Source organism: Alkalicoccus saliphilus (assembly GCF_003044065.1).
GTDB classification, from domain to species: domain Bacteria; phylum Bacillota; class Bacilli; order Bacillales; family Salisediminibacteriaceae; genus Alkalicoccus; species Alkalicoccus saliphilus.
In genome coordinates this window covers 115,344-173,014 of the sequence record NZ_PZJJ01000005.1, presented here as the reverse complement: position 1 = coordinate 173,014, position 57,671 = coordinate 115,344, and the positions used below count along the sequence as shown (strand labels likewise).

The window sequence follows — 57,671 nt, the reverse complement described above, 5'->3', positions numbered from 1 at the left end:
CAGTAGAAGGCCGTGAAGTATTTGAAAATAACTGTATTCAATGTCACGCAGTAGGGGATGAAGGCGGACCGGTAGGACCTAACTTCACAAACTTCGGTGAAAGAACAGTTATTGCTGGATTCCTCGATTATAATGAGGAAAATCTCGTAGACTGGATCCGGGATCCGGACTCCTTGAAACCGGATAATGAAATGCCGGCCTTTGACGAGAATACTATTTCTGATGACGAAATGGATGCTCTCGTAGAATACGTGAACGAACTAAAAGTATTAGAATAAAATTTGCAATAAGGGAGGTATTCCTTCGTGTCTAACAGCACAGCTGCGTCTAAGAAAAGTGTTCTCTATGACTGGCTGACTACGGTAGACCATAAGAAGATTGGTATTATGTACTTCTTCGGCGGTCTTTTCTTCTTTACCATTGCTGGTATTGAAGCAATGCTCATGCGTATTCAGCTTATGTTCCCGGAGATGGGTTTTGTAGGCGAACAAACATTTAATGAATTACTTACTATGCACGGTACAACAATGCTGTTTCTGGCAGCGATGCCTTTGTTTTTTGCGTTTATGAACTTTGTTGTGCCTCTTCAGATCGGGGCACGGGACGTAGCCTTCCCGTTCATTAACTCGCTCGGACTCTGGCTGTTTATTTTCGGGGGTATTATCCTCAATATCAGCTGGATGACAGGCGGCGGACCTGATGCAGGGTGGACAGCTTATACACCGCTTTCGACTACCTCGGGAGGTCACGGCGTAGATTATTACGTAATGGGTCTTCAGGTAGCCGGTGCTGGTACTTTGATGTCGGCCATTAACTTCCTGGTCACCATTGTCAACATGCGTGCTCCTGGTATGAGCATGATGCGGATGCCGCTTTTCACTTGGACAACATTCGTAACATCGATGCTTATTCTATTTGCATTCCCGGCGCTGACAATTGGTCTTCTGCTTATTATGCTGGATCGTATTTTCGGAGGAGCTTTCTTCGATGTTGCGCTCGGCGGTAATGTAGTTATTTATCAGCATCTGTTCTGGATCTTCGGACATCCGGAAGTTTATATTCTTATTCTGCCGGCGTTCGGTATTTTCTCAGAAGTTATTCCTACATTTGCGAAAAAGCGTCTTTTCGGTTACACAGCAATGGTATTTGCTACAATGATTATCGGTTTCCTCGGCTTTATGGTTTGGGCCCACCACATGTTTACAGTGGGTATGGGACCGGTAGCGAACGCAATATTTGCTGTTGCAACGATGGCTATTGCAGTACCTACAGGTATTAAGATTTTCAACTGGCTCCTTACACTCTGGGGCGGAAGAATTAAGTTTACTACGGCAAATCTTTTTGCTCTTGCGTTTATTCCTTCCTTCGTACTGGGTGGAGTAACCGGAGTTCAGCTTGCGATGAGTGCAGCTGACTACCAGTTCCATGATACGTATTTCGTAGTAGCGCACTTCCATTATGTTATTATCGGTGGTTCTGTATTAGGGATTTTCTCCGCTACTTTCTACTGGTGGCCGAAAATGTTCGGATACAGACTCAGTGAAACACTTGGAAAATGGTTCTTCTGGCTGTTCCTGATCGGCTTCCACCTTACATTCTTCGTCCAGCATTTCCTTGGACTGATGGGGATGCCGCGTCGTGTAGGATCCTACCTTGACGGACAGGGACTGAATGAAATGAACTTTATCAGCTCTATGGGAGCTTTCCTGATGGGATTTGCATTCATTCTTCTCGTTATCAATGTCCTTGTTTCCCGCAAGAACACGGATAACGTCCAGGATCCATGGGACGGACGTACACTGGAATGGGCTACAACCTCTCCGGTTCAGGAGTATAACTTTGCTCAGACTCCGCTTGTGCGGGACCTTGATGCGTTCTGGTATGAGAAGATGGAAGGTGACGGACGGATGAAAGCAGCAGAGCCGCTCGATGATATTCATATGCCAAACGGTTCTATTCTGCCGATTTTCATTTCGTTAGGATTTTCCATTCTCGCATTCGGTGTTATTTATTCCCAGTGGTGGCTTATGATTGTTGGTGGAGTGTTTATGTTCAGCATGATGTTTATCCGCTCCATTAAAGAAGATCACGGATACCATATTCCGGTATCTGAAATCAAAAAAGAGAAAGGGGAGGGATAATTATGGCAAACGAAGCAATTCAACCTAACGTCCTTCCACAGAATCCGGAGAAAGCGACGCTTGAAGGCCGCAATAAGTATCTTGGCTTCTGGTTCTTCCTTGGGGGGGAGACCGTTCTCTTTGCCTCTTTATTTGGAACCTATCTGGGGCTTCGTAACAGCTACGATGGAGGGCCTGGGCCTCAGGATCTCTTCCACCTGGATCTTGTATTTATTATGACTATGCTGCTTTTAACAAGCAGTTTGACGAGTGTTTTTGCAGTTATTAACATGAAAAAAGGTAACTTCAAAAAAATGCTCACTTGGATGTGGGGAACTGTTATTCTTGGTCTCGGCTTCTTAGGATTTGAAATATATGAATTTGTTGTCTACTATGATCAGGGACTTGGTTATACAGTAAGTGCTTTTGCTTCTTCTTTCTATACCCTTGTTGGAACGCACGGAGCACACGTAACATTCGGTATTGCCTGGATTATTACACTGCTTATCCGCTACCGAAAAACAGGGCTCACACTGGCCAACGCACCTAAGTTCAACACAGCCGTACTCTACTGGCACTTTATCGACGTAGTATGGGTGTTTATCTTTACAGTTGTTTATCTACTCGGAGTAGGAGGTTGATTGAATGTCACATGTGGATCCAAGTGCTCCTTTGGAGGGGAAGCCCACCAAAGAATCTGAGCGTAACTTAAAAAGAGAATCACGTACGCAGCTCGTATCATTTATCTTTATGATATTTATCACCAGTACAGCATTCTTAACTGTAGCAAGTGACATTGTGCCAACCGGGTTTGCTATCCCGTTTATTCTTCTTCTTGCTTCCATACAGGTAATTATGCAGCTGTACGTTTTTATGCACATGAATCACGGTTCACGCTGGATTAACGTGATGATGTGGGCTGGACTTTTTGTAGCGGCGATGACCGTTGCAGCCCTGATGATTCTTATCGGAGTAACAAAATATTAAAATAAAATTAAAAAGCTGATCCGATGTCAACGAATGACTTCGGATCAGCTCTTTTTTATAGTATACTGCCTGACTGCTTTCTTAAAACGCTTCATGCTCCTCAGGTAGTGAAACCTGTCGCGGGCATAATGTTTAAGAAAGCTCAGCGTTCATAATTTACGGCATTCGGAAGTAAATATCATCAGCAGAGAGAATTAAACTTTAAAGTTAATTTTTATAATACCTGCTTCCCTGGCACTCGTAAATAAGATAACAAGAAGGGGACCGAGAATAAAGCCTACGGCGCCTAGAAGCATCAACCCAATATAAAGGGAAATAAGGGTCGCAAGCGGTGAAAGGCCGATATGGTGCCCCATCACTTTCGGCTCAACCGTTCTCCGGATTGTAAGCAGAAGACCGGCAAGTATAAACAGCTGCACAGCCATCGGAGTGTCCCCTGTAAACAAATAATATCCGGCCCACGGAGCAAGTATGGCAATGGAACCAATAATAGGAATAAAATCAATAAGCCATATAACAATCGACATAATAAGAGCAACTTCCGGTGCAATAATCAGCAGACCTATAAAAGTAACTATAAAAATAATGATGCTGACTAAAAATTGGGCCTTAAAAAAACCAAAGATAACATAGGAAAGTCTCGAAGACATAAACTGAACTTTTTCAGCAGTCTCCGGTTTTAAATATTGAAAAACTTTCGTTTTTAACCGCGGAATATCTAGTAGAAATAAATACAGTGCTATGAGGTACACAAGCAGGGAAACTATGTAAGACGGAATACTTAATATGAAAGCCGTTACCCATCCGATAACATTCATTTCCTGAAGTCCCTGACGCATATCGATAAGCATACGGGTCACTTCTGCATCGATCGTATCGACGATGTCGCTGGACATATGATCAAATTGACCGCGCAGACTCTCAAGAACTGACATCCATGCAAGATTAACTTCGTTAATGATAACGGGCAGGTTGTCAAGGAATGTGTTTAACTGTGTAAGGGCCCTTGTTAAAACAAAATATACAAGCAGTGCAAGCAGCCCGGTAAAAATGACAAACACAATAAAAACAGCAGTGTTTCTGGAGATACGGGTCCTTCCGGCAAGCATTTTTACTGCAGGGGTTAAAAAAAGCGCAGTTATAAATGCCAGAATGAGTGGAACAGATACTGGTAATATAAAATACATGATCAGGAGAACAGCAATAATTCCTAACCCTATATACAAATAACGTTTTAGTAATGGTGACAATGCCCAGACCCCTTTCGTGTGAATTCAGCCTCAGCAGACATTTCCAGAAGACATTCTGTCAGCCAGCTTCTTTTTATGTATTATTCGAAAAAAAACTTCCGATCTTATTCAGAGGTTTCTCCGGAAAAGATCGAAAGCCATTTGATCAGCTTCAGCTTACAACATCTGCTTTGATTTTCTCAACGATCTGCTCAAGCTTCTGATTGCATTTGTTAACAATCCACTCAGGGAATACTTCGTCGTATTCAATACCATGCGGATAATAATGCCTGCCGAGGTATGGTGCCAGCATGTAAACTTTCGCACTGTTTTTAGGGATTTCTCCTTCATGGATATGAGCAGGTACACGGAAGTAGTATGCGTAAGCGTCCGTGTCAGCCTCATCTACGAATTTAAAATCGTATGTGATGCGCTCATAATCCCATTGAGAATCAAACCCTGCAGCCTGCATAATTTCATCGAGGTCTGCGAAGTTAATTACTTTTCCTTCAAATTCTGTTACTTTAAATTTCATATTCAAAATCCTCCTAACAGCAGTTTGGCCATCCTTCTCTATGATATTATGAAAACTGCTCCGTTGCAATGAAGAGGTGTATTTTTTTACTCATAGACTATCTGCAGCCCCCTGTTTCTCGGACGGTGTGTTTCATGCTATAATTAACAAAGGGAGGTGAGGTCACTATGATGACAATGACCGATATATCCCTTGTACATGAAGCTCAGGATTTAAGTGATCAGATTATTCAATCAGAAGTTTTTCTAACATATATAGAAGCTAAAAAAGAAATTCAGAATAACAGCAGAATTCAAAAGGAGCTTCAGTATTTTCAGACGCTGAAAGAAAAGTATGAAGAAGTTCAGCGGTTTGGCAAATACCATCCCGATTTTCGGACGATCACTTCCGAGGTGCGGGAGTACAAGAGGTATCTGGATACAGATCCACTGGTAGCAGAATTTAAAGCAGCAGAAAAAAATCTTCATGAATTATTAAGTGAAATCAGTCTTCTATTAGCAGGACAGGTTTCTCCAAATATTAAAGTACCTACCGGAAATCCCTTTTTTGATGCCCAGCAGTCTTCCTGCAGCGGCGGATGCGGTTCCGGCGGCAGCTGTGGATGCGGGTGATACGGAGGTGATGCATATGATAACAGAAAGAGTGGGGCTCGCTGTATACATTCAGTCTTTAAAGCAGGTTAAGCAGCTTAAACGCTTTGGGCATGTACATTATGCCTCCAGGAAGATGAAGTATGCCATCCTTTACTGCGATCTGGAAAACGTGGAGGAAACAGTAACCAGGCTTGAAAAACTGCCCTTTGTAAAAGAAGTATCGATGTCTATGCGCCCGTGGGTAAAAACGGAGTATCAGGAAATCGTTCCTGAGCGTGAAAAGAAAGACGATTACAAAATGGGTTTATAGGTTGACGGCGTCTCATGCGGGGTAACCTGTGGGGCGCCTTTTAAAATGATCGGAAACAGGTGATCTGTGTGAGAATAATCAGCGGTGAAAAAAAGGGGTTTTCTGTTAAAGCAGTGCCGGGAATGAATACACGTCCTACAACAGATAAAATAAGAGAATCAATGTTTCAGATCATCGGCCCCCGTTTTGAAGGGGGAACTATGCTTGATCTCTACGGGGGAAGCGGAGTCGTCGGTCTCGAAGCACTTTCAAGAGGTATGGATAAAGTCATTTTTGTTGATAAAAGCCCGAGTGCAGTACAGACTATAAAAAACAATCTGAGAGCGGCGGGCTGGGCAGCGCGTGCTGAAGTGTACCGTAATGAATCATACCTGGCATTGAAAGCAGTAAGCAGGAAAGGTTATCAATTTGAAATGATATTTCTGGATCCTCCGTATGAGAAGCATAACCTGCAGAAAGATCTGGAATTCATTTCTGAAAAACAGTTGCTGAAGACTGGCGGAATAGTTATTGTTGAACACGCTCGTAAAGTTATACTTCCTGAAACATATGAAAACTTGTATATGGAACGAAGGGAGAATTACGGGATAACTACGATAAGCATATATAGAGAGGGGGAAGCAGAATGACTACAGCACTTATTCCGGGGAGTTTTGACCCCGTAACGAATGGTCATGTGAATATTATCGAACGAGGAACGAAAATGTTCGATAAGGTCATAGTCGGTGTTCTGCACAACAGTAAAAAAAATCCTCTATTTAGTCTGGATGAAAAACAGGAACTGCTGAAATCGGCTACTGCTCATTTGGAAAATGTAGAAATAACAACTTTTGACGGACTTTTAATTGATTTCGCAGCTGAAAAAGGCGTTTCAGTTCTCTTAAAAGGACTGCGTTCCGTAACTGATTTTGAATACGAAGGTCCGATGGCAGTAATGAACCGCCGGATGAACAGCAGTATTGAAACTGTGTTTTTGCACACTGACCCGGACTACGCCTCTATTAGTTCTACTCTTATAAAGGAAGTAGCAAAATACGACGCCCTTCCGGAAGGGTTCGTACATGCACAAGTTAAAGCTGCTTTAAAAAGAAAATTCGGGTATGAATCCTGAGCAAAGTTAAAGATAGAAGATAGAGGTGTTTTATGATGACAGCAGACACTGAACAAAATTCGAAAAGAGGGCTTTCCTGGATCAAGTGGGTAGTATTAATAGGAGTGCTTTTAGCTTTGAATTTCGTAGAGCTTCCCTATTATTTTTCTGTACCCGGTGAGCCCCAGGTGCTGAGGGAAGTTATAGAAGTAGAAGACGGCTACGAATATGAAGGGGACTTTGCGTTAACGACTATTCGCATGGGAAAAGCCAATACTGTAAATTATGTCTGGTCGTTAATAAGCGATAGAAGAGAGCTTATTCATGAAGATGAAGTCCGTCCCCCTGGTGAAACAGACGAAATGTACCATCACCGTCAAATGATGATGATGGCTTCCTCTCAGGAACAGGCTATACTGGTAGCCTACAATGCGGCTGGAAAGGAAGCGGAATTCGAAGAATATGGTGTGCTTGTTACTTCTATTATTCCCGGCATGGGAGCAGAAGGCCGTCTGGAAGAAGGAGATCTTATTATTTCCATTAATGGAGAAGAGGTTAGAGAAGTTAATGAAATGTTTGAAATCCTGGATGATGCAGATATTGGGGATGAAGTAACTGTTACTTATGAAAGAGAAGAAGAAATCGAAGAAACGGTCATTGAAATTGAGGAATTCCCGGAAGAGTTAGAAGCAGAGGAAGGGAGCGGGGGGCTGGGTATCTCCAACCCTGTAACCGACCGTGAACTAATAAGAGATCCTGAAGTGACGATAGATACAAACAGTATCGGAGGTCCTTCTGCAGGACTTATGTTTTCGCTGGAAATATATAATCAGCTTGTAGAAGAAGATATTACAAAAGGAAGGTCCATTGCCGGTACAGGGTCTATTGACGAAGATGGAAATGTGGGAAGAATTGGAGGAGTCGGACAAAAAGTATATGCTTCCCATGAAGAAGGTACGGACATCTTTTTCGTTCCGGTGGAAGAGGGCACAGAAGACAGTAACTATGAAGAAGCTGTCAGCGCCGGGGAAGCGGCAGATACATCAATGGAAATTGTTCCTGTAGGTTCTTTCAGCGAAGCGCTGGAATATTTGAATTCCCTATAAAAAACTATGTAAGTTTGGTGATGGCCGGAAGAAATTTCTTGAACTTTTCAGATGCCTAACTGCTTCTTCCACGGGCCTCACAGGTTTCTGCTTCGGTTTTATTAATAATTGTAAAGATAGGGGCTTTTTATCAGCAAAAAGAATTTCTATTTGTATAATAAGTGCCTCCCCGTAGAAGCGAACATGCTTCTTGATTTCCAGAACACCCTAAAATTAATCAGAATTAATCACAAAAGCTGTTAAAAGTCGGATACTCCGACTTTTAACAGCTTTTGTTACTAACAGGGTTTTACATGCAAAAGCGTACTCCAAGTTATAGAATGATGATTCGGCGCTTATGTTCAAATTGTCTGTTGCGACTGTCCACAGCAAGAGAATGAATATCTCCTGAACGTACGGTTAATTGATCTGCCATTGTCTCAGCTTCTCCTGCTCTGGATAAAAGAGGAAGAGATAAAGTTTTCTTTTTTCGGTTTAAGTACTGCTGCCCTTTTTTATTCATCCCAAGAAGTCGGAGCGAGGAGGGCTTTCCTGATGCCTGCTTTACTTCATCCTTTGTAACACCGTGCAATATATGTGTACTGAGACGCTGAAGGCGTGTACGAGTGTATCTTTTCGTCTTTAGATTATCCAAAAATTCAGCGAAGCTTTCGGCAGTACGGTATTTCATTAATCGGTGCTCAAGCCCTTCCTCACACTCGTAAATTCCTTTTAATTCCTCAGGAGAAGTTCTGAAAAGAGCATATTGAAGCATTGGATAATAATTTTCCCAGCTGTGCAGTATTCCGTACTGCTTTTTATAAGCTGACAGAAGATCAAGTGTGGAAGCTGGTACGTATGCGGCAAGACTTTGAAGCTTTTTTCCTTTTGCAATCATCGTTCGTAAAGCTGTAGCACTGGCAATCGAAGAGGCGTCGGAAGGTTTTTCGTCATGATAGCCTGCTCCTTTTCTCTGGATAGTATGCATTGAAATACTTGTATCCGAAGCTGCTTTAACGTAATGATAGCCGAGAATATTATTCGGAAGGGTTAAATCGAGCGATTTTTCTTCAGGAAACATCGAGTGAAAAGCTTCAGAAAAGCTGCGGGGATAACTTTTTCCGGTGCGCAGGTATTTTTGTGTTTCCTTATTAATAATTTTCTCGTTTTCCTTTAAAAGATGAAGGGTACGGTAAAAGATAGAAATGTCTCCTGATTCGCTTCCGAAACAAATATCAGTGACTCCCATTTCTTTGAGGATAGCTACAGAGCCCTCAGCAAAGTAATCTGCCTTTTGTACGGCCGAGGAATAGGGAAGTTCCATAACAATATCCACACCCTGGCTGAGAGCCATTTCAGCTCTCGTCCATTTGTCGGTTAATGCCGGTTCTCCTCTTTGAAGAAAAGAACCGCTCATTACAGCGATCGTTACGTCGGGCTTCAAAAGGTTTTTAGCTGTCTGCAGATGGTAGGCATGACCGTGATGAAATGGATTATACTCAACAATAACTCCAAGAACTTTCATTTATATGCACCATCTTTCTGTACAGTTTAAATCCTGTTCATTATACAACAATTACTACTTAAGGGAGGTTGTTAAAGGGAAATTATTTAAGAATAAACCGAAAAAAGAATGTAAAGAGATTACCTTGACAATTGATTTTTACAGCGATATAATTACATTTGTTGTCTTGAGGTGAATATAAATGAAATGGTCGATACAGCAGCTGTTTTCCTACCGGGACAAAGAGCTGCATCTGGATGAATCGGTCGATGCAGAAGAATTAAAACAAAGAGACCGTGAGATTCGTGACATAAGTGAAGTTCAGGTTCAGGGCCACGGATCAGTATCAAAAGATCTTGCTACTTTTATACTGAATATCAGTGGAAAAATGATTCTTCCCTGTGCACGTACACTGAATGATGTGGAATATCCATTTTCCATTGACGCAGTGGAATCCTTCCAATTGTCGGAGCGGGCCACCTTCGATGAGGATGACGATGTTCACGAATTGACTAATAACACGGTCGACTTAAAGCCGTATGTTATGGAGAGAATCCTTCTGGAAAAACCTCTCCGTGTTTTCAGCGGTGAACCCACAGGCCCTGCACCCAATACAGGTGAGGGTTGGGAACTGCAGGCGGAAGAAGAATCACCTTCTGCCGGGCAGAAAGTAGATCCAAGGCTTGCTAAGCTGGAAGACTATTTTAAAAACAATGAATGATCTTCAAGGAGGTGGGACTCATGGCAGTACCTTTTCGTAAAACAAGTAAAACCCGTAAAAATAAGCGTCGGACTCACTTGAAACTACGCGTACCAGGAATGGTGGAATGTCCTGATTGCGGAGAGATGAAACTCTCCCACCGTGTATGTAAATCATGCGGATCTTATAAAGGCCGTGACGTAGTAAGCAAATAAGATTGAAGCAGGAAGGCGGTGAACCTTCCTGCTTTTTTGTATTGGTAATCAGGCGGGTTTTGAAAAATTTTCAGCTTTTTAAAATTCAGAAACGATATATTTTCAGTAATAAACTTAGCCGCTGTTTAATCATCGATAAATTCGTGCTGCTGTACTGCTGAAGAAATTTGAAATAGTTTGCGGGCCGGACTGCCTCCAGTCCTGGCAGCACACTTCTGTCTTTTAAAATGTCAGCGCATACAAAGGAGCTTAATATGAAATTACTGAAAGAGGAAACAAACAATGGACTGATGATCTGGAAAATAAATCGCCCGGAGGCGAAAAATGCTGTTGATTTTGAAGTGATTCACCTTTTTGAAAAATATTTGGATGAAATTGAAAATAGAAAAGATATACGAGCGCTTATTATTACTGGAAGCGGTGGGTCTTTCTGCAGCGGTGGGGATCTGGAGGCTTTTCATGGACTTCGTACGGCAGCAGAGGCAAGAACGATGCTGCTGCCGATGAATAAAGTTCTTCGCAGGATATCTTCGCTTTCAACCCTGGTTATTACATATGTAGATGGAGCCGCTGTAGGCGGAGGGGCGGAGCTTGCTTCTGCGGGAGATTTGATTTACGTTTCCCCGCGAACTTCGCTTGGATTTATACAGGGAAAACTTTCGCTGACTACCGGATGGGGAGGGGCAGCCCTCGCAAAAGAAAAAGTTGGATATGGGCGTGCTTTGAAAATGCTGGTTTCTGCTGAAAGAATTAACTCAGAGAAGCTGCTGCAGACCGGTTTTGCAGATGGAACTGCCTATACAATAGATGAATTGATAGAAAAAATTGACTGGCCGGTATCAGCTGGTATTATTAAAAAATACAAACATCATTTAAAAAATTATAAAGTTATGGATAATATGGAAGAAGAAGCATATCTCTGCTCTGAGATGTGGGAATCTGAGGAACATCATCATGCGGTGGAGTCTTTTCTTCGTAAAAAGAATGAAGGTAAAGGCTGGAAAAAGTCTTGATAATTAGAACCTGAGTGTTTAATTACAGACGATATGCCGAAAGATACTGGCAGCAGCCTTTCGTTGGGCTGATGGGGGGCATTAGGCATAAGCCTCAAAAAAAGCTGTCCCGGATTGAACACCAGAGACAGCTTCATTATAAGTTATTTCTGTTCTCCTACCCCTGACGGAAACCAGACGTAAGGATTTTCCCCTTTATCCCGTGCTTCATCGTAAGTAATAGGTTCGAAACCTTGTTTCTTCCAAAACTCATCAGAGCGCTGACGGGCATTCGTCTTAACAGGAAGACCTTCCGATTTAGCGAAGTCTACTAGAGCTTTGCCAATCCCTTTATTCTGAAACCCTGGAAGAACTTCCATTTTCCATAGTTCCAAGTAATCCTGCGGGGGATCAAAATAACGGTCAAACTTAGCTTCTATTCTGTAAAGACTCATTCTTGCTACGAGCTTGTCTCCAAAATAAATTCCATAAAAAGGAGATTCGCTGTCATTTTCCACAATGTTATCCTGAAGGTCTTCTTTCATTGATAATTCCTGAACGCCATACTCGCGGAAGTTTTCAAATTCTTCCAAAGTTTTGAAGTTAATGCGAAGACGTACTACTTCGTGTTTCTCCATAGAGCGGTCCCTCCACTTTCTTTAACAAAATCGCTGAGACATGGTATGACTATGTAAGCGTTATCTGTTATTATATATGAAATATTTCACAGATGAAAGTGATGACATCGTACATTAATAAAATATTTAATTGCAGGAGGCATTTATATGGATATTATGATAATTGGAGGAGGAGCTGTCGGGCTTCTGTCTGCTGTTTTTTTAAAGCAGGCGGGCTGCAATGTCATGATTCGCACGCGGACTGAAAAGCAGGCAGAAGCAATAAATGAAGACGGTTTAAAGATGGATGGTGAGATATGGGAAGTTAAGGCATCAACGGACTCTTCCAGCTGGAAACCGGAGGCTGTAATAATAGCTGTGAAACAATATCACCTTGAAGAAATTTTAAACAGTAATATTCCTGCTGAAGTCCCGTGGCTGTTTATTCAAAACGGTATGGGACATACAGAGCTTGCTGAAAAGTTTCATTCTGCCCCTTTATTCAGTATAGTAACACATGGAGCTGTCCGTAAAGGACCCGCGGAGGTGATACATACAGGCAGCGGGAAATTTATTATCGGAGGAAGTGTGAAGTCCGGATTCATTGAAATGCTGGAAAAAACAGGAGCACCAATGAACGCAGAGTGGACAGATAATATTCAGTTGCAGCTGAAAAAGAAACTGTTAGTAAATGCTGTGGTGAATCCTTTAACCGTTCTTTATGAAACGAGAAACGGTTATCTGCTGGAAAATACAAAAGCAAAGGAAGAAGCATATAAATTATTTGAAGAAGCTGCAGAAGTTTTGAATATGCCGAAAAGCAGCTGGGCTTTTGTGGAGGAAATTATCGAGAGTACGAAACTTAATTACTCTTCGATGCTTATGGATTATAAAAAAGGGCGGGCTCTTGAACTCGAAAGTATCAACGGCTGGATTATAAAAGAAGGAACAAATCAAAATATAGCTGTTTCTGAAAACCTCCGCATTGTAGAAGCTGTTAAGAACAAAGTGAGTTCCCGGGTTATCCGCAGAGATTAAAAAACTTATGCCCGGGGAATTCGTGCATTTTGAGCCGATATTTTGGAGGGGGGGAAAGTCTCTGCTATAATTGACGGGACTTTAGGAGAAAGGTTGACTTTAAATGGAGCTGAAAAAGACGAGGTTATTTGAACCGGATACATATGCGGGGCGGTATTTAAACGCTGACAGCGAGATTATATCTTTTTATGACTATCAGCTGAACGAAACGCAGGAACGAGCCGATGAACTGGACAAACTCACTTTTAATAGAGACAAAGTTGTATCGGCGCTGCAATCTTTTCAAAGACGGTCTTTTCCGTGCGAACAGGCACTTTTCCAGACGGAGCGTCTGCTTCAGGAGGATTCAGTAGCTGTCGTAGGAGGGCAGCAGGCGGGACTTCTTACTGGTCCTTTATACACGATACATAAAATCGTTTCCATTATTTCTGAATCCAGGCGGTTGGAACGTGAACTTGAACGGCCTGTAATTCCTGTATTCTGGATAGCTGGAGAAGATCATGATATAGACGAAATAAATCATACGTTTTTTCACGACAAAAATAATATTAGTAAAATAAAAATAAAAGAACGAAACGATATTAAAACACCTGCGAGTGAAAGAATTATTAATAAGGAAGCGGCCCTGGAGGCTGTCTACGAGGCATTGAAAAGCATGCCGGAGACTTCAGAAACACAAGAAATAAAAAAAGGGCTGCTGGACGACATAAAAAAAGATCTTACTTATACAGAATGGTGTGCAGAAGTGCTTTACAGGCTGTTTAAAGGAAGCGGGCTTGTAGTGATGGACGCTCATGATCCGGAGATCCGGGAAATAGAAAAGGAATATTTCTCCGAAATGGTAAGAAACAATACGACGATGCGGCGTGCCTTTAGCTCTCAGGCAGAAAAGATGTATGAAAAAGGTTTCGGGGAGCCAATTGCTATAGATCCAAACAACGCTCACTTGTTTATAGAAGAAAATAATCAGCGTTATCTTCTTCAATCTGATGGGAGCAGATGGTGGAAAAAAGGTGAGGATCATTTATGGAACGAAGAAGAGATATCAGCTGCTCTTATTAAGAAAGGCGGACTAAGCAATAATGTGGTAAGCCGTCCGGTTATGCAGGATTTAATCCTGCCTGTTCATACTTTTATAGCTGGAGCAGGGGAACTGCATTACTGGGGGACTTTGAAAGAAGTCTTTCATTCCTTTGGACACCGTATGCCTTTAGTAAAACCCCGTCATTCAATTACATTCGTTTCAAGAAAATCTGAAAAAACGCTCAATCAATACGGGATAAATCTAAAGGATGTAATCAACAGAGGTACAAAGGAAATCAGGCAGAAGAGACTTGAAGATGCGGATGGGGCACATTCGGAAAAACTCATTGAAAATGTGGAATCAAAAGTATCTGAGGAACTTCAGTTGTTACTGGAAATGGGCGGGAGTCAGCGTACAAGGGAACAGCTGCATGAACGGTATATGAAGAAATGGAAAAAGTTAATGGAAGATTACCGAAAAGATTATAATAAAGCCCTGGAAGAAGAAGAAGCTGTTCATTTAAAACGCCTTGAAGCCTTGGAAGCAGAAATTTTCCCGGAGAAAAATAAGCAGGAGCGATTTTTGAACATTCATCCATTTTTGAATAATTATGGTAATGATCTGGTGGAGCGGCTGACTCAAAATGTTGTAAAACAGGATAATGGCGAACCTTCCCATTTTACAGCATATTTATAACACGAAAGTCTGATGTGCAGAAATCTGCCTTCAGGCTTTTTTTGATTTGTCTGCCATCTGGAAGTGTTTAATAAGTGGAGTCGTCTTCCCTGATATTTTCTTGTATTATTAAAATGGTGTAAAACAATATAAAAAGAAAAAGCACCACGTGTAAAAACTTCTGCAGGGATGTTAATTTTCAAAGTACAACAGTTTTGAAGGAGTCTCCCTGATATTATTATGAATTTCTTAAAATAATCCTTGTCTGCCGGCGAAGCAGAGACCTTTTCAGCCATCATAATACCCGTGTCTTATATTCTCGTGACACGGCCGGTACATAAATAGTCGGATCAGGCAGGGATAAAAAAACGCGTGATTCTGAAAATTTTATGAATGTTTCAATTTAAGTGGTAGAAAGTGGAGAGTTGTGGTAAATTAGTGTTAAGCGGTGGAAAGGAGAGGGCCTGAATGTTCATCGGTGAATTTGAACATCAACTGGACAGCAAAGGCAGGATTATTATTCCGTCTAAATTCCGGAATAATTTAGGAGCCTCTTTCGTAGTAACCCGCGGAATGGATAAATGCTTGTTTGTGTACCCTCTAAATGAATGGGAAAAATTAGAAAATAAACTGCAGGAACTACCTTTCACTAAAAAGGATGCCAGGGCATTTACCCGATTCTTTTTTTCAGGTGCATCAGAATGTGAACTGGATAAACAGAATCGTATCAATATTCCTCCTGTTCTTAGAAAACATGCAGGTATTGAAAAAGAGTGTGTGATTATTGGAGTTTCCTCAAGAGTTGAAATTTGGGATAAAAATGAATGGGAAAATTATGTGGAAAATTCCACAGAGTCATTTGCAGAAATTGCTGAAGGACTTTTTGATATGGAATAAGAAGTGAGGAGGGCAGGAGCTTTTGTTTGAGCATGAAACCGTACTAAAAGAAGAAACAGTAGAAGGTTTGAATATTAAGCCTGACGGGACTTATGTAGATTGTACACTCGGTGGAGGAGGACACAGCGAACGTCTTCTTGGAGAACTTTCAGAGTCAGGAATGCTTTATGCCTTTGATCAGGACGAAGCGGCACTTAATGCCGCAAGAAAAAGGTTGAATTCACCGAACATCCGCTTTATTCTATCCAATTTCAGCGGTATGACTGAAGCTTTGAACAGAGAAGGTATCACTCAGGTTGATGGAATAATGTTCGATCTCGGCGTCTCCTCCCCTCAATTTGATGTTCCTGAACGCGGTTTCAGCTACCGTTATGACGCTCCTCTGGATATGAGAATGGATCAGCGTCAGGAACTGACTGCCGGGAAAATAATTAATACCTGGAGCTTTCAGGATCTCCATAGGATTATACATACTTACGGAGAAGAAAAGTTTGCAAAACAGATTGCGCGAAAAATCGAAAAAGCGAGAGAAATAAAGCCAATTGAAACGACGTTTGAGCTGGTGGAAATTATTAAAGATGCAATCCCTGCTCCTGCGCGGCGGACAGGCGGGCATCCGGCTAAACGGACGTTCCAGGCTTTTCGGATAGCTGTGAACGATGAACTCGGAGTATTGGAGAACGCTTTGAAACAGGCAGTTGATCTGCTTGCCCCCGGCGGCAGAATAGCTGTTATAACGTTTCATTCACTTGAAGACCGGATATGTAAAAAATTCTTTAAGCAGCTCAGCAGCCTGCCGGAACTTCCCAAAGGTCTGCCTGTTATACCGGATGGAATGGAGCCCGTATTAAAATTGATCACAAGAAAACCTGTTACTGCATCTCCTGAAGAGCTCGAAAAAAACAACCGTGCTCATTCAGCAAAGCTTCGTATAGCTGAAAAACAATAACATAAAGGAGGGTACATAAAATGAGTGTATTATTAGAGCATCGTCAAGAATCATCTGAACCAAAACGGCAGACCAGCCAGACTCCGGGGAGGCAAAAGTCAAGCAGGCGTATAACGCGGGGAGAGAAGCTCATTTACAGTTTGGCAGCTCCAGTTATTCTGGCTTTCAGCTTTATCATCGTAAGCAATTATGCGACCCTCTATTCCCTCAACCACGAGATGCAAACCACAGAAACCGCTATTACAGAACAGGAAAGCATGAATGACGCACTTGCGCTGCAGGTGACCGAGTTGTCCGACCCTGACCGCATTCTTACAATTGCACAGTCGGAATTGGGCATGACAATGAATGATGGGCAGGTTCATGTAGTTCACCAGCTCGATTAAAAAGGTTTAGGACCAGTAAAACTTTTTCGGAGCTTTGTATAAGATGCCGGGAAAGTTTTTTCTGTTGTGCGGTGGTTTCAAGCGTTAAAGGGAGGATTACAGGTGGATATAACTAAAAACTATAAAATTACTAAAAGGGCAGTGATTGTTGCCTCTGTTTTTGCGCTGGCAATTCTCATCATGTTTTCCAGGTTCGTTTACATACAAGCGTCAAAGGAAGTGCAGGATGTTGATCTGGAAGCACTTCTGCAGGAACGATGGACTCAAACAATTTCCATCGAAGGAGAGAGAGGGAATATCGTCGACCGCAACGGGGAAGTACTTGCGGAAGAAATTCCCTCCTACACTATCGTTGCTGTTCTGGACGAAAGGCTGGACTCTTACATCGATGATCCTCGAGCCGCTGCAGAAACATTATCTCCTGTACTTGGAGCAGATGTCGATTATCTGGAAGCTCAGCTTTCCAGAGATTCAGTACAGGTAGAACTGGGTGCTGCTGCAAAAAATCTCAGCTACGAGACGAAAGAAGAAGTTGAAAACCTTGAAATTCCAGGAATTACTTTCCGTGAAGATCCGCGCAGGTACTACCCTAAACAGACTTTCGCCTCGCATATTCTCGGCTATACTGAAAGAGACATGTCTGAAGCCAGAATGGGACTCGAGCAGAGTCTTGACAGCTATCTGGCAGGAGAGGCCGGTTCTATTCAATTCCAGCGGGATGGCAGAGGCCGCCAGCTTCCTCAGGATGAAGAAATAATTCAGGAACCCGAGCACGGGGAAGATGTTATGCTTACTATTGATTCACGGATCCAGACAGCTATGGAGCAGACGATGAATCAGGCAGACGAATTATATGAGCCGGAACGAATGATGGCAGTTGTAGCTAATGCTAAAACAGGAGAAATTTTAGGGATGTCCAACCGTCCTAGTTTCAATCCAAACGAATACGAAGAGATCGAAAATTATACAAACTATAATATTTCCTCCAGATTTGAACCGGGATCGACGATGAAAATTTTCACGCTGGCTGCTGCAGTCGAAGAAGGTGTATATAATGGGGAAGCGGAGTTTGAATCCGGTACGTATCAAGTAACGGACCGGACGATACGCGATCATAATGATGGAGAAGGTTGGGGAGAAATTTCATTTAATGAAGGGGTTCAACGATCATCCAACGTAGCCTTTTCCAAAATAGCTATAGAAATACTTGGTCCTGACAGACTTTATGAGTATATTGATAAATTCGGTTTTAGGGAACCAACCGGTATAGATCTTCCTAATGAAGTTAATGGGGGAGAGATTGCAGAAACATATACGATTGACGCTGCCACTACAGCCTTTGGTCAGGCTACGTCTATTTCTCCTATGCAGCAGGTTAAAGCAGCTACAGCTATTGCAAATAATGGAAAAATGATGAAACCTTATGTCGTATCGGAAATAATAGACTCTGACACCGGTGAAACTATTGAAAAAAAAGAGCCTCAGATAGATGGAGAACCTATATCTGAAGCGACAGCAATGGAGGTAAGGGAAATATTAGAAACCGTCGTTTCCCAGGAGGAAGGAACGGGCCAGATGTATGCTGTAGAAGGTTTTGATATAGCCGGTAAAACAGGAACCGCCCAAATTCCGGAGGAAGATGGGAGCGGGTATCAGTCGGGGCACGGTAAAAACATTTATTCATTTATCGGCATGGCCCCTGCCGATGACCCGGAAGTTATCGTTTATGTAGCTGTTGACCGACCGGAACTTGAATTAAACGAATACGGTAATCAACCGGTATCACTTATTTTCCGACAAGTTATGGAACAGAGCCTGCAGTACTTGAACATACCAGCGGAGACACCTGCAGATAGCACAGACGATACTTCAGGGGTATATGAAATACCTGATCTTACTAATGAAACTGCCGCTCAGGCAGTTTCAGAGCTTGAAGAATCAGGGATGAATACTACCGTGCTCGGAAGTGGTACTGAAGTCCAGGCACAATCTCATGCCCCTGGAACCTCGCTCGCCCCTGGTGAACGTGTTATTTTGAAAACAAGTGGAGAAATTCATATGCCGGATATTGAAGGCTGGAGTTTAAGAAGTATTCAGCAGCTCGCAGCAGTGCTGGATGTCAGTCTTGATCACGAAGGCGTCGGCTTTGTGTCCTCCCAGTTTCCACAGGAAGGAACACTGATGGAGGAAATAGAGGGGATTGAAGCAGAACTCGGCGGCTCGGAAGAATCAGAGGAGACAGAAGAGACAGAAGAGACAGAAGAAGAGGAAGAAACTGAGGAGGAGTAAACTGCTTCACAATTATAAAATTATTGTCAGCTGCCTCAAACATTGAGGCAGCTCCTTTTTGGCGGGACGTGAATTTTAAAGCTGTATAACATTTTGTGAATGACGCAGATGCGGGCGGAAACCCTCCAGATGGAAGCTGAGGTTTTTTCAGTAGTGATAATGCTGAATAGATAAATAATAGACGGCCTTTTTAACTTTCAGCGTTTAAATACTGAATTTCCTTTGAAAAAAGTATGACAAATAACACCTATCAAAGTAAAATAGGATACGAAAGTTTTGAGACAAAATAAAAAGGATGAGATTACTTATGATTTCTTTACATACAATAGCTTCACTGTTTCCTATAAGGAAGGAGTATGGCAGTATAAAACATGTGGAGATAAGCAGTTTATCCATGGACTCAAGGGAAGTGGAGGCTGGATCTCTGTTTTTCTGTGTACCCGGCTATACCGTCGACGGTCACGATTATGCTGAATCTGCTGTCCGTAATGGTGCAGCAGCCCTCATTAGTGACCGCTCTCTTGAAGTCAGCGTCCCATATATTCAAGTTCCGGATGTGAGGCGGGCTATGGCTCTGGCAGCCGCCCGCTTTTATGAATTTCCAAGTATGGACATGCAGCTGATAGGCGTAACAGGCACAAATGGAAAAACTTCAGTTACACATTTTATTGAACAGATGCTTCAGGAATTAGGCAGTAAAACAGGCATGATAGGTACAATGTATACCCGATATGATGGAAAGCAGGAAGAATCGGTGAATACTACTCCTGAATCACTTACTCTGCAGAAATTGTTTAATGATATGAGGGAGACCGGTGTGAAAAAGGCTGTAATGGAAGTGTCGTCCCATGCTCTCGTCTCTGGAAGAACTCATGGTACCCAGTTTGATGTAGCAGTTTACACTAATTTGTCACAGGATCATCTCGATTTTCATCATTCCATGGAGGATTATGCGAGAGCGAAAAGCCTGCTTTTTGCGCAGCTCGGCAGTTCATATGAAAGAAATAAGCAGACGGCGGCGGTTATTAATGCAGATGATGAGTACAGTTTTATTATGGAGGAAGCTTCCGCCGCTCCAGTTTTACTTTACGGCCTGTCCGAAAAAGCCTCCATAAGAGCAGAAAACTTGAACCTGCAGCCCGGCGGGTCGTCGTTTGACTTTTGTGCTCCGGGTGTTAAACAGAAAATTCATACAGCGCTCCCTGGTAAGTTTTCAGTGTATAATGTTCTCGCTGCAGCAGCAGCTCTTTATGGAGCTGGCTATAAATGGGAAAGTATTCTCCCTCTTCTTTCTGGACTGCGGGGAGTGACCGGGAGGTTTGAACCGGTGTTGTCTGATGTTCCTGTTCATGTCATCGTTGATTATGCTCATACACCGGACAGTCTTAAAAACGTTCTGGAAACAATCAGTGGAATAGCAGAAAAGAATATATATACAGTTGTAGGCTGCGGGGGAAATCGTGATAAAGCTAAACGTCCCCTTATGGCAGAAGAGGCGGAACGTTACAGCAGCCATGTTTATCTTACTTCAGACAACCCGCGTCTGGAAAAACCGGGAGATATTATAAATGATATGGAAAAAGGAATGTCCGGAGCTTCCTATACAGTTGTAGAAGATCGAAAAAAAGCAATTTTTGAAGCGGTGAAGCGTGCATCTGCAGGAGATGTAGTGCTTATTGCTGGAAAAGGACATGAAACTTATCAGGAGATAGGCCGGGAGAGATTTGATTTTAATGACCGTCTAGTTGCCGAAGAAGCCTTAAAGGAGTGGGAATAATGACAGCATTCGTAACCTCATCCAAATTGCAGCAGCTGGCAGATAAATCAGTCGGTAATAAAAAGGAGCTGGTTTTTCCTAAAGTAGTCAGCAGCATTTATGATGTGGAAGAAGGTACACTTTTTGTTGCAAAGAAAGATTCACGGTATGATGGTCATCAATTCATTGAAGCAGCAGTAGAAGGTGGGGCAGCGGGAGCTTTATGGCACATAGATGAGCCGGTACCAGCTACGCTTCCTGATGATTTTCCTTTGTTTATGAGCCCGGATCCAGAAGGTCTCTGCCGTGAACTTGCTGGACAATATCTTAATGACCATAGAGCAGATGTCGTTTTTGTAGAGGGAGATTATACTGCTTCTATTCTTCTCAGGGTGTTGAAAGCCTGGACAGGGGGACGGCGTACAGCTTTTATAAAAGAACAGGAAAGCCGGGGAACAGAGACAGCTGAAATAGTACTTTCACTCGACATAGACACAGAGATTGTGTTTATAGAAGCAGTAGAAAGCAGTGTGCGTATGTACGACAGAGCTTCACTTTTGCAGCCGGACATAGCTCTCATAAGCTATTACCGGGGAAAATCACTGGAGGAGGCGGACATTCTCGAAGGAATGAAGGAAACGATACGTATTTCTGTTAACCCACCTGTACCCGTTTCTCAGGATTTAAACATCCCACCGTGGATTGAAAGCTACCGTCCTCTGCTTGAAGCTGCAAGTCAAGTGTATCGAATGACTACTGAAAAAACGGATGCGCCTGTAGATCTGCTGACGCCGGAAACGTTCGGTTATCAGACGCTGAATACCAAAGCAGAAGGACTCGTTCTTTTTGAGGCGGAAGCCATGGAGAGGGCAGATCTCGATTATGCCCTCGGCTGGCTTTCCCACATTCAGCCGTATGAACGAAGAATTCTTGTTATTGATGAAGGGTTTCAGGCAGACAGGACACATAAATCCGTCCATGAATTGTTTGCTGATCATATTACCACTGCTGTTACAGACGTATTTTCTGTCGGCGAAAAGGCTTTCTGGGTTCATGATGCTCTGGAAAGATCTGGAAGAGAAGATTTAATCAGTAAATATTACAAAACTCATATAGAAGCGATGGAGGATCTGCGGGAAGCCATGAATGGTCCCAATGTTATGCTCTACAAAGGTGCCAACCGGGCTTTAATATATGAAATTTTAAATGAATTGAACAGAGAGTAGAGAGGGGAAAGTTTTATGCTTGAAAATGGGCTGTTTTTTGCCTTGTTGTTATCGTTTTTGCTTACAGTATTTTTATCACCGGTGTTTATACCTTTTCTTAGACGGCTGAAATTTGGTCAGAGTATTAGAGATGAAGGGCCGGAGTCCCATCGGAAAAAAACGGGAACCCCAACGATGGGAGGATTAATGATAATATTTTCTCTTGCTATAGGCTCTGTTATTATTGCCGGGCAGTTTCACACTATCAATGTGGAATTATGGCTTCTTCTGCTCGTAACACTCGGATTTGGATTACTTGGTTTCCTGGACGATTATATAAAAGTGGCTAAAAAAAGAAATCTTGGTCTCACATCGAAACAGAAATTTTTAGGACAGGTGGCTATCAGTGCAGTAGTTTATTTCGTCCTTGTGCAGACAGGCCTTTCTACAGAGATTGCAGTACCGGGTACTGCCTGGAGCGTGGATATAGGCTGGTTGTATTTACCACTTATTATCGTAATGCTTGTTGGTGCAAGTAATGCTGTGAATTTAACTGACGGACTGGACGGTCTTGTAGCTGGAACAGCAGCTGTGGCATTTACAGCTTTTACGATCGTCGCTGCTGTATTCGAACTGTGGACGGTTTCTGTTTTTTCAATAGCTGTAGTAGGAGCAGTGCTCGGTTTTCTCGTATTTAATGCGCATCCTGCCAAAGTGTTTATGGGGGATACAGGTTCTCTCGCCCTGGGAGGAGCTCTGGCAATGATTGCTATTCTTACAAAAACAGAGCTTCTGCTCGTCGTGGTAGGAGGGGTTTTTGTTATTGAAACACTTTCTGTTATGCTCCAGGTAGGCTCGTACAAACTCCGTAAAAAACGTATTTTTAAAATGAGTCCACTGCATCATCATTTCGAACTTTCCGGATGGAGTGAATGGCGTGTTGTACTTACTTTCTGGGCGGTCGGGGGAATACTCGCTGCTGCAGGAATCTGGCTGGAGGTAGGATTATAAAAATGAAAACTAAAACAAGATGGAAAAATACAGAAGTGCTGGTACTAGGTCTTGCACGCAGCGGGACGGAGGCAGCGAAGCTGCTGTACAGGCTCGGGGCTGATGTGACTGTCAACGATCAGGCTCCTTACGAAGGAAATATTCAGGCGCAGGAGCTTGAAAAACTGGGCATTAAAGTAGTATGTGGAGGCCACCCTCCCAACCTTGTTCACAGCGGACTTAAGGCTCTCGTAAAAAATCCCGGTATCCGTTATGATCACCCTATTGTTGAGAAGGCCGTTCAGCTGGGAGTACCGGTTCTGACAGAAATTCAGACTGCCTTCGATGCGGCTGACTGTCCTATAATTTCGGTTACCGGATCAAATGGTAAAACAACGACGACCTCCTATATAGGAGAAATGTTTAAAGAAGATGGTCCAAAGGCGGTAGTAGCCGGTAACATAGGCAGACCCGCTTCAGAAGCTGTACAAAGTACGGATTCTTCCGACGTTCTTGTAATGGAGCTTTCCAGCTTTCAACTTCTTGGAATTGATACGTTCAGACCGAAAGTAGCAGTACTGCTGAACTTAGTTGATGCTCATCTGGATTATCATGGATCGAGGGACGAATATATTCGGGCAAAAAAACAAATTTTTCGATACCAGACATCCGACGATTATCTCGTTTACAATGAGGACGATCCTGCTGTCGTAGAAATGGTTAAAACATCAGCGGCCCATAAAGTCCCTTTTTCTCTAAAACGTGATCTTCCAGAAGGAGCATGTGTAAAAAAACAGGCCATTTGGCTTTTCGGAAAAGAACTGCTCAGTTTAAAAGAATTTTCGCTTCCTGGAGAACATAATACGGCCAATGCACTTGCAGCTGCCGCTGCCGCTAGTATTGGGGGGGCGAGTAAAGCTCAAATCCGCAAAGTTCTCCGGACGTTCAGCGGGGTGGAGCACCGTCTTCAATTTATCAAAGAGTGGAAGGGCCGGCGGTTTTATAACAATTCGAAAGCAACAAATGTACCCGCGACTATCACCGCTCTTAAAGCATTTGAAGAACCTGTTATCCTTATAGGCGGGGGACTGGACCGGGGGCTTGCATTTGATGAGCTTGAAAAGTATATGGGGAAAGTAAAAGCGGTATTTACTTATGGTGAAACTGCGGAAAAAATCGCAGAAACTGCCAGAAAAGTCTCTGTGAAAAACGTAAAAACATTTGAAATTCTGAACGATGCTGTAGATGAAGCGGTTGGGTGTTCTGAAGATGGAGATGTGATTTTGCTCTCTCCTTCCTGCGCATCGTGGGACCAGTACCGTACATTTGAAGAACGTGGAGACACATTTATTCGAACAGTCGAGCGTTTGACAGCTGAAACCAGCACTGGAGGGCAAAAATAAAATGAAGGTATTAATATCCGGCGGCGGAACGGGAGGGCATATTTATCCGGCACTCGCTTTAATTCGTCATCTGGAGAAAGAACATGAAGCTGAATTTTTGTACGTGGGCACCGAAAAGGGTCTGGAAGCATCGATTGTTCCAAAAGCAGGCATTAAATTTAAAAGTGTTCATATTACTGGTTTCCGCAGAAAATTAAGTGCGGAAAATGTCAAAACTGTACTGCGTTTTTTGAAAGCTGTAAAAACTGCCCGCAAATACATTGAGGAGTTCAAGCCCGATATCGTAATAGGTACGGGAGGCTACGTATGCGGGCCTGTTGTCTACGCTGCTTCCAAAGCAGGGGTGCCGACTATTATCCATGAACAGAACAGCGTGCCCGGGCTGACCAACAAATTTCTTGCCAGGTATGTTGATAAAATTGCTGTATCTTTTAACGAAGCGGAAAATTACTTCCCTAAAGAAAAAGTAGTATTCACGGGGAATCCCAGGGCGAGTGAAGCAGCAGAAACTAAGGGGAGCGGCGGGGCACTTAAAGCTGTCGGGCTATCAAATGAACTTCCTACAGTTCTTATCGTAGGTGGAAGCAGAGGAGCAAGGCCGATAAATGAAGCGGTAATGTCCGCTTTTCCATCCTGGGACGGGCAGGATTTCCAGGTGGTTTATGTTACCGGAGAAGTTCACTACGAGGAGATAGCTGCAGATCTCAAGGAAAAAGAAACCGAAAAATTAAAGGCTGTACCGTACATTGATGATATGCCTTCCCTGCTTAAAGAAGTAAATTTGGTGGTTGCCCGTGCCGGGGCGACTACACTTGCAGAACTGACAGCTCTAGGTCTTCCGTCCATCCTTGTTCCCAGTCCGTACGTGACCAATAATCATCAATTTAAAAATGCCAAAGCGCTAGTGGATAAGGGGGCTGCGGTTCTAATCGAAGAAAACAGCCTGAATGCAGAATCGCTCACGCAGGCAATTCAACAAGGGCTGACAGCAGAGAATGAGCAGCTGATGAAAAAGAAAGCTCTGGAGGCAGGGGTTCCCGAATCGGCTGCCCTGCTTACGAAGGAAATTAAAAAACTGTTAAACTAAATGACTTTAAATAAGCGCAGGGTGCGCTTTGGGGCCTGGAGAAAAACCTTCACTTTCAACCGGCCTGCCGTGGAGGAGATTTTCGTGCAGGCTGTGTCCTCCGGGAACGGGGTTTAAAATAAAATGCTTCATGTCGCTCAATCTGCGCACCCGGGGCGCAATAAATGAGTCGGTTCATTTCCGAAATTCGAAAAGGGTAACTGAAAATACATTGACACCCGCTTGCAAGTAAATTAATAGTTATATTCCATATGGTTTTGGCAGGTAAAGAAATACAGTTTAAAAGAAAGACAGGGGAGAAAACGGAATTGGTGAATAAAACAGTAATCGATATGGAGGATAAACTGCCCCAGCTGAAAGAGCAGCGTAAAAAAAGGGCCCGTAAAAGGCTGATTATATACATTTCTGTTTTCCTGCTTGCCATAGTTGGGATGCTGTATATGCAGAGCGGACTCAGTAATGTTAAAAACGTAGAAGTTTCAGGAAATGAATCTATAGAAGTAGAGGAAATAATACAACTTTCTGACTTGAGTGAAGAAGTGAATATTTGGAATTTAAATAAAGAAGAAAGGATAGCTGGCATAGAAAGCCATGACGTTATTTCAAGAGCCGATATGAACAGAAGGTGGTTTAATACTGTTTATATCCAGGTAGAGGAATATGAAACAGCTGCCTATATTATTAATGATGATAATAGTCCTGTTCCACTTCTGGAAAATGGAGTTCTTCATGAATCAGCCTCCTACACACCCGGCGGGGCACCGCTTCTTCGTGATTTTGAGCAGCAGTCCCACGCGGCGTCTGTAGCTGAAGAACTTGAAAAAATGAATCCATCTGTTAAAGAACGAATTTCTGATATTATTTACAGTCCGGTGGAAGAAAGAGAAGATCAGCTGATTGTATTAATGAACGATGGTTGGACCGTAAGCTCAACTATAACTAATTTTGCAGAAAGAATGGAACCATATCCCGCTGTCGTTCAGGAATTAGACCCTGATCAGGAAGGGATTCTCCATATGAGAATCAACCCGTACTTTGAATCATTTAATGATAATGGCTCAGAAGATGACACTCTTTAGAAAGTCATAAAAAAAGCACTATAAAAAGTTTTTCGACAAATCTTTTATCTGAGCCTATAATCGCTTTTCTAGTCCTTCAACTTAGTGTAGACTTGTACATAGTGGCTGGAAAGGCAGCTGGAAACTAAAAAGATAATTTCACAGCAGGCAATTTAAAAATTTGAAATGATAAATAAGGAATTACCATTGTAATAGTAAAAACTACTATTATAATTAGTATAGGATAAAGTTAATAAAGAGAGAGCTGCCACATGTCAGCTGAAGGAGGTGCCACCCGGTGAATTATGATCATACATATGTAACACTAGATATTGGGACGTCCAACGTCCGTATCGTAATTGGTGAAGTATCAAATGGAGCATTAAATATAATTGGTGTGGGAGAGGTTAAATCAGCAGGACTCCGCAGAGGAGCAATTGTTGATATTGACGACACGGTGAATTCCATCCGCCAGGCGGTGGAAAAAGCGGAGCGCATGATCGATATGTCGATCTCCAAAGTTATAGTAGGAGTATCAGGTAATCAGATTCAACTGCAGTCCTGTCATGGTGTGGTAGCAGTGTCGAGCGATGACCGTGAAATCAGTGATGAAGATGTTAAGCGGGTGATTGATGCAGCCCAGGTAATGTCAATACCACCGGATCGTGAAGTCATCGATGTTATTCCTAAACAGTTTATCGTCGACGGGCTGGATGAAATCAACGACCCCCGCGGCATGATGGGTGTCCGTCTCGAAATGGAAGGAACAATTATTACCGGTTCAAAAACTATTCTTCACAATCTTCTCCGATGTGTTGAAAAGGCGGGTCTTGAAACCGCGGATATAGTACTATCTCCGCTTGCGGCCGGTTCTATTGCACTCTCCAGAGACGAAAGAAGCCTGGGAGTAGCCCTTCTGGATCTCGGAGGGGGTTCCACTACTGTTTCTGTTTTTCAGGATGGAGCGCTTCAGGCCGTCCGTATGATCCCTATTGGCGGAGAGCATATTATCAACGATATTGCAGTGGGTCTTCGTACTTCTTCCGAAGAAGCGGAATCTATAAAGCATATTTATGGCCATGCGCTGATTAACGACGCCTCCGATGATGAGACTTTTGAAGTTTCGGAGATAGGCAGTGATCAGCTGCAGGAATTTTCCCAGTGGCAGCTGGCCAATATTATTGAGCCGCGTTCTGAAGAAATTCTGATGCTCGTAACACAGGAACTTAAAAAACTTGGTTACGATAAACTGCCGGGTGGATTTGTGCTTACCGGTGGAAATGCCAAAATACCGGGTATGCTTGAGCTGTCAAAAGAAGTTTTTCAGCAGAATGTACGCGTATCCGTTCCGGACTATATTGGTGTCCGGGAACCTCAATATACAAATGGGGTCGGCCTGATTACCTTTGCCAACAAGAATGCACGTATTCAGGGAAAACAGCTGGATTCTGGGTTGGAAGAAAAAGTGACTGCCCCTCTTCACCGTCAGGAAACAAAGCGTGAAAGGCCTCATCAGCAGTCGGCAAAAGAAGGACCGGGCTTAAAGGAAAAAGTTTCAAAAATGTTTAAGTCCTTTCTTGAATAGGTGAATTCCGGTTATATTTAAACGAACGATTTGAAATGGAGGATCGCAATTATGCTAGAGTTTGAAATGGAATCTGAGCAGATGGCAAAAATTAAAGTAATTGGTGTCGGTGGAGGCGGAAGCAACGCCGTTAACCGAATGATCGAAAACGGGCTTCAAGGCGTAGAATTTATCGCAGTTAATACGGATGCCCAGGCACTGAAAATGTCCCAGGCAAACGAACGCCTGCAGCTGGGTGGAAAGCTGACACGCGGACTTGGAGCCGGTGCAAATCCTGACATTGGTAAAAAAGCCGCTGAAGAAAGCCGGGAACAGCTTCAGGAGCTGCTTCAGGGAGCAGACATGGTATTTATTACAGCTGGTATGGGTGGAGGTACCGGAACAGGTGCAGCTCCAGTCATTGCAGAAATTGCCAAAGAATGCGGTGCGTTGACAGTAGGTGTTGTTACAAGACCTTTCACTTTTGAAGGACGTCGCCGTACTACGCATGCAGCTTCCGGTATCGAAGCTCTGAAAGATGCAGTCGACACGCTTATCGTTATTCCTAACGATCGTCTTCTTGAAATCGTAGATAAAAATACTCCTATGCTTGAGGCATTCCGTGAAGCGGATAATGTTTTGCGTCAAGGTGTGCAGGGTATTTCTGACCTGATTGCAGTACCGGGTCTTATCAACCTCGACTTCGCCGACGTGAAAACTATTATGAGTGAGCAGGGCTCAGCGCTTATGGGCATTGGTGTAGCGACAGGAGAAAACCGTGCCGCGGATGCAGCTAAGAAAGCTATTTCCTCTCCACTCCTTGAAACAAGTGTCGATGGAGCCCAGGGTGTACTCATGAATATTACCGGCGGATCAAACCTCAGCTTATTTGAAGTTCATGAAGCAGCAGAAATCGTATCCTCTGCTTCCGATCAGGAAGTAAACATGATTTTTGGTTCTGTAATTAATGAAAATCTTGAAGACGAAATCGTAGTTACTGTTATCGCTACAGGATTTGAAGAACGTCTTCAACAGCAGGCGGCTGCGAAACCCCAGCGCCAGAGCAAGCCTCAAACGCAGGCTGCACCGCGCAAAGAAAGCTATTCAAAGCCTGAACCTCAGCAGGAGCACTCTTCTCCTGAGCCTGAACCTCAGCAGGACGATGACGCGCTTGATATTCCGGCGTTTCTGCGCAACAGACGCAGACGATAATAAAGCCAAGCTGTCCGGGAACGGACAGCTTGTTTCTTTTGAAAAGAAAAACTCTATATAAGTGTATTGAACATAGGGTGATGATAGAAATTGATTGTAGCATGAGGGTTAAAAGTAAGGTGACACTTATAGGCCTCTATTGGATAAAAAGCACTGGACCTCTGTTCAGTCAAAAGCAGTTAATATTGAACTGTCCAGAAATTTTCTTTATGATATATTTAAAAGTGGGGCTCGTTTTAAAAGGAGTGACTATATGAGTGTAAAGGATAATTTACAGAAACTTGAATCCCGTATCGGGAAGGCGTGTGAACGAACCGGCCGCAGTGCTGACGATGTACATATTGTTGCAGTAACAAAATATGTTTCTATTGAACGGGCGAAAGAGGCAGTACAAGCGGGTATCGGTCATTTAGGCGAAAATCGTCTCGAAGGTGCCATGGAAAAATATGAAGCTATCGGTTCCGGAGCGGAATGGCATTTCATAGGCAGCCTTCAATCCCGGAAGGTAAAAGAAATGATTCACGCCTACAGTTATGTTCATTCGTTAGACCGTACTTCACTGGCTAAAGAAATCAATAAAAGAGCTTCGGAAGGTCAGAAAATGAAATGTTTCGTGCAGGTGAATGTGAGCGGTGAAGAAAGTAAATCCGGAATAAAACCGGACGAAGTAATGGATTTTGTACTTTCTATGGAGAAATACCCGGCTGTAGAAATTATCGGGCTCATGACGATGGCGCCTTATGCAGAAAATCCAGAAGAAGTAAGACACTATTTTAAGCATCTTAGAGAACTCAGAGATAAGGTGAAAGACAAAAAGCTGCCTTACGCACCCTGCACAGAACTTTCCATGGGGATGTCCAACGATTTCGAAGTAGCAGTAGAAGAAGGAGCTACTTATATACGTATAGGTTCTATTCTGGTAGGAGAATAAGTTAAGATAATTTTATCAGTAGATAAGTATTCAGCTGAAATCTCCTACGTCCGGGAAGTCCACAAGATTTTCTTTTCGATGAAGACATTTAATGATCGTATCAGGCTTCCAGGATTCAAAAGTTTTCGGATTGGATTGTTACTAAAGAGAGAAGCGTATTATAGACATTTTAAGCGGAAAAGTTTACGCTGTACTAAGGAAATACAATCATCTTAGAAGTTTTTTCACTGAAATATTGAAGGTGGTCAAACAAGTTCCCAATCACAAATAAAATCTTTTCAAATACCGTTTTCAGGTGTTGAAAAAATAGCAGGCAGGTGAAGTTACATGGCAAGCATAGCGAATATTATCGTCCAGCTCATGCAGATATACTGGTTTATTTGTATTATTTATATTTTTATGTCCTGGGTTCCGAATGCAAGAGAGTCACAGTTTGGTCAGACGATAGGCAAGCTGGTGGAACCTTTTTTTGCTCCTTTCAGACAGATTATACCGCCGATTGGTATGATTGATATTTCTCCAATCGTTGCATTAATTGCACTTCGGTTTGCAATGGATGGCGTACGCTATCTGTTCTCTCTATTTATGTAAACGGGAGGCTGCAGATGTCAATTTATGAACATTTCCGCAGAGAAGAACATTCTTTTATCGATCAGGTTCTTGATTGGAAAAACGTTGTGCAGGATGAATACCGCTCGAAGTTATCAGATTTTCTCGACCCCCGTCAGCAGAATATCGTCTCGAGCATAATAGGAACTTCCGGAGAGGTTACAGCAGCTTTTTTCGGGGGTTCGGAAACAGCCGAGCGCAAAAGGGCACTGCTGCATCCGGATTATATGGTACCGGAACTTGATGATTTTGAAATACAGGCGTATGAATTGGAATACCCTGCCAAGTTTGTGACAATTGATCATCCCCAGGTTTTAGGCACATTAATGGGGCTCGGCTTAAAAAGAGAGAAATTTGGAGACATTATATTTTCAGGAGAAAAGATTCAATTAACTGCTGCCCGGGAAACAGCTTCTTATATTGAGCAGCAGGTAACGAGTGTAGGAAAAGCGAAAGTATCCCTCCGGCCTATCGGGCTGGAGGAACTTTTAAGTGCGAAGGAACCCTACGTGGAAGATGTTGTAACTGTGTCATCATTAAGACTTGATACCATCCTCGGGGAAGCCTTCCGTTTATCGCGGTCCAAAGTAAAACCTTTCATTCAGTCGGAAAAAACGAAAGTGAATTGGAAAGTTATTCATGATCCTTCGTTCCAGGTGGAGGGTGGAGACATGCTTTCTATGCGTGGAAAGGGACGCTGCCTGCTTCATTCAGTCGAAGGGCAGACAAAAAAAGGGAAATACCGGATAGTTCTTCGCTTTTATGGAAAGCGGTAATTTCTCTGTGTCAACAGCTTAAGCAGAGCTTGACGCTTACTTTCTTCTTCGATTATACTTAAACTAATTTTCAAGCGCCGATAGGGTCAGTATGTACAGAATTATTTCCTCAGCGAGCCGGGGGTGGTGGAAGCCCGGTGGAATATCTGTTCTGAAAATCTCCCTGGAGCTGCCTGCTGAACGGACCTTTCCAATTAGGCAGAGCCGGTTAATAACCGTTACATTATTCGAAAGAGGCTGGATTCCAGCTATTTTGGGTGGTACCGCGGGTTTTACTTCTCGTCCCTGTTTTCAGGGCGGGAAGTTTTTTTATTTAAGCTCAATCGACGTTCAATACTGTTTTTTCACATGCAGTGCTGAAACCATAACACTCTTGGGAGAGAAGACCGTAGAAGCTCTTTTGTAACATTAACCGATAAAAACAGAGTATTTATTTTATCAAGACACTTAGGAGGGTTCATAATATGAACTATAAAGAAACACTACTTATGCCTAAAACAGATTTTCCTATGAGAGGCAACCTGCCAAACAGAGAGCCGGAGATGCAGCAGGACTGGCAGGCAGAAGAAATATATAATAAAGTACAGGAGCGGACAAAAGGACGGCCGGTCTTCATACTTCATGACGGCCCCCCCTATGCTAATGGTGACATTCATATGGGACATGCTCTCAATAAAATATTAAAGGACTTTATTGTACGGTCAAAATCCATGACCGGCTATCATGCTCCTTACGTCCCCGGTTGGGATACCCACGGCCTTCCTATTGAAACAGCACTTACTAAAAAAGGAAAAGTCGACCGTAAAAAGCTGAGTATCGCCGAATTCCGTCAAAAGTGTGAAGAATACGCACTGGAGCAGATTGATAATCAAAGAGAACAGTTTAAGCGCCTCGGAGTTAGAGGGGACTGGGAAAATCCCTATGTCACGCTGACTCATGATTATGAAGCTCAACAAATAAAAGTTTTCGGGGAAATGGCGAAAAAAGGCTACATTTACAAAGGAAAAAAACCGGTTTACTGGTCTCCTTCATCAGAATCTGCTTTAGCAGAAGCGGAGATTGAATATCATGACAAGCGTTCTCCGTCCATCTATGTCACTTTTGACGTAACAGAAGGAAAAGGAATTCTTCTAGGAGATGAAAAGATCATCATATGGACGACTACACCGTGGACAATTCCGGCAAACCTGGCGATTGCACTGCACCCGGATCTTGATTACGCCGTAGTGGAGACCAAAAACGGGAAGTATGTGGCAGCTAAAGATTTAATTGAGGATCTTGCAGAAAAATTTGAATGGGAAAATTATGAAATCACCGGAGAATATACAGGGAAACAGCTGGAAGGGATTCGTACGAAGCACCCTTTATACGATAGAGAATCTCTCGTCATTCTTGGAGATCACGTTACTCTGGATGCTGGTACCGGATGTGTTCATACAGCACCGGGGCACGGGGAAGATGACTATATTGTCGGACAGCGGTATAATCTGGATGTGCTGTGCCCGGTTGATGACAGAGGCGTATTCACAGAAGAAGCACCAATGTTCGACGGACTTTTTTACGACACAGCCAATAAACCAATCACAGAAAAATTAGAGGAAGCAGGGCATTTGCTCAAACTGGATTTCTTTACCCACTCCTATCCGCATGACTGGCGTACTAAAAAACCAGTGATTTTCCGGGCAACTTCCCAGTGGTTTGCTTCTATCGATAACATTCGTGAAAATTTACTCCGCGAAGTGGAACGCGTAGAATGGCTTCCGAAATGGGGGGAAACGAGACTGTACAATATGGTTCGTGACCGGGGTGACTGGTGCATATCCCGACAGCGTGCCTGGGGAGTTCCTATTCCTATTTTCTACGGGGAAAACGGAGAACCGATTATTACAGATGAAACGATCTCTCATGTTTCACAACTTTTTCGCGAGCATGGATCCAATATTTGGTTTGAAAAAGAAGCAGCGGATCTTCTGCCTGAAAATTTCTCGTCTGAACACAGCCCGAATGGTGTTTTTACGAAAGAAACGGATATAATGGACGTCTGGTTCGATTCCGGTTCATCCCATCAGGCTGTACTTGAAGAACGGGAAGATCTGCAGCGTCCAGCGGATGTGTATCTTGAAGGATCAGATCAGTATCGTGGATGGTTTAACTCCTCATTATCAACGTCTGTTGCTGTTACTGGTAAAGCGCCATTTAAATCCGTTATCAGTCACGGGTTCACGCTTGATGGCAAAGGGAAAAAAATGAGTAAGTCCCTTGGTAACGTCATTATTCCCAACAAAGTAATGAAGCAGCTTGGAGCAGACATTCTGCGTCTCTGGGTTGCCTCTGTAGACTATCAGGCAGATGTCAGGGTATCGGATGATATATTAAAGCAGGTAGCTGAAGTGTATCGGAAAATCCGCAACACTTTCCGTTTTATGCTTGGGAATCTGAACGATTTCAACCCAGCCATCGACAAAGTACCGTATGAAGAACTTTCCAGTCTTAATAAATATATGATGGTAAAAATAAATGATCTTGTACGTGATGTACGGTCCGCCTATGATGAATATCAGTTTTCCGCCGTGTATAACAAGGTGCATAATTTCTGCACAATTGAACTGAGTTCCTTTTTCATGGATATTGCAAAAGATACGCTGTACACTAAACATTCTGATCATCCGGAGCGTCGGGGAATACAGACAGTGATGCATGAAGCGCTGACTTCGCTTGTAAAGCTTCTAAGCCCTCTTATTCCACACACAGCGGAAGAAGTTTGGGCACATCTGGAACACAAAGAAGCGACAGCTGTTCAGCTTACGGATATGCCGGAAGTGAAATCGTTCCAAAACACGGAAGAAATTGTGTCGGATTGGGATCGTTTCATGGTACTGCGCGATGATGTCATGAAAGCACTGGAAGATGCAAGAAATGAAAAAGGCATTAAGAAAAACCTGCACGCAGCTGTCGAAGTGTATGCAGAAGAAAACGATAAGAAACTGCTGGATTCTATCGATAATTTAACTAAGCTGTTTATTACATCCGGTGTTGAAGTATACAGCACAATGGATAAACCTGGTGAAGCTGCCGATTACGATGAAATGTCAATTTTAGTTAAACGGGCCGAAGGAGAAACGTGTGAACGGTGCTGGATGGTTTCCACAGAACTAGGAAAAGATCCTGAACACCCTGACCTCTGTCCGGAATGTACTGAAACGGTGGTTCACCATTACGTAAGCCGGTAAGACCGAAAAGCAACCCTTTTGCAGAATAACTGCCCTGCATTTTATGGATGTTCAATATAAGAAGAGGAATGAAAGCTGTTGAAAAAGTGTTTTTATGTATAAAAAGACGTTTTTTGCTTTCGCCTCCGCAGGACACTGTCCGGACGGGCCGGCTTCAGCTGATTTCTACCGCCGGGAAGTGCAGAAGAGGCTTAAACGCTGGAATAATTATTTTGAAATTAAGACTTAATCAACACTCTGGAAAGCTGTCTCTGCCGACTGAAGGCAGAGACAGTTTTTATTTAAGAAGGGGAGAGGTATTATATGTAAGCAATTGCTCTGACCCCGGAGCCTGTGCTATGATGTTTCAGGAAGATGGTTTGGAGAAACGGAGGACAATCAGGTGATTTATTACGTTATAGCAGCGGTCATTATTGCATTGGATCAATTTACAAAGTGGCTGGTTGTCATCAATATGGAAGTCAGGGAAAGCATCCCTATTATTGAAAATGTACTCTACTTGACTTCCCACAGAAATGAAGGGGCAGCTTTTGGTATACTTCAGGGCCAGATGTGGCTTTTTTACATAGCGACAGTCGGAGTCGTTGCAGCTATTATTTACATGATTCAGACACAGCTGAATGGAAGCCGATGGTATGGTACTGCTCTTTCCCTCGTATTGGGAGGAGCTGTAGGCAACTTTATTGACCGGGTACTGGAAGGTGCCGTAGTCGATTTTATTGATATGTATATTTTCACGTATAATTACCCAATTTTTAATGTAGCAGATATGGCTCTCGTGACCGGGGTAATTATGGTAATCATCCACGTATTTATGGAAGAAAAACGACAGGAGAAATGAAATGAACTCAATACATGATTTTACTGCAGAGCAGGATGGAATCCGCCTCGATAAATGGCTTACGGAAAAAAATAATGAGTGGACTAGAAGCGCGGTTCAGGACTGGATTAAAAACGGACACGTAACAGTCAATGGACAACCGGTTAAAAGCAATTACAAAATAAAGGAAAATGACGCAGTTTCAGTTGAGGAACCGGAGTTACAGGAACTGGAAGTCACTCCTGAAAATCTTCATCTTGATATTGTATACGAGGATGAAGATGTGGTGGTAGTTAACAAGCCGAGGGGGATGGTTGTTCATCCGGCCCCGGGCCATCCTCACGGGACGCTCGTTAATGGTCTGATGTATCATTGTAAGGATCTCTCCGGTATAAATGGAGTTATCCGTCCGGGGATTGTCCACCGGATTGACAAAGATACATCCGGACTGATAATGGTGGCAAAAAATGACGCAGCACACGAGTCACTCGTTAATCAGCTGAAAAATAAAACAACCCGGCGCAGATATGAAGCTATTACCGCCGGTGTTATTTCACATGACAAAGGAACAGTTGATGCACCGATAGGCAGGGACCCCCAGGATCGTCAAAAGATGACAGTAACAGAACATCACTCCCGTGAAGCAGTGACACATTTTCAAGTGCTGGAACGTTTTGGACGGCATACACACGTAGCGTGTGAACTGGAAACAGGCCGAACTCATCAGATCCGGGTTCACATGAAATATATTGAGTTCCCGATCGTGGGAGACCCTAAGTACGGCCCACGGAAAAAACACAGTTTTCCGATTGAGGGTCAGGCTCTTCATGCCGCCGTACTTGGCTTTAAGCATCCGCGAACCGAAGAGGAAATGCTGTTTGAGGTGGAGCCCCCCGAAGATTTTAAAGCTTGTTTGAGGCATGCTTCCACATTTTCCATTTGACATAAAAAATATCTAGTGTCATAATTGTCATTAGAATAAAAATTTCCTTTTAAGAATAGTCCCGTGAGGCTGCAAAGGAACCGGCATAAACAGGCTACGTATGCCCTCCTGCACCCATGTGGACAGGAGGGCTTTTTTTGTACAGCGATGAAACAGGGGTGAAACAATTGAGTAAAGAAATTTTGGATGAACAGGCGATACGCCGGGCACTTACCCGTATAGCACATGAAATCATTGAACGTAATAAAGGCATTGAAAACTGTGTGCTCGTTGGCATCAAAACGCGGGGGGCGTATTTGGCTGAAAGGCTTGCTGAGAGAATTAAAGAAATCGAAGGAGAAAGAATTGATACCGGTGAAATTGATATTACGCTTTATAGAGACGACCTCACCTATAAAAAGCAGAATGAAGAACCGGAAGTACATGGAACAGATATAAAAGTAAATGTTAAAGATAGAAAAGTAATACTTGTAGACGACGTGCTGTATACAGGGCGGACTGTAAGAGCTGCCCTTGATGCGGTAATGGATCTCGGCCGGCCGGCTCAGATTCAACTGGCTGTCCTCATAGACCGAGGCCACAGGGAGCTTCCCGTGCGGCCTGATTTCGTCGGTAAAAACGTTCCGACAGCCAAATCAGAAATTATCGAAGTGAAACTGAGAGAAACAGATCAGGACGAAGCAGTAGTTTTAAACTAATATCATAAAAAACCTCCTTTAAGACAGTCCAGAGAGACTGAGAAGGGGATATTCTTCTGGCAGCCTTACCGGCGCAGACGAGTAACCTCTTTGGAGTCCAAAGAGGTTTTTTGTTTGGAAATGAACAGGAGGATGATTATGACAGATAAAACTGTAGGTATAAGAGAGATACCGAGAATTGATAAATGGCTTATGCTGAGCATACAGCACCTCTTTGCAATGTTCGGGGCTACTATTCTAGTCCCGCTTCTTACAGGACTGAGTCCGGCTGTGGCTCTCGTTTCCAGCGGTCTCGGAACACTTGCCTACCTCCTGATTACTAAAGGACAAATACCTGCTTACCTCGGATCATCATTCGCTTTTATTGCCCCTTTAATCGCTGCCGTAGGAATCGGTGGACCAGAAGGAGCAATGATAGGAAGTTTCTTTGCAGGTATTTTATACGGCCTTGTTGCTGTACTGATTAAAATGACCGGCGTCCAGTGGATTATGAAAATTCTTCCCCCGATTGTGGTGGGACCGGTCATTATGGTTATTGGTCTCGGTCTCGCAGGAACAGCTGTCAGTATGGCTATGGAAAATCCAGCCACCGAGAGTTACAGCGGGACGCACTTTTTTGTTGCCATGGCTACGCTGGGAATAACTATTACAGCAGCAATTTTCTTCCGTGGCTTTTTCAGTCTGCTTCCGATTCTGACAGGAATTACTGGAGGTTATCTTATTGCAGCCTGGCAGGGGCTTGTTGAATTCGAAGCGGTAAGAGAGGCGGCGTGGATTCAGTCTCCTGAATTTTTAATCCCTTTCGTCACCTACGAGCCGGCCATGAACTGGACTATTATAGCAATAATGGTTCCGATCGCTGCTGTGACGCTCAGTGAACATATCGGAGATCAAATGGTTCTAAGTAAAGTAGTGGAGAAAAACCTCGTCAGCCGTCCGGGGCTGCACCGTTCGATTATGGGAGATGGCGTAGCAACAGTAATAAGCTCCTTCCTTGGGGGCCCTCCGAATACGACATACGGTGAGAATATCGGGGTTGTTGCCCTGACAAGAGTTTTCAGTGTATTTGTTATAGGAGGGGCTGCGACAGCAGCAGTACTTTTCGGATTTATAGGTAAAGTTTCTGCTTTAATAACGACCATCCCGACAGCTGTTATGGGAGGGGTTTCCATTCTGCTTTTCGGAATTATCGCTTCCAATGGGATGCGGATGCTCATCGATAACGGGGTGGATCTAGGCAAGAAAAGAAACCTCGTTATTGCTTCTGTTGTTCTGGTTATAGGAATAGGTGGAGCTTTTATAGAAGTGACAGAGCAGGTGGAGATAGCCGGTATGGCATTAGCAACAGTTATTGGTATACTGCTTAATTTAATTCTTCCCGGCAGAGACCGCGTTCAGACAGATGAAGAGATGTTCCGCAAAATGAAAGACAGCTCAGCAGCATAACACCTTTTAATAACGTCCAGAGAGACGTTAAAGGGTGTGTTTCAGGCGGGATCTCCCGTCTGTAGGCACCCGTATATATAAACGGGTGCTTTTTGTATAAAAAAGCACCTCCAAGGAGGAATAAACATGAAACAGCTTCGAACTTTGCAGGATATGTCCATTTCAGAAATTGAATATCTTCTCTGTCAGGCGGAAACCCCGCTGCAGAAAATGAAACACGATTACACAGTAGTAAACATGTTTTTCGAACCAAGTACACGTACTAAATACAGTTTTGAAATGGCAGAGGCCTCTCTCGGCCTGCACCGCATGGATTTCACCTCTGAGGCTTCCAGTATAGAAAAAGGTGAAAGTCTCTACGATACGTTAAAAACATTCGAAGCGATTGGAGCAGATCTGCTTGTAATAAGACACCCAAAACCAAAATTTTATGAAAATCTGGAAGGACTTAATGTTCCAATCATAAACGCCGGGGACGGAGCGGGGAACCACCCGACACAGTCTCTCCTGGATCTTTTGACAATGAAACAGGAATTTGGAAGGCTCCACGGGCTGCATGTAGTCATAGCCGGGGATGTGGTACACAGCCGGGTGGCAAATACCAACGCCTCCATACTGGAGCAGTTCGGTGCAGAAGTATCCTATGCCGGTCCCAGAGAGTGGATGCCTGACGATTTAAAAGGAAGACGACACCTTACAATGGATGAAGCTGCTTTACAGGCTGACGTGATGATGATGCTCAGAATTCAGCGTGAACGACACGTTTCGGGCAGAGACTGCGCAGACAGTTACCTTGAAAATTTCGGATTAACGGAAATGAGAGAAGCTTCTATGCAGGACCATGCGATAATTATGCATCCTGCTCCGGTAAACCGGGGAGTTGAAATTGCCGGTTCTCTTGTAGAGTGCGAAAGGTCGAGAATATTCCGGCAGATGAAAAATGGAGTAAAAGCAAGGCAGGCTGTATTGTCCTACATTCTGGAAGCGAAGGGAGCACGATCTTATGAAGCGATTGTTTAAAAATGCAGATGTTTATCAAAATGGAACATTAAAGAAACTGGATCTGCTGATTAATACAGTAAACGGTAAATTAGAAAAAGTAAGACAAAACATTTCTGAGAGTGAAGCGGAGGAAATTTACGATTTTACAGGAAAGGTGATTGCCCCGGGATTTGTGGATGTTCATATACATCTGAGGGAACCGGGAGGGGAAGCTAAGGAAACCGTAAAAACAGGTACGGAAGCTGCGGCCCGCGGCGGTTTTACGACTGTCTGCGCCATGCCTAATACACGACCGGTACCCGACTCGGAGGAAGGGATGCAGACGGTATTGGAGAAGATAAGTCAGGATGCTGTTATAAGAGTGCTTCCTTACGCCTCCATCACAGAGCGTCAGGCTGGTAAAAAACTAACTGACATGAAACAGCTTTCTGAACAGGGAGCTTTCGCTTTTACAGATGACGGGGTAGGGGTGCAGACAGCGGGAACTATGTATGAAGCAATGAAACAGGCTGCAGCACTCAATAAAGCTGTAGCAGCCCATTGTGAAGATAACTCACTTGTATATGGCGGTTCTCTTCACACGGGCCGTAAAGCTGAAGAGTTAAATATTAAAGGTATTCTTCCCGCAGCAGAATCAGTTCATATTGCAAGAGATATACTTCTGGCCGAACAGACGGGCGTCCACTACCATATCTGTCACGTAAGCACAAAAGAGTCTGTAAGAATCATCAGAGATGCAAAACGGGCAGGAATCCAAGTCACTGCGGAAGTGACCCCGCACCATCTGCTGTTAAATGAAGACGATATACCGGGTGACGATGCTGATTTTAAAATGAATCCACCTCTCAGAGCAAAAGCTGATCAAAAGGCATTAATGGAGGGTCTGCTTGACGGAACAATCGATTTTATCGCTACAGACCATGCTCCGCACACTATTGAAGAGAAGTCAGGATCTATTGAAGAAGCCCCATTCGGAATAGTAGGACTGGAAACAGCCTTTGCCCTTTTACATACGCATTTAGTTGATACCGGATGCGTCACAGAGGCTCAGCTGATTAACTGGCTGTCACAAAAACCCGCGGAAATTTTCGATCTTCCATACGGAAAACTGACAGAAGGAAATTCAGCGGATCTCGTTGTAATCGACCGCACCCGGAAAGCCCGTGTGGAACCGGAAAAGTTTTTGTCTAAAGGAAGGAATACTCCTTTTAAAGGATGGGAGCTTACCGGATGGCCAATTATGACTGTATTCGATGGAAAAATCGTCTGGAAACAAAAAGAGGAGGTTTCTGTATGAAACGACAGTTAATTTTAGAAAACGGAGTAACATTTACAGGGAAAGCTCTGGGAGCTGAAGCAGCATCGACAGGGGAAGTTGTGTTTAATACGAGCATGACAGGATACCAGGAGATTTTTACAGACCCTTCCTATAAGGGTCAGATTGTAACAATGACTTATCCACTTATCGGTAATTACGGTATTAACCGGGATGACTTTGAGAGTGTGATTCCAAATATTCATGGTGTTGTCGTGAAAGAATCAGCGCGCTGTCCCAGCCACTTTCGAAACGAAAAGAGTCTGGATGAATGGCTTAAACAAACAGGGATTCCGGGCATATCAGGAATTGATACAAGAAAACTTACGAAAATTATCCGAGCTTTTGGTACGTTGAAAGGTCGCATATGCGGTATGGATGAAGACCCCCTGAAAGTTGTTAAAGATTTAAAGGAGATGGTACTTAGGAACGATCAGGTTGAAGCTGTATCTACGAAAAGCCAATTCTGGCATCCCGGCAGAAACAACGACCGTGTCGTGCTCATCGATTACGGAGCGAAAAAAGGAATTGTGAAAGATCTGCTCGGGCGCGGATTTGAAGTAATTGTTGTCCCGTATAACACGCCGGCAGATAAAATAATGTCTCTCTCACCGGACGGAATAATGCTCAGCAACGGGCCGGGGAACCCGGAGGATATAGATCAGGTGCTGCCGGAAATAAAAAAACTGGCAGAAAAAGTCCCTGTATTCGGCATATGTCTCGGCCATCAGCTGCTGGCATTAGCTTTTGGGGCAGAAACAGAAAAGATGAAATTCGGTCACCGCGGAGGGAACCACCCAGTAAAACACCTTGTGACCGGCAGGGTTTCTATTACTTCTCAAAATCACAGCTATACGGTAAAAGCAGCATCTTTAGATAAAACTCCTTTAAAAGTAACCCATGTGAACGTTAATGATGGTTCAGTAGAAGGTCTTGCCCACGAAAGTCTGCCTGTTTTCAGCGTACAGTATCATCCGGAAGCATCTCCGGGACCGGAAGATTCAAAACAGCTGTTTGACATGTTCCAGCAGCTCGTAACAGAACAAAGGGGGATCACACATGCCTAAAAGAAACGATATTAAAAGTATACTGGTGGTAGGTTCCGGACCGATAATCATCGGCCAGGCAGCAGAGTTTGATTACGCAGGAACTCAGGCATGTCACGCGTTAAAAGAAGAAGGGTATGAAGTTATTCTGGTCAACTCCAATCCGGCCACGATAATGACAGACGAAACAACAGCAGACAGAGTATATATAGAGCCGCTCACCGCTGAATTTGTAACGTCTGTCATCCGCAAAGAGCGCCCTGATGGAATTATTGCAACACTTGGAGGCCAGACCGGCCTGAACCTCGTTATGGAACTTTCCAACGAAGGAATACTTGAACGGTACGGAATTGAACTTCTCGGGACCGACCTTGAAGCGATTACAAAAGCGGAAGACCGCGAAGCTTTCCGAAAACTGATGAATGAATTAAATGAACCGGTGCCGGAGAGTGACATCGTACATTCGATTGAAGAAGCAAGGAATTTCACTCAGCGGATAGGGTTTCCTGTTATTATTCGCCCGGCCTATACGCTTGGAGGAACCGGCGGCGGAATGGCCTACAGCGATGAACAGCTGGAGGAAATAATGGCAAATGGACTATTTGCAAGTCCCGTTAACCAGTGCCTGATCGAAAAAAGTATCGCCGGTTTTAAAGAAATCGAATATGAAGTTATGAGAGACGGCAGTGATCAGGCCATAGTTGTCTGTAACATGGAAAATATTGATCCTGTAGGTGTGCATACAGGAGATTCGATTGTGGTAGCCCCGAGTCAGACGCTTGCCGACAGGGAATACCAGCTTCTCCGCAATGCATCTTTAAAAATTATCCGTGCACTCGGAATTGAAGGGGGCTGTAATGTTCAGTGTGCAATAGACCCCCACAGCGAACAATATTATATTATTGAAGTGAATCCCCGGGTGAGCCGCTCTTCAGCCCTTGCGTCCAAAGCAACAGGTTATCCCATTGCGAAGCTGTCCGCTAAAATTGCGGCAGGGTACCATCTTGATGAACTTATGAATCCGATCACAAAAAACACGTACGCAAGCTTTGAACCTGCCTTGGACTACATTGTCACCAAATGGCCGCGCTGGCCGTTTGATAAGTTCGATTCGGCCAACCGTACGCTCGGGTCACAAATGAAGGCCACAGGAGAAGTGATGGCAATAGGACGCACGTTTTCTGAGTCATTGCTGAAAGCGGTACGTTCGGCGGAGCTGGATTTAATACACCTTATGCCTGATAAAAAACTATATGGAGAAAATCTCCTGAAAAAAATTGCTGCCCAGGACGATGAAAGGCTCCTCTATGTAGCGGAAGCTATACGACAGAAACATACTCTCAGTGAAATTCATGAAATTACAAAAATTGATTTCTATTTCCTTGCTGAAATAGCCGGAATTATCGAACTGGAAGAAGTTTTAAAAAATGACAGTGATAATGATGAATGTTTCAGGGAAGCAAAACAGGCTGGTTTTTCCAATGAAGCGGCCGCATATTTCACCGGAAAAACACTTCAGTATACAGAACAGCGTCAGGAAGAGCTGCAGGCCTATCCGGTTTTTAAAATGGTGGACACCTGTGCCGGTGAATTTGAATCAGAAACACCTTATTACTACAGTACCTTCGAAGAGGAAAATGAAGCTGAAAAATCAGTGACACCTTCCATTCTCGTGCTGGGAGCCGGGCCGATACGAATCGGACAGGGGATCGAATTTGACTATGCGACGGTCCATACTGTACGGACTATTCGGGAAGCTGGATATGAAGCGGTCATCATTAACAACAATCCGGAAACTGTTTCTACGGATTTCGAAGTGTCGGATAAGCTTTATTTTGAGCCGTTAACAATAGAAGACGTCATGAATGTCGTACGGAATGAACAGCCTGACGGCGTGCTGGTTCAGTTTGGAGGCCAGACGGCTCTGAATCTTGCATCCGAACTGGAAGCAAGAGGAGTAAATATTCTAGGTACTTCTTTAAAGCACATGGATGCATGCGAAGACAGAGATAAATTTGAAGCTACGCTTTCTGACCTGAATATACCCCAGCCTCTTGGGAAAACAGCGGTATCAGTCGAAGAAGCCCGTGAAATTGCCCGTAACATCGGTTATCCAATATTGATACGTCCATCCTACGTGCTCGGAGGAAGGGCGATGGAAATTCTTTATCACGAAGAAGAGCTCATGACTTATATGGAACGTGCAGTCAAAGTCAACTCAAAATATCCAGTGCTGATAGACCGCTACCTCGTAGGTCAGGAGATTGAAGTAGACGCCGTCAGCGACGGTGAAACGGTCGTTGTTCCGGGGATTATGGAACATATTGAACGTGCGGGCGTTCATTCCGGGGATTCTATAGCAGTATACCCGCCTCAGCATATGAAAGAATCTATGAAAAAGAGAATTGTTGATTATACTGTCCGCCTGGCACGAGGCTTTGAAGTTAAAGGTTTAATGAATATTCAATTTGTTATTCAGAACGACGACATTTATGTTCTCGAAGTCAATCCACGGTCCAGCAGAACTGTACCTTTCCTGAGTAAAATTACGGGATGCAACATGGCGGAGACGGCAGTAAAAGCAGTACTCGGTGAATCCCTTTCATCCCAGGGGTATTCGACTGGTCTTCTTCCGGAAACAGATTACGTATCTGTTAAGGTCCCTGTGTTTTCTTTTCAGAAACTCCGGAGTGTGGATATAACACTGGGACCTGAAATGAAATCGACTGGAGAAGTAATGGGCCGGGACGAATCTCTGGAGAAAGCTCTGTACAAAGGGTTAATCGCTTCAGGAATGGATATCCCAATGCACGGATCTGTACTTTTCACAGTAGCTGATAAGGATAAAAATGAAGCGCTGCAGCTTGCCAGCCGTTTTCACCGGTTAGGGTTTGACCTTATGGCTACCGAGGGGACGGCAGAACTGTTCAGACAGAAAGGCCTGCCTGTGGAAACAATTGCAAAGCTCGGAACAGGCAAACCGGATATGCTGGATGTTATTACAGAGAGGCGTGCCCAGTTTATCGTAAATACGCTCACAAAAGGCAAACAGCCGGCAAGTGACGGATTCCGGATCCGCCGGGAGGCAGTGGAACGCGGAATTGTCTGCAACACTTCTCTTGATACAACGAAAGCAGTACTTGGAGTTATCGAGTCGATGCATTTTTCAACTGAACCAATCCGATCGAAAGCGCCGGTGATGACATGAATAAAGAAAACCTGACTGTCCTTTCCCAGGAAAAGCTGACTTCAAAGATTTTTAAGATGAAACTGAAGGGTGCCAGTGTGAAAACCATGCTGACACCGGGACAGTTTGTTCATCTTAAGGTAGGTGAGCGTCACCCGGTTCTAAGACGCCCGATCAGTATCTGCAGTGTGGAAGCGGACATTCTGACAATTGTTTACCGCGTTGAAGGACAGGGCACAAAGCTTTTGAATCAAAAAGCAGCAGGGGAGACGGTTGATACTCTTGGTCCTCTTGGGCAGGGTTTTCCGCTTACAGAGGAATCAACAGCTCTTCTTATCGGAGGGGGAGTGGGCATTCCACCGCTGCTTTATTTGGCAGAGCAGCTGTACCGCCGGGGTACCAAAGTCAAAGTTATTCTCGGGTATCGTAAAAAAGAAGAAATATTTCTTGAGGAAGAATTTCAGAAATATGGTGAGGTCATCGTCACAACAGAAGATGGATCAAAAGGTGTGAAAGGTTTTGTAACAGATGCGATAGCTGAAGCAGGGGCTTACGATGTGTTTTATACGTGCGGCCCCAAGCCTATGCTCCGGGCGGTGGAAACAGCCTCTTCTAAAAAAGGGTATATTTCACTTGAAGAACGTATGGGGTGCGGAGTAGGCGCCTGTCTGGCATGCGTTTGTGATAAACAAAAGCCGTTTGAAGGCAAAGCCTACGTTAAAGCCTGCAGAGATGGGCCTGTATTCGAAGCAGGGGAGGTAATAGTATGAGCAGACTGCAGGTGGAACTGCCTGGATTGAAAATGAAAAATCCGGTAATGCCGGCTTCCGGCTGTTTCGGTTTCGGGCAGGAATATGCTGAATTTTATGATCTGAACAAACTCGGTGCTGTTGCTGTAAAAGCAGCTACGCCTGAAACGAGAGCCGGGAACCCAACTCCAAGAGTAGCTGAAACAGAAAGCGGTATGCTTAACGCCATCGGTCTCCAAAACCCGGGAGTGGACCACATCGTAAAAAATGAACTCCCGTGGCTGGAAAAGTTCCATGTACCGATTCTTGCCAATATCGCCGGAAAAACAGAGGAAGATTATGTCGAGGCGGCAAAAAGAATCTCCCGGTCTTCCAACGTTCATGCTATAGAGCTGAATGTTTCCTGTCCCAACGTAAAAGAAGGCGGGCTGCAGTTCGGAAGTGATCCAGGGATGGCTGCGGGACTTACAAAAGCAGTAAAAAAAGTTTCCGAGGTACCGGTTTACGTGAAACTTTCTCCGAATGTAACAAACATTACTGAAATGGCTGCAGCAGTGGAAGCTGCAGGAGCGGATGGATTGAGCATGATCAACACGCTTGTCGGTATGAAAATTGATATAAGAACAGGCAGACCGGTTCTGGCAAATAAAACCGGTGGTCTATCAGGACCGGCCGTTAAACCGGTAGCGGTGCGGATGATTTATGAAGTAAGCCAAAAAGTTTCTATTCCTATTATTGGCATGGGCGGAATTTATACGGCGGAAGATGTTATCGAATTTTTTATGGCCGGAGCTTCTGCCGTTGCCGTGGGAACGGCAAACTTCAGCGATCCCTACGCCTGCCCGCAGATAATTGATGACTTGGACGAACTTCTTAAAGAAATGAATGTCAGCAATATTTCAGAATTAACAGGAAGGAGTTGGAAATCATGGGAGAAAAGCCTGTCATAGTAGCTCTGGACGTGCACACCAAACAGGAAGCAGACCATCTCCTCACCTCTTTTAACAAAGAGCCTCTTTATGTCAAAGTTGGCATGGAATTGTTTTACAGAGAAGGTGTGCCTGTACTGGAAAGCATTAAATCCGCAGGGCATGAAGTTTTTCTTGATTTAAAACTTCATGATATACCTACTACTGTTAAAAGAGCAATGAAACAGCTGGCCTCCTTTGAAGTCGATCTCGTAAATGTACATGCCTTTGGAGGCAGAACGATGATGGAAGCAGCAATGGAAGGGCTTTATGCAGGAACTCCCTCCGGCAGACAAATACCTAAGGCAGTAGCAGTTACCCAGCTTACGAGTACAACCGATGACCAGGTAGCGAAGGAGCAGTCTGTTTTTTTATCGCTGGAAAATTCGGTTCTTCAGCTCGCAGGACTGGCCAATAAAGCTGGAATGAACGGCGTCGTATGTTCTGCGATGGAAGCTGGAAAATTAAAAGAAGCATATGGAGAAAATTTTCTTTGTATTACTCCAGGAATACGCCGGTCGGAAGACGCTGCTGATGATCAGAAAAGAGTAGTGACCCCGGCCCAGGCAGCGCAGAACAGATCAGACGCTATCGTAGCAGGAAGAGGGATTACAAGTAAAAAAGATCCCCTCGGTGCTTATTTAAAATACAAAAGGGAGTGGGAAAACGCATGGAAACAGCTTCAGCAGTAGCAAACACTTTATTATCAATTAATGCCGTCAGTCTATCACCTGATAATCCTTATACATGGAGCTCAGGTCTGAAGTCACCTATTTATTGTGATAACCGGCTTCTACTGTCTTTTCCAGACGAAAGGAAAGTAGTATATGAAGCACTGGCAGAAAAAATTAAACAACTCGATGTGGATGTTGTTGCCGGGACTGCTACAGCAGGAATCCCCCATGCGGCCTGGGCGGCTGAAAAACTTGGACTGCCTATGGCCTATGTCCGTTCGTCCAGTAAAGGCCATGGAAAACAAAATAAAATAGAAGGAAAAATAGCTCCGGGGTCGAAAGTAGTAATAATTGAAGATCTTATCTCTACAGGAGGTTCTGCTTTTAACGCTGCTCAGGCTGTGGAAGAGGCAGGAGCAGAAATTGCCGCAGTGATTGCCGTTTTTACATACGAACTGGAGGCAGCAGAAACAGCAGCTTCCGAAAAAACCTACCCGGTAATTACGTTAACGAGTTTCAGCGAACTTGCAGAAACAGCAGCTGTAAACGGTGATTTAACTGAACAGCAGCTGGAAAGTCTAAAAATGTGGCAGAAAAATCCGGAAAGCTGGAGTACTGCTTACGAAAGGCAGGAAGAAGATGAGGAAATTCACGGCTGAAGAATTTGATGAAAAAACCGCTTTTTTTGATGCGATGGCCTGTTCGCCCTGGTTTTATAATCTTCAGGAGGAACTGTGGCACTGGAACGGGTTTTCGAATCCGGTTAATCTTCTGGATGTCGGCTGTGGAACGGGCAGACTCCTTATCAGAAAGTCTGCTTCTGCACAAAAAGCTGTAGGAATCGACCTCTCTGCAGGGATGGTCCAGGCGGCTGAAGAATTGGCAGGCCCCCGGAATAAGAATGTGCAATTCCTGCAGGGGGACGCTGAAAGCATGCCTTTTCAAGATCGGGAGTTTGACACTGTCATGTGCACATGTGTGCTCTTCCTCATGCCGGACCCCTCAAAAATGGTCCGGGAAATATACAGGGTTCTTCGTCCGGGAGGACATCTCGCTCTGTTAAATCCTGCTCCCTATCTTACGAAGGCAGCAGCGGAAAAAGCTGCAGAGACTCTTCCCCCGCAGGAGCGCCCGATGCTCATTCAATGGGGGAGAGTAGCTGAGAAAAGGCATCGATTTTCTGAAAAAGCTATGGAAGAACTCCTGCAGAAAGAGGGATTCCTAAAAGTAGATTCCTGTATCAGCGAAAGTGGTCTCGGTATGCTTACAACAGCGGTAAAGTAAGGAAGGATGTATAAAATAGAGCAGAGTACATAAGGCCTGAGCAGAAACCTTCTTCAGCGTACCCGATCAATCTCTTAGAAAAAGCATATTTTAAAGAGAGAAGCCGTCAACTACATGCTTAAAAACAGGCCGGAAATCATCCGGCCTGCTTTTTTAGTGTTATAAGCTGCCAGCTGACTGTATTCCAAACAAAGTAAAAAGAGTAATGAAAATACCTCCACCTAAAAGAAAGAAGCTGTAGAAACCTTTACTGCGGAAATACTCATCAATCCCGAACAAAAACAGTACAGGTCCGGTAATATAGTAGAAAACTGTACTATTTATTAAAGAAGTCGAAAAGGCAGTGATAATCATTATAACAAGCAAAACGGCAGTAATGCGGGTAACGATGGTCAGCATAATTAAACCTCCGAAATATGTGCTATACAGCAGGGTAGCACAAAAACGCAATCAGCTCAAAAAGAGAACACTTAATTAACAATAACATTATTATGTAAACCGATTTATTTCTTCATAATCTAAAATACATAAATACTGGTATGGATTAATAAACAATTTCACGAAAACATATGAGATGCCGGCGGTGACATGCTGATAAGGTGTGGTAAGAGGAGTTTTTATGGAGTTTTTTAAGGGAACAGTACAGAGCAGTATAAATTCAGGAGGGGTTATATGAAAAATTGGAGTGAAAGAACTGTAGTGATTACCGGAGCTAGCAGCGGGATAGGAGAAGCAACAGCCGCCCGGTTTGCAGAAGAAGGAGCGAACGTAGTCGTTGCTGCGAGAAGAAAAGAAAGACTGGAGGATCTTCAAAGCCGCTTGAAAGACCTACCTGGTGATATTTCCGTCAAACCTACCGATGTTACTTCCCAGCAGGATGTGGAAGATTTGATAAAGTTTACGCTGGATAAATATGGTCAGGTGGACGTTCTCTTTAACAACGCAGGCCTCATGCCGCTCAGCTTTTTGAAAAATAAAAAAGTTGACGAATGGGATAAGATGGTGGACGTTAATATAAAAGGTGTTCTTTACGGAATAGGTGCCGTGCTTCCGCATATGCTTGAAAGAAATGAGGGGCACATTTTGACTACTTCCTCTATAGCAGGCCATGAAGTAATGCCGGCTGGAGCAGTATACTGTGGTACTAAATTCGCAGCCCGGGTAATTATGGAAGGTCTCGGCAAAGAAACAGCAGGAAGCAATGTACGTACAACATCCATTTCACCAGGTATTGTAGATACAGAATTGACAGATTCTATTACCGACGAAGAAGCGATGAATATGCTGAAAAAAGGAATTGGACTGGATCAAATAACGCCGCTTCAAGGCAAAGATATAGCAGAGGCAGTATACTATGCAGTTAATCAGCCGGAGCACGTTGACGTGAACGAAGTTATCGTACGACCTAACCGTCAAGGATAACTTTCTGAATGACACCGGCGCTGAAATTAAAAAATAGAACGGTCATGGCATAATTTGTCATGACCGTTTTATTTACTAAGAAGCACTTCAGATGGTAATTATATTTTTTTGACACTTGCGATGTAAGGAAGGTTACGATACTGCTGGGCGTAATCAATTCCGTATCCGACAATGAATTCATCAGGAATGACAAACCCGACGTAATCAATAGGAAGGTCAACCCGGCGCCGCTCTGGTTTATCCAGAAGTGTACATATTTTCAACTGCTTAGGTTTATGCATACGAAGGTGATCGATCAAAAAATCAAGCGTCAGCCCGCTGTCAACAATGTCTTCTACTACAATGACATTTTCATTTGTAATATTCGTATCGAGATCCTGCAGAAGACGAACCTTTCCGGTAGTTTCCGTCTGGCTGCCATAGCTTGAAACAGAAATAAAATCAATCTGCACACTGCTCTTTATGTCCCGCATCAAGTCCGCCGCAAATACAAACGAGCCTTTAAGAACTGCTATTAAAACAATCGGCTCATCATGAAAATCTTTTTCTATTTCTTCAGCAAGTTCTTTAACTCGTTCTTTAATGCGTTCTTCTGACAGCATAGTTTCGTTAATTTCGTAGGGCATAATGTCACACCACTTTCTTTATATGTAATTTCCTACTTCATCATACCGATTTAAATGTAACTTGTAAATTACATTTCCGGGGTGATCTTTACCCTGTGAGGTTTTTTAAAACATAAGCTTGCTCACAGGAGGAGACAAGCTTCAGCATTATTTTGAAGAGTCGGAGGCAGGTGCTTTTCCAGCAGTCAAGTGCAGAATAAGCTAACGGTGTCCCGCATACGTCAGCTGTCTGAATCCCAAATAAAAGCTGGCTTTAAAGGGATTTTCATTTATGGAGGGTTGAATATACGGCTGGGAGGGTAAAAAGAACTCTAGAAAGAATAACGGCAAAGTCAAAGCCGGAAATATATTTAAGGAGGAATTATTCATGGATCCTAAGTACAAATTGTTTCATAATGATCAGAGTCTTAACGAATCAATATCGAATCTCCGAAAAGACGGGGTGAGTGACGAAGATATTTATGTACTGTCCCACGACAATGATCACGAAAGAAGAACCCGCAAAAGTACGGATGCAAATAAAATTGGAGTGAGTGAAACAGGAACCGGTACGGCATTGAAAAATGTTTTTCGAAGTAAAGGAGACAAGCTTCGCACAAAAATGAAAGAAATGGGCATCAGTTCTGATAAGGCAGAAGATCTTGAAGAAGAGCTGGACAAAGGGAAAACTCTTCTGATTGTAACGAATCAGGATAAGGTGAATTTTTAAGAATATCATACAAATGTGAATGTATTTTAAACACTGATATTCAAATCAGTTCTTCTGCTGTTAATGCTGTGATCAGCTGTACGTTTCAAGAAAGGCCGTCTCAAATGAAAAAGCTGAGACGGCCTTTTATGATGGATTATAAGGTCCGGGGTTGGTTTCTTTTCTTAAGTTTTATAGCCGCAGGGTGAATAGCGATACTTTGAAGCAGGAGGGAAAGTATTACTGCACTGAAGCTAATTGAAAGCAGAATATCCATTTCAGCGGATGCGAGCGATTCCAGTTTAAGAATTAAGTATACGGAAACTACTCCTTTCACTCCGGAAATGCTTATTAAAAGCTGTTCTTTCCAATTAATGGATTCGATCGGCGGCAGAACTGCTGAACAAGTAGAAACTACGGCTGTTCGCAGTGCAAGGAGCACAACGAAAATGGCGGCAGCCAAAAGCCAGTACTCGTGAAACAAATAAGAAGAGGCCGCAATGCCTATCATGAGAAACAGAATGGAAAGGAAAGACACTTCCACCACTTTCCAAAAACCGTCGAGAGCTTCGCGGAAATGTCTTTCTTTTGCAGACCGGCTGAATGTGGATGAAAGAACGAGCCCCGCAAAAACTACAGCCAGTACGCCCGAAACTTGAACAAACTCCGCAGTATAAAAAACGGTATAGGCTACAACGATGCTGAGCATAATCTGGTAATAGCGCTCATGGGTCACGTGAACAGCTCTGCTGAATAACCAGCCGCCGGCGAGGCCAACCAGTATCCCTCCTCCAGAAACAACGGCAAATTGAACAGTTCCTTCCATCATACCGGGAGTTGAACCAGTGTACCAGCTGAATAAAAAGGCAAACGCAACAACACTTGTACCGTCGTTGAGCAGAGATTCCCCTTCTACTATAGTTGTTACGAGCTCATCATTTAAATCCTGCGAGAGAATCTGCATGACTGAAACCGGATCGGTAGGAGTGAGGATCGCTGCTATAAGAAACGCTGCAAGCAGCGGCACGGCAGCAAACGGCTGCATAATAAGGTAAATGGCCCAGCCTGATAAAAAAATTGTAGCAGCGAGTCCTGCGGTACCAAGAATTGTTATACCAGCGGCATACTTTTTAAGTCTTGCAGGAGAGAACTGGTAGGCTCCAGTAAAGAGGAGGGCCGGAAGAAAAATTTCATATAATATATCAGCGGTGATAGCTACTCCGCTGAAAAAAGGAATAAAGGAAAGGAAAATACCGATAATAACAAGTATACTGGGAACTGGAAGATCTTCTTTATGATGATCGAGCGTATAAACAAGATATCCTATAAATAGTAGAATAAGATAAGGCAGTGATTCCATGTGCATTATCCCTCCTTGAGACTGACAGTATGCTTCAGATTAATGATAATCTGACACCAGTGCAAAGGGCATGGGTACGGCAGATGTTATTTTAAATTACAGCGGGAGGAGTGAGTGGATTAGTTATGGACAGTTTATTATCAATTCTGGGCTGGAGTCTTTATGTCCTGCTCACAGCTCTTACGATTTTTAAAGCATTTATTACCGTTTATAGTGGAAATAAAATAGTTTCCTCTTTTTTTGTTTCCGTATTGATCATGATACTTCCTTTAACATTATTTCTATTTATTATGAACAGGCCGGTTGAAGTGGGGATACTGCATTACTTTTGGAAGGAACTTCTGGAAGGTTCATGGAGTGCACGTTATCTGGTGTTTCTTCATGTGTATATCATCATTTGGTGGCTGTATGTAAAGTGAAGAGAAATTTGCTTTTGAATAGTGATGCCTAAGTTTCTATAAATATTCGGTATTACCGTCAGTTCCTTCCATACATAAAGTAATAAAAGAAAGCAGAAAGGTACTGTCTCTTCGAACGACCCAGCTCCTAAAAAAGCATTTGACGCACCTGAAAACCCGTGGTATTCTCAATAAGTCTTTTTTCCATTAGTGATTTATCAAACTAAAGTACCGGGGGAGTTATTGTTAATGAATGCTGTAATTGTAGCTGTCTTAGTAATGATTATTTTAAGTCTTTCAAGAGTGCACGTTGTGCTGGCACTGCTGTTCGGAGCTATAGCGGGTGGGTTAACAGCAGGCATGTCGCTCACAGAAACTATAGAAATTTTTAGTGCAGGACTCGGGACAAATGCGGAAATAGCACTGAGCTATGGCTTGTTAGGTGCTTTTGCCATTGCAGTAAGTTTTACGGGTCTTCCGGATTTGATGGTTCGCGCAGCTGTGAAATTGGTGGGCAGGGAAGGGGAAGCAAGAAGAAAATCACTGACAAAAGTTCTGATGCTTTTTATCATTGCTCTTATTGCCTGTTTTTCACAAAATCTCGTTCCCGTCCACATTGCTTTTATACCTTTGCTGATTCCGCCGCTTCTAAAAGTATTTAATGAGCTCGCAGTGGACCGGAGAGCAGCAGCCACAGCACTGACTTTCGGTTTAAAAGCGCCTTATATATTAATCCCGGCAGGGTACGGGTTAATATTTCACGGAACAATTGCTGAAAACATGGAAGCGAGCGGGATGGCGATCAATCCATCAGATATTCCATTTGCCATGATTCTTCCCGTGACAGGAATGCTCCTGGGCCTCGTTTTCGCCGTGTTGTTCAGTTACCGGAAGCCCAGAAAATATGCGGACAAAGAACTGACTGCAGAAAACGAGCAGGCACCGCAGCGTCCGGTTTCTACAGCCGGAGTACTCGTCGGCCTCGGGGCTATTACAGCTGTTCTCGTTGCACAGGTAACTTCCGGTTCGATGATATTGGGAGTATTCACAGGTCTTGTAATACTGTATGTATACTTTGGAGTACTTCATGTGACGAAAAAATTTACACTGCAGGAAGCGGATGAACTGCTGACGAATGGTATGAAAATGCTTGCTTTTATTGGTTTTGTCATGATAACAGCCGGAGGCTTTGCTGAAGTCATCAGAGAATCCGGGCACGTAGATCTGCTTGTTGAAGGAGCTTCCGGCTGGTTTGAAGGAAGAACAGGCCTTGCAGCGATTGCTATGCTTCTGATTGGTCTCTTTATAACGATGGGAATTGGTTCTTCTTTTGCGACCGTCCCCATTCTTGCTGCTATATTTGTTCCTCTTGCAGCTTCACTCGGTTTTTCTGAAATGGCCGTTATTGCTCTTATAGGGACAGCCGGTGCTTTAGGTGATGCCGGCAGTCCTGCATCCGACAGTACATTGGGACCAACCGCAGGTTTAAATGCTGACGGACAGCACAATCATATTTGGGATACAGTAGTTCCTACATTTCTTCACTTTAACATCCCACTGCTTATTTTAGGCTGGGCAGCGGCAATGCTGCTGTGAAGAAATCGGAGAGTATATCCTGCCGATTCCAGCAGGAAATGCATAAAAATATTCGCTGGAGATAAAACTAAAAGTTTACAAGAAAAACTTCATTAATACGTTGAAAGCCTGTCAACTAGTCTTGACAGGCTTTTCCTATGTTGAAAATTAAGAGGAGCGATTTCGTTCCATGGGGGAGGCATTCGGATGGAGGTGAAGTTCCCACCGGACAACCTCAAACTTTAACATAGCTGTCTTTTAAAAAGCAGCTGCGCTTCTCTCATGGAGCACCCCGTTTTAAAAATCACTATCGTCAGCATTGTATCGTGATTACATGATCTTCCGGTACAGCCTCCTGCCAAGCATACATTAATCCGTTTCCCTCTACTGACTTTTTATCAACTGATCTGAAACGGAGTGTCGTGCTGAAGTTTTGATTGAAAGGAAAGGGATTTATTTGGAGATCTTTATTCGTCTTCCAGGCAGCAGTAATATCCTGCCCATTTGTAAAAGGGAATTTGTGTGAATTTTTAAATCCATCCCGGTTATTATAATAAACCTTTTCTGTTCCTGGGCTGTTCATACAGATAAAAAGCGATAAGCTGTCACACAGCTGAAGCAGTTGAAAATGGTCTTCGATATCCGCCGTATGTTCTATCCCGGTAATCCCGAGTTTATCTTTAATTCGTTTCTGCCGCAGCTTTTCGTTTTCAAAAAACGATTTACTGCTGGGATCCTGAGCATCCACGAGGGAACAGTAATGAAGGCTGTTCAGCAGACCGGCGTAAAGGTTTGTGGATTCGACAAGGTCAATGCCATGTTTATAATGTATTAATTTCGGCCTTACTGGATAGTCGATAAAAGAAAAGGGGCGTTTTACCGTATCGTTATAAAAAGGCGCAGCGTCGATTTCTTTCCAGGCTTTATCATGGCTATAGACCGAGATCACCATATCTTCGACGCGTTTCAATGAGGCAAGGAACTGTGTATTCCAGGCTGCGGCCATATCACCGGAAACTACAGCATGGTCCTCCTGGGTAATCATAATAAAATGAGTCGAATCGTCGCGAATAATCATCAGTTTCCTCCTTCAAAAAGGGATATACTTTTTTATACATAAATTGTAATACTTTTACTGTAGTGTTTTACAAGTAAATAATCAAGCGCCTGCCTTATACATGAGAGCTGTACGAAGGAGCTTTTAATCCGGCTTAAAAGCGTTTTATAGTCTCCCGGAATAATTTCTGTTAAAGTGATAAAGAACAAAATTTGTAGTAAAGGGAGATACTATGTCTGAAAAAAGAAAACAGCTGCTTATGCTGGGATTTTCGCTGCTCATCCCGGTTATACTGTATATAGTGCTGAACATGTTCTTTGAAATGCCGGTATGGATTCTTCCGGCTATGATAATTATTACGCTGATAGCAAATATGAAAGTGGACACGAAGGTAAAAAAATCGGATTATAAACAGGATTAACTCACAGTATAAACAGATTCCGTTCCTGGATAGTTCTGTCTCAAAGTTGAAGCATCTGCTCTAATGTATTTATGGAAACTGACTGTCACAAACCGAGCGCGTTCATTATGTGTTTCGGCTGATACATTTTTTCTGCGGTCTGTGAAGGCCATAATTTTATGCTGCTTCATTAATCGCCATAAATAGATTTTCCACCGCTGCTGAACCAACCGGAAGCAGAAAAGGTATACTGGTACATAGTTTTTCAACAGAGGAAAGGCCTGACAGACAATATCTGACAGGCCTTTCCTCTGTTAATTAAGTCACTGTACCTGGAGCTTCCTTTATCTCTGGGCGAAAAAAGGGATTCTTTCCTGCATCTTCTCCGCCGTTATTATTCATCCACCCTGCAATTACTTTTCGAAACTGTCTGAGTGTTCAGGCAGTCAAATGTTTCGAGCCGTAAACAGTGGGCAGGTGGAATTAGCGTTTCAGTTAACCATTAGGCAGTTTCAGGAATGTTTCTTTTTAAAATTTTGTTTTAATTGGCTAACAGTATCCTCTGCCGGGGTAACATATAAAGTGGTCTGTCGGTCGTATGTTACAAACCCGGGTTTAGCGCCGCTTGGCTTTTTAACATGTCTGATAAGTGTAAAATCGACGGGTACGTTGGATGACATGCGGCTTTTACTAAAGTAGGCGGCTAGAAGCGCAGCCTCAGCTATCGTCTCGTCATCTGGATCGGTATCTCTGATGAGTACGTGGGAGCCGGGAATGTCTTTCACGTGCAGCCAGGTATCGTCCTGACGGGCCATTTTAGTAGTCAAGTATTCGTTCTGCTTGTTGTTCTTACCGACGTACAGATCAATTCCGGCAGAAGAAACGTAACGGTCCAGTACCGGCTTATCCTGTTTTTTCTTTTTCCGCGTGCTGGATTTCTTTTTTAAATATCCACCC

The 57,671-nt window shown here is 43.5% G+C and carries 57 protein-coding genes and 1 other annotated feature (2 of these 58 cut by a window edge); of the genes, 48 read left to right on the top strand and 9 right to left on the bottom strand.

Going from position 1 to position 57,671, the window contains the following annotated elements; all coding sequences use genetic code 11:
• The 4 genes in view from coxB to C6Y45_RS05290 are tightly spaced (at most 27 nt apart) and all read left to right on the top strand, a layout consistent with a single transcriptional unit that may run on beyond the window.
• A protein-coding gene (gene coxB / locus C6Y45_RS05305; protein ID WP_107583990.1) for a cytochrome c oxidase subunit II crosses the window boundary here: on the top strand, positions 1–278 show its final stretch. The gene continues 781 nt to the left of window position 1, outside the view; 278 of the gene's 1,059 nt are visible here — the last part of the coding sequence; its start codon lies off the left edge, out of view; it ends in the stop codon at positions 276–278.
• A 27-nt stretch (positions 279–305) separates the two neighbouring features.
• Complete coding sequence (gene ctaD / locus C6Y45_RS05300) at positions 306–2,141, top strand: cytochrome c oxidase subunit I (RefSeq protein ID WP_107583989.1); 1,836 nt, start codon at positions 306–308, stop codon at positions 2,139–2,141.
• Between the two features lie 2 nt (positions 2,142–2,143).
• Positions 2,144–2,761: a cytochrome (ubi)quinol oxidase subunit III gene (locus tag C6Y45_RS05295; protein ID WP_107583988.1), complete on the top strand. Its 618-nt coding sequence runs from the start codon at positions 2,144–2,146 to the stop codon at positions 2,759–2,761.
• Between the two features lie 4 nt (positions 2,762–2,765).
• A complete protein-coding gene (locus C6Y45_RS05290) occupies positions 2,766–3,107 on the top strand; it encodes a cytochrome C oxidase subunit IV family protein (RefSeq protein ID WP_107583987.1) in 342 nt (113 codons plus the stop codon).
• A gap of 194 nt (positions 3,108–3,301) precedes the next feature.
• On the opposite strand, the gene ytvI is transcribed toward C6Y45_RS05290, so the two are convergent.
• Together ytvI and C6Y45_RS05280 are read right to left on the bottom strand one after the other, a co-directional pair.
• Positions 3,302–4,357 carry a sporulation integral membrane protein YtvI gene (gene ytvI, locus C6Y45_RS05285; protein WP_107583986.1) on the bottom strand — a complete coding sequence of 352 codons (1,056 nt, stop codon included), beginning with the start codon at positions 4,355–4,357 and terminating at the stop codon, positions 3,302–3,304.
• Positions 4,358–4,508: 151 nt separating this feature from the next.
• On the bottom strand, positions 4,509–4,871 hold the full coding sequence (locus C6Y45_RS05280; protein WP_107583985.1) for a YugN family protein: 363 nt from the start codon (positions 4,869–4,871) through the stop codon (positions 4,509–4,511).
• A gap of 167 nt (positions 4,872–5,038) precedes the next feature.
• Here C6Y45_RS05280 and C6Y45_RS05275 point away from each other — a divergent pair, with 167 nt between their 5' ends.
• The 5 genes from C6Y45_RS05275 to C6Y45_RS05255 are packed head-to-tail and all read left to right on the top strand — an operon-like array spanning position 5,039 to position 7,970.
• Positions 5,039–5,482 carry a YlbF/YmcA family competence regulator gene (locus tag C6Y45_RS05275; RefSeq protein WP_342752420.1) on the top strand — a complete coding sequence of 148 codons (444 nt, stop codon included), beginning with the start codon at positions 5,039–5,041 and terminating at the stop codon, positions 5,480–5,482.
• A 19-nt stretch (positions 5,483–5,501) separates the two neighbouring features.
• Entirely contained in the window at positions 5,502–5,774 is a 273-nt protein-coding gene (locus tag C6Y45_RS05270) for a YlbG family protein (protein ID WP_425427852.1), read from the top strand.
• Positions 5,775–5,833: 59 nt separating this feature from the next.
• On the top strand, positions 5,834–6,403 hold the full coding sequence (gene rsmD / locus C6Y45_RS05265; RefSeq protein WP_342752419.1) for a 16S rRNA (guanine(966)-N(2))-methyltransferase RsmD: 570 nt from the start codon (positions 5,834–5,836) through the stop codon (positions 6,401–6,403).
• Positions 6,400–6,885 (top strand): pantetheine-phosphate adenylyltransferase, encoded by a 486-nt coding sequence (gene coaD / locus C6Y45_RS05260; RefSeq protein ID WP_107583982.1) that lies wholly within the window; start codon positions 6,400–6,402, stop codon positions 6,883–6,885. Before rsmD ends, coaD begins: the two co-directional genes overlap by 4 nt.
• A 32-nt stretch (positions 6,886–6,917) precedes the next feature.
• Positions 6,918–7,970 carry a SepM family pheromone-processing serine protease gene (locus tag C6Y45_RS05255; RefSeq protein WP_342752418.1) on the top strand — a complete coding sequence of 351 codons (1,053 nt, stop codon included), beginning with the start codon at positions 6,918–6,920 and terminating at the stop codon, positions 7,968–7,970.
• A gap of 313 nt (positions 7,971–8,283) precedes the next feature.
• On the opposite strand, the gene C6Y45_RS05250 is transcribed toward C6Y45_RS05255, so the two are convergent.
• A complete protein-coding gene (locus tag C6Y45_RS05250) occupies positions 8,284–9,474 on the bottom strand; it encodes a nucleotidyltransferase (protein WP_107583981.1) in 1,191 nt (396 codons plus the stop codon).
• 181 nt (positions 9,475–9,655) lie between these two features.
• On the opposite strand from C6Y45_RS05250, the gene C6Y45_RS05245 reads away from it, so the two are divergent.
• The 3 genes from C6Y45_RS05245 (at position 9,656) to C6Y45_RS05235 (ending at position 11,381) form a co-directional block, all read left to right on the top strand.
• Positions 9,656–10,174, top strand: a complete 519-nt coding sequence (locus tag C6Y45_RS05245; protein ID WP_107583980.1) for a YceD family protein — start codon at positions 9,656–9,658, stop codon at positions 10,172–10,174.
• 20 nt (positions 10,175–10,194) lie between these two features.
• Positions 10,195–10,368: a 50S ribosomal protein L32 gene (gene rpmF / locus C6Y45_RS05240; protein WP_107583979.1), complete on the top strand. Its 174-nt coding sequence runs from the start codon at positions 10,195–10,197 to the stop codon at positions 10,366–10,368.
• 254 nt (positions 10,369–10,622) lie between these two features.
• A complete protein-coding gene (locus tag C6Y45_RS05235; protein WP_160058140.1) occupies positions 10,623–11,381 on the top strand; it encodes an enoyl-CoA hydratase/isomerase family protein in 759 nt (252 codons plus the stop codon).
• Between the two features lie 143 nt (positions 11,382–11,524).
• Here C6Y45_RS05235 and C6Y45_RS05230 read toward each other — a convergent pair whose 3' ends face one another.
• Positions 11,525–11,998, bottom strand: coding sequence for an N-acetyltransferase (locus C6Y45_RS05230; protein WP_107583977.1), 474 nt, complete (start codon positions 11,996–11,998; stop codon positions 11,525–11,527).
• Between the two features lie 147 nt (positions 11,999–12,145).
• On the opposite strand from C6Y45_RS05230, the gene C6Y45_RS05225 reads away from it, so the two are divergent.
• The 31 genes from C6Y45_RS05225 to C6Y45_RS05070 all read left to right on the top strand — a co-directional run bounded on the left by C6Y45_RS05225 (position 12,146) and on the right by C6Y45_RS05070 (position 49,188).
• Positions 12,146–13,015, top strand: coding sequence for a ketopantoate reductase family protein (locus C6Y45_RS05225; protein ID WP_107583976.1), 870 nt, complete (start codon positions 12,146–12,148; stop codon positions 13,013–13,015).
• 103 nt (positions 13,016–13,118) lie between these two features.
• Positions 13,119–14,735, top strand: coding sequence for a bacillithiol biosynthesis cysteine-adding enzyme BshC (gene bshC, locus C6Y45_RS05220; protein WP_107583975.1), 1,617 nt, complete (start codon positions 13,119–13,121; stop codon positions 14,733–14,735).
• 447 nt (positions 14,736–15,182) lie between these two features.
• Positions 15,183–15,611: a division/cell wall cluster transcriptional repressor MraZ gene (gene mraZ / locus C6Y45_RS05215; RefSeq protein ID WP_107583974.1), complete on the top strand. Its 429-nt coding sequence runs from the start codon at positions 15,183–15,185 to the stop codon at positions 15,609–15,611.
• Between the two features lie 22 nt (positions 15,612–15,633).
• Entirely contained in the window at positions 15,634–16,560 is a 927-nt protein-coding gene (gene rsmH / locus C6Y45_RS05210; RefSeq protein WP_107583973.1) for a 16S rRNA (cytosine(1402)-N(4))-methyltransferase RsmH, read from the top strand.
• 20 nt (positions 16,561–16,580) lie between these two features.
• Entirely contained in the window at positions 16,581–16,946 is a 366-nt protein-coding gene (gene ftsL / locus C6Y45_RS05205) for a cell division protein FtsL (RefSeq protein ID WP_107583972.1), read from the top strand.
• Between the two features lie 102 nt (positions 16,947–17,048).
• On the top strand, positions 17,049–19,235 hold the full coding sequence (locus C6Y45_RS05200; protein WP_107583971.1) for a penicillin-binding transpeptidase domain-containing protein: 2,187 nt from the start codon (positions 17,049–17,051) through the stop codon (positions 19,233–19,235).
• 307 nt (positions 19,236–19,542) lie between these two features.
• Positions 19,543–21,012 (top strand): UDP-N-acetylmuramoyl-L-alanyl-D-glutamate--2,6-diaminopimelate ligase, encoded by a 1,470-nt coding sequence (locus C6Y45_RS05195; protein WP_107583970.1) that lies wholly within the window; start codon positions 19,543–19,545, stop codon positions 21,010–21,012.
• Positions 21,012–22,217 (top strand): UDP-N-acetylmuramoyl-tripeptide--D-alanyl-D-alanine ligase, encoded by a 1,206-nt coding sequence (locus C6Y45_RS05190; protein ID WP_107583969.1) that lies wholly within the window; start codon positions 21,012–21,014, stop codon positions 22,215–22,217. The genes C6Y45_RS05195 and C6Y45_RS05190 overlap by 1 nt, the downstream gene beginning before the upstream one ends.
• Positions 22,218–22,232: 15 nt before the next feature.
• Positions 22,233–23,207: a phospho-N-acetylmuramoyl-pentapeptide-transferase gene (gene mraY / locus C6Y45_RS05185; RefSeq protein ID WP_107583968.1), complete on the top strand. Its 975-nt coding sequence runs from the start codon at positions 22,233–22,235 to the stop codon at positions 23,205–23,207.
• A gap of 2 nt (positions 23,208–23,209) precedes the next feature.
• Positions 23,210–24,589, top strand: coding sequence for a UDP-N-acetylmuramoyl-L-alanine--D-glutamate ligase (gene murD / locus C6Y45_RS05180; RefSeq protein WP_107583967.1), 1,380 nt, complete (start codon positions 23,210–23,212; stop codon positions 24,587–24,589).
• Between the two features lies 1 nt (position 24,590).
• Positions 24,591–25,676 (top strand): undecaprenyldiphospho-muramoylpentapeptide beta-N-acetylglucosaminyltransferase, encoded by a 1,086-nt coding sequence (murG, locus tag C6Y45_RS05175; RefSeq protein ID WP_107583966.1) that lies wholly within the window; start codon positions 24,591–24,593, stop codon positions 25,674–25,676.
• Positions 25,677–25,987: 311 nt separating this feature from the next.
• Complete coding sequence (locus C6Y45_RS05170) at positions 25,988–26,755, top strand: cell division protein FtsQ/DivIB (protein ID WP_245922575.1); 768 nt, start codon at positions 25,988–25,990, stop codon at positions 26,753–26,755.
• A 277-nt stretch (positions 26,756–27,032) separates the two neighbouring features.
• Entirely contained in the window at positions 27,033–28,319 is a 1,287-nt protein-coding gene (ftsA, locus tag C6Y45_RS05165; RefSeq protein ID WP_107583964.1) for a cell division protein FtsA, read from the top strand.
• A 51-nt stretch (positions 28,320–28,370) separates the two neighbouring features.
• Positions 28,371–29,510 (top strand): cell division protein FtsZ, encoded by a 1,140-nt coding sequence (gene ftsZ, locus C6Y45_RS05160; protein WP_107583963.1) that lies wholly within the window; start codon positions 28,371–28,373, stop codon positions 29,508–29,510.
• A 253-nt stretch (positions 29,511–29,763) separates the two neighbouring features.
• On the top strand, positions 29,764–30,441 hold the full coding sequence (locus C6Y45_RS05150) for a YggS family pyridoxal phosphate-dependent enzyme (RefSeq protein WP_107583961.1): 678 nt from the start codon (positions 29,764–29,766) through the stop codon (positions 30,439–30,441).
• Between the two features lie 327 nt (positions 30,442–30,768).
• Positions 30,769–31,032 carry a YggT family protein gene (locus C6Y45_RS05145; protein ID WP_107583960.1) on the top strand — a complete coding sequence of 88 codons (264 nt, stop codon included), beginning with the start codon at positions 30,769–30,771 and terminating at the stop codon, positions 31,030–31,032.
• Between the two features lie 14 nt (positions 31,033–31,046).
• Positions 31,047–31,826: a YlmH family RNA-binding protein gene (locus tag C6Y45_RS05140; RefSeq protein ID WP_107583959.1), complete on the top strand. Its 780-nt coding sequence runs from the start codon at positions 31,047–31,049 to the stop codon at positions 31,824–31,826.
• Positions 31,827–31,894: 68 nt separating this feature from the next.
• Positions 31,895–32,116 (top strand) — a binding site (T-box leader).
• A gap of 174 nt (positions 32,117–32,290) precedes the next feature.
• On the top strand, positions 32,291–35,056 hold the full coding sequence (gene ileS / locus C6Y45_RS05135; protein WP_107583958.1) for an isoleucine--tRNA ligase: 2,766 nt from the start codon (positions 32,291–32,293) through the stop codon (positions 35,054–35,056).
• Positions 35,057–35,438: 382 nt separating this feature from the next.
• On the top strand, positions 35,439–35,897 hold the full coding sequence (gene lspA, locus C6Y45_RS05130) for a signal peptidase II (protein ID WP_107583957.1): 459 nt from the start codon (positions 35,439–35,441) through the stop codon (positions 35,895–35,897).
• A 1-nt stretch (position 35,898) separates the two neighbouring features.
• On the top strand, positions 35,899–36,819 hold the full coding sequence (locus C6Y45_RS05125; protein WP_107583956.1) for an RluA family pseudouridine synthase: 921 nt from the start codon (positions 35,899–35,901) through the stop codon (positions 36,817–36,819).
• Between the two features lie 158 nt (positions 36,820–36,977).
• Complete coding sequence (pyrR, locus tag C6Y45_RS05120) at positions 36,978–37,517, top strand: bifunctional pyr operon transcriptional regulator/uracil phosphoribosyltransferase PyrR (RefSeq protein ID WP_281260590.1); 540 nt, start codon at positions 36,978–36,980, stop codon at positions 37,515–37,517.
• A gap of 132 nt (positions 37,518–37,649) precedes the next feature.
• The gene (locus tag C6Y45_RS05115) at positions 37,650–38,963 is read left to right on the top strand and encodes a solute carrier family 23 protein (protein WP_425427851.1); all 1,314 of its coding nucleotides are present in this window, start codon (positions 37,650–37,652) and stop codon (positions 38,961–38,963) included.
• 126 nt (positions 38,964–39,089) lie between these two features.
• The gene (locus C6Y45_RS05110) at positions 39,090–39,983 is read left to right on the top strand and encodes an aspartate carbamoyltransferase catalytic subunit (RefSeq protein WP_107583953.1); all 894 of its coding nucleotides are present in this window, start codon (positions 39,090–39,092) and stop codon (positions 39,981–39,983) included.
• Complete coding sequence (locus C6Y45_RS05105; RefSeq protein ID WP_107583952.1) at positions 39,967–41,262, top strand: dihydroorotase; 1,296 nt, start codon at positions 39,967–39,969, stop codon at positions 41,260–41,262. The genes C6Y45_RS05110 and C6Y45_RS05105 overlap by 17 nt, the downstream gene beginning before the upstream one ends.
• Positions 41,259–42,347 carry a carbamoyl phosphate synthase small subunit gene (locus tag C6Y45_RS05100; protein WP_107583951.1) on the top strand — a complete coding sequence of 363 codons (1,089 nt, stop codon included), beginning with the start codon at positions 41,259–41,261 and terminating at the stop codon, positions 42,345–42,347. Before C6Y45_RS05105 ends, C6Y45_RS05100 begins: the two co-directional genes overlap by 4 nt.
• Entirely contained in the window at positions 42,340–45,534 is a 3,195-nt protein-coding gene (carB, locus tag C6Y45_RS05095) for a carbamoyl-phosphate synthase large subunit (protein ID WP_107583950.1), read from the top strand. Before C6Y45_RS05100 ends, carB begins: the two co-directional genes overlap by 8 nt.
• On the top strand, positions 45,531–46,283 hold the full coding sequence (locus tag C6Y45_RS05090) for a dihydroorotate dehydrogenase electron transfer subunit (protein WP_107583949.1): 753 nt from the start codon (positions 45,531–45,533) through the stop codon (positions 46,281–46,283). Before carB ends, C6Y45_RS05090 begins: the two co-directional genes overlap by 4 nt.
• Positions 46,280–47,212 (top strand): dihydroorotate dehydrogenase, encoded by a 933-nt coding sequence (locus C6Y45_RS05085; protein ID WP_107583948.1) that lies wholly within the window; start codon positions 46,280–46,282, stop codon positions 47,210–47,212. Before C6Y45_RS05090 ends, C6Y45_RS05085 begins: the two co-directional genes overlap by 4 nt.
• Positions 47,191–47,922, top strand: a complete 732-nt coding sequence (gene pyrF, locus C6Y45_RS05080; RefSeq protein WP_107583947.1) for an orotidine-5'-phosphate decarboxylase — start codon at positions 47,191–47,193, stop codon at positions 47,920–47,922. The genes C6Y45_RS05085 and pyrF overlap by 22 nt, the downstream gene beginning before the upstream one ends.
• Positions 47,901–48,563, top strand: coding sequence for an orotate phosphoribosyltransferase (gene pyrE / locus C6Y45_RS05075; RefSeq protein WP_107583946.1), 663 nt, complete (start codon positions 47,901–47,903; stop codon positions 48,561–48,563). The genes pyrF and pyrE overlap by 22 nt, the downstream gene beginning before the upstream one ends.
• Complete coding sequence (locus tag C6Y45_RS05070; RefSeq protein ID WP_107583945.1) at positions 48,544–49,188, top strand: class I SAM-dependent methyltransferase; 645 nt, start codon at positions 48,544–48,546, stop codon at positions 49,186–49,188. The genes pyrE and C6Y45_RS05070 overlap by 20 nt, the downstream gene beginning before the upstream one ends.
• 159 nt (positions 49,189–49,347) lie before the next feature.
• Here C6Y45_RS05070 and C6Y45_RS05065 read toward each other — a convergent pair whose 3' ends face one another.
• Complete coding sequence (locus tag C6Y45_RS05065) at positions 49,348–49,587, bottom strand: hypothetical protein (RefSeq protein WP_107583944.1); 240 nt, start codon at positions 49,585–49,587, stop codon at positions 49,348–49,350.
• 273 nt (positions 49,588–49,860) lie between these two features.
• Here C6Y45_RS05065 and C6Y45_RS05060 point away from each other — a divergent pair, with 273 nt between their 5' ends.
• Complete coding sequence (locus tag C6Y45_RS05060; protein WP_107583943.1) at positions 49,861–50,610, top strand: SDR family oxidoreductase; 750 nt, start codon at positions 49,861–49,863, stop codon at positions 50,608–50,610.
• 98 nt (positions 50,611–50,708) lie between these two features.
• Here C6Y45_RS05060 and hpt read toward each other — a convergent pair whose 3' ends face one another.
• Positions 50,709–51,236, bottom strand: coding sequence for a hypoxanthine phosphoribosyltransferase (gene hpt, locus C6Y45_RS05055; RefSeq protein WP_107583942.1), 528 nt, complete (start codon positions 51,234–51,236; stop codon positions 50,709–50,711).
• A 367-nt stretch (positions 51,237–51,603) separates the two neighbouring features.
• Between hpt and C6Y45_RS05050 the strand changes: the two genes are divergently transcribed.
• A complete protein-coding gene (locus C6Y45_RS05050) occupies positions 51,604–51,945 on the top strand; it encodes a YflT domain-containing protein (protein ID WP_107583941.1) in 342 nt (113 codons plus the stop codon).
• A gap of 136 nt (positions 51,946–52,081) precedes the next feature.
• Here the strand turns inward: C6Y45_RS05050 and C6Y45_RS05045 are convergent, their stop codons facing one another.
• The gene (locus tag C6Y45_RS05045) at positions 52,082–53,284 is read right to left on the bottom strand and encodes a cation:proton antiporter (RefSeq protein ID WP_160058136.1); all 1,203 of its coding nucleotides are present in this window, start codon (positions 53,282–53,284) and stop codon (positions 52,082–52,084) included.
• A gap of 110 nt (positions 53,285–53,394) precedes the next feature.
• On the opposite strand from C6Y45_RS05045, the gene C6Y45_RS05040 reads away from it, so the two are divergent.
• Together C6Y45_RS05040 and C6Y45_RS05035 are read left to right on the top strand one after the other, a co-directional pair.
• Positions 53,395–53,703 (top strand): hypothetical protein, encoded by a 309-nt coding sequence (locus tag C6Y45_RS05040; protein WP_146159151.1) that lies wholly within the window; start codon positions 53,395–53,397, stop codon positions 53,701–53,703.
• Between the two features lie 228 nt (positions 53,704–53,931).
• On the top strand, positions 53,932–55,278 hold the full coding sequence (locus C6Y45_RS05035; RefSeq protein ID WP_107583938.1) for a Na+/H+ antiporter family protein: 1,347 nt from the start codon (positions 53,932–53,934) through the stop codon (positions 55,276–55,278).
• A 292-nt stretch (positions 55,279–55,570) separates the two neighbouring features.
• On the opposite strand, the gene C6Y45_RS05030 is transcribed toward C6Y45_RS05035, so the two are convergent.
• Positions 55,571–56,335, bottom strand: a complete 765-nt coding sequence (locus C6Y45_RS05030; protein ID WP_107583937.1) for a DUF3891 family protein — start codon at positions 56,333–56,335, stop codon at positions 55,571–55,573.
• Between the two features lie 211 nt (positions 56,336–56,546).
• Between C6Y45_RS05030 and C6Y45_RS05025 the strand changes: the two genes are divergently transcribed.
• Complete coding sequence (locus C6Y45_RS05025; RefSeq protein WP_107583936.1) at positions 56,547–56,735, top strand: hypothetical protein; 189 nt, start codon at positions 56,547–56,549, stop codon at positions 56,733–56,735.
• A 491-nt stretch (positions 56,736–57,226) separates the two neighbouring features.
• On the opposite strand, the gene C6Y45_RS05020 is transcribed toward C6Y45_RS05025, so the two are convergent.
• Positions 57,227–57,671: the end of an Rqc2 family fibronectin-binding protein gene (locus C6Y45_RS05020; protein ID WP_107583935.1), read on the bottom strand. Its footprint extends 1,283 nt past the window's final position; the window shows 445 of its 1,728 coding nt (coding positions 1,284–1,728); the start codon falls outside the window, past its right edge; it ends in the stop codon at positions 57,227–57,229.

Excerpts from the sequence above, each read along its gene's own strand:
- C6Y45_RS05295 (WP_107583988.1), top strand. The coding sequence starts at position 2,144 with ATGGCAAACGAAGCAATTCAACCTAACGTCCTTCCACAGAATCCGGAG.
- C6Y45_RS05290 (WP_107583987.1), top strand. The coding sequence starts at position 2,766 with ATGTCACATGTGGATCCAAGTGCTCCTTTGGAGGGGAAGCCCACCAAA.
- C6Y45_RS05280 (WP_107583985.1), bottom strand. The coding sequence starts at position 4,871 with ATGAAATTTAAAGTAACAGAATTTGAAGGAAAAGTAATTAACTTCGCA.
- C6Y45_RS05275 (WP_342752420.1), top strand. The coding sequence starts at position 5,039 with ATGATGACAATGACCGATATATCCCTTGTACATGAAGCTCAGGATTTA.
- coaD (WP_107583982.1), top strand. The coding sequence starts at position 6,400 with ATGACTACAGCACTTATTCCGGGGAGTTTTGACCCCGTAACGAATGGT.
- C6Y45_RS05255 (WP_342752418.1), top strand. The coding sequence starts at position 6,918 with ATGATGACAGCAGACACTGAACAAAATTCGAAAAGAGGGCTTTCCTGG.
- C6Y45_RS05250 (WP_107583981.1), bottom strand. The coding sequence starts at position 9,474 with ATGAAAGTTCTTGGAGTTATTGTTGAGTATAATCCATTTCATCACGGT.
- C6Y45_RS05245 (WP_107583980.1), top strand. The coding sequence starts at position 9,656 with ATGAAATGGTCGATACAGCAGCTGTTTTCCTACCGGGACAAAGAGCTG.
- rpmF (WP_107583979.1), top strand. The coding sequence starts at position 10,195 with ATGGCAGTACCTTTTCGTAAAACAAGTAAAACCCGTAAAAATAAGCGT.
- C6Y45_RS05235 (WP_160058140.1), top strand. The coding sequence starts at position 10,623 with ATGAAATTACTGAAAGAGGAAACAAACAATGGACTGATGATCTGGAAA.
- C6Y45_RS05230 (WP_107583977.1), bottom strand. The coding sequence starts at position 11,998 with ATGGAGAAACACGAAGTAGTACGTCTTCGCATTAACTTCAAAACTTTG.
- C6Y45_RS05225 (WP_107583976.1), top strand. The coding sequence starts at position 12,146 with ATGGATATTATGATAATTGGAGGAGGAGCTGTCGGGCTTCTGTCTGCT.
- bshC (WP_107583975.1), top strand. The coding sequence starts at position 13,119 with ATGGAGCTGAAAAAGACGAGGTTATTTGAACCGGATACATATGCGGGG.
- mraZ (WP_107583974.1), top strand. The coding sequence starts at position 15,183 with ATGTTCATCGGTGAATTTGAACATCAACTGGACAGCAAAGGCAGGATT.
- ftsL (WP_107583972.1), top strand. The coding sequence starts at position 16,581 with ATGAGTGTATTATTAGAGCATCGTCAAGAATCATCTGAACCAAAACGG.
- C6Y45_RS05195 (WP_107583970.1), top strand. The coding sequence starts at position 19,543 with ATGATTTCTTTACATACAATAGCTTCACTGTTTCCTATAAGGAAGGAG.
- C6Y45_RS05190 (WP_107583969.1), top strand. The coding sequence starts at position 21,012 with ATGACAGCATTCGTAACCTCATCCAAATTGCAGCAGCTGGCAGATAAA.
- mraY (WP_107583968.1), top strand. The coding sequence starts at position 22,233 with ATGCTTGAAAATGGGCTGTTTTTTGCCTTGTTGTTATCGTTTTTGCTT.
- murD (WP_107583967.1), top strand. The coding sequence starts at position 23,210 with ATGAAAACTAAAACAAGATGGAAAAATACAGAAGTGCTGGTACTAGGT.
- murG (WP_107583966.1), top strand. The coding sequence starts at position 24,591 with ATGAAGGTATTAATATCCGGCGGCGGAACGGGAGGGCATATTTATCCG.
- ftsZ (WP_107583963.1), top strand. The coding sequence starts at position 28,371 with ATGCTAGAGTTTGAAATGGAATCTGAGCAGATGGCAAAAATTAAAGTA.
- C6Y45_RS05150 (WP_107583961.1), top strand. The coding sequence starts at position 29,764 with ATGAGTGTAAAGGATAATTTACAGAAACTTGAATCCCGTATCGGGAAG.
- C6Y45_RS05145 (WP_107583960.1), top strand. The coding sequence starts at position 30,769 with ATGGCAAGCATAGCGAATATTATCGTCCAGCTCATGCAGATATACTGG.
- C6Y45_RS05140 (WP_107583959.1), top strand. The coding sequence starts at position 31,047 with ATGTCAATTTATGAACATTTCCGCAGAGAAGAACATTCTTTTATCGAT.
- ileS (WP_107583958.1), top strand. The coding sequence starts at position 32,291 with ATGAACTATAAAGAAACACTACTTATGCCTAAAACAGATTTTCCTATG.
- C6Y45_RS05125 (WP_107583956.1), top strand. The coding sequence starts at position 35,899 with ATGAACTCAATACATGATTTTACTGCAGAGCAGGATGGAATCCGCCTC.
- C6Y45_RS05115 (WP_425427851.1), top strand. The coding sequence starts at position 37,650 with ATGATTATGACAGATAAAACTGTAGGTATAAGAGAGATACCGAGAATT.
- C6Y45_RS05110 (WP_107583953.1), top strand. The coding sequence starts at position 39,090 with ATGAAACAGCTTCGAACTTTGCAGGATATGTCCATTTCAGAAATTGAA.
- C6Y45_RS05105 (WP_107583952.1), top strand. The coding sequence starts at position 39,967 with ATGAAGCGATTGTTTAAAAATGCAGATGTTTATCAAAATGGAACATTA.
- C6Y45_RS05100 (WP_107583951.1), top strand. The coding sequence starts at position 41,259 with ATGAAACGACAGTTAATTTTAGAAAACGGAGTAACATTTACAGGGAAA.
- carB (WP_107583950.1), top strand. The coding sequence starts at position 42,340 with ATGCCTAAAAGAAACGATATTAAAAGTATACTGGTGGTAGGTTCCGGA.
- C6Y45_RS05090 (WP_107583949.1), top strand. The coding sequence starts at position 45,531 with ATGAATAAAGAAAACCTGACTGTCCTTTCCCAGGAAAAGCTGACTTCA.
- C6Y45_RS05085 (WP_107583948.1), top strand. The coding sequence starts at position 46,280 with ATGAGCAGACTGCAGGTGGAACTGCCTGGATTGAAAATGAAAAATCCG.
- pyrF (WP_107583947.1), top strand. The coding sequence starts at position 47,191 with ATGGGAGAAAAGCCTGTCATAGTAGCTCTGGACGTGCACACCAAACAG.
- pyrE (WP_107583946.1), top strand. The coding sequence starts at position 47,901 with ATGGAAACAGCTTCAGCAGTAGCAAACACTTTATTATCAATTAATGCC.
- C6Y45_RS05070 (WP_107583945.1), top strand. The coding sequence starts at position 48,544 with ATGAGGAAATTCACGGCTGAAGAATTTGATGAAAAAACCGCTTTTTTT.
- C6Y45_RS05065 (WP_107583944.1), bottom strand. The coding sequence starts at position 49,587 with ATGCTGACCATCGTTACCCGCATTACTGCCGTTTTGCTTGTTATAATG.
- C6Y45_RS05060 (WP_107583943.1), top strand. The coding sequence starts at position 49,861 with ATGAAAAATTGGAGTGAAAGAACTGTAGTGATTACCGGAGCTAGCAGC.
- hpt (WP_107583942.1), bottom strand. The coding sequence starts at position 51,236 with ATGCCCTACGAAATTAACGAAACTATGCTGTCAGAAGAACGCATTAAA.
- C6Y45_RS05050 (WP_107583941.1), top strand. The coding sequence starts at position 51,604 with ATGGATCCTAAGTACAAATTGTTTCATAATGATCAGAGTCTTAACGAA.
- C6Y45_RS05045 (WP_160058136.1), bottom strand. The coding sequence starts at position 53,284 with ATGGAATCACTGCCTTATCTTATTCTACTATTTATAGGATATCTTGTT.
- C6Y45_RS05035 (WP_107583938.1), top strand. The coding sequence starts at position 53,932 with ATGAATGCTGTAATTGTAGCTGTCTTAGTAATGATTATTTTAAGTCTT.
- C6Y45_RS05030 (WP_107583937.1), bottom strand. The coding sequence starts at position 56,335 with ATGATTATTCGCGACGATTCGACTCATTTTATTATGATTACCCAGGAG.
- C6Y45_RS05025 (WP_107583936.1), top strand. The coding sequence starts at position 56,547 with ATGTCTGAAAAAAGAAAACAGCTGCTTATGCTGGGATTTTCGCTGCTC.